The sequence below is a fragment of the Nocardia vulneris genome (assembly GCF_001613425.1).
GTDB lineage: Bacteria > Actinomycetota > Actinomycetes > Mycobacteriales > Mycobacteriaceae > Nocardia > Nocardia vulneris.
The window spans coordinates 1-57,671 of the sequence record NZ_BDCI01000024.1; the positions used below are offsets into that span (position 1 = coordinate 1).

Annotated in this window: 36 protein-coding genes (1 of these 36 running past the window's edge); 28 read left to right on the forward strand and 8 right to left on the reverse strand. The window is 67.7% G+C overall.

From position 1 onward, the window contains the following. Positions 1 to 202 precede the first annotated feature (202 nt). Positions 203 to 409, reverse strand: a complete 207-nt coding sequence (locus tag NVU01S_RS26660) for a hypothetical protein (RefSeq protein WP_043682606.1) — start codon at positions 407 to 409, stop codon at positions 203 to 205. A gap of 598 nt (positions 410 to 1,007) precedes the next feature. On the opposite strand from NVU01S_RS26660, the gene rpsH reads away from it, so the two are divergent. The 9 genes from rpsH (at position 1,008) to map (ending at position 6,583) form a co-directional block, all read left to right on the forward strand. Next, positions 1,008 to 1,406 carry a 30S ribosomal protein S8 gene (rpsH, locus tag NVU01S_RS26665; RefSeq protein ID WP_014981717.1) on the forward strand — a complete coding sequence of 133 codons (399 nt, stop codon included), beginning with the start codon at positions 1,008 to 1,010 and terminating at the stop codon, positions 1,404 to 1,406. A gap of 14 nt (positions 1,407 to 1,420) precedes the next feature. After that, positions 1,421 to 1,960 carry a 50S ribosomal protein L6 gene (gene rplF, locus NVU01S_RS26670; protein WP_043682603.1) on the forward strand — a complete coding sequence of 180 codons (540 nt, stop codon included), beginning with the start codon at positions 1,421 to 1,423 and terminating at the stop codon, positions 1,958 to 1,960. A 2-nt stretch (positions 1,961 to 1,962) separates the two neighbouring features. After that, positions 1,963 to 2,370, forward strand: coding sequence for a 50S ribosomal protein L18 (gene rplR, locus NVU01S_RS26675; RefSeq protein WP_014981719.1), 408 nt, complete (start codon positions 1,963 to 1,965; stop codon positions 2,368 to 2,370). 28 nt (positions 2,371 to 2,398) lie between these two features. Then, the gene (gene rpsE, locus NVU01S_RS26680) at positions 2,399 to 3,064 is read left to right on the forward strand and encodes a 30S ribosomal protein S5 (RefSeq protein WP_014981720.1); all 666 of its coding nucleotides are present in this window, start codon (positions 2,399 to 2,401) and stop codon (positions 3,062 to 3,064) included. Continuing rightward, a complete protein-coding gene (gene rpmD / locus NVU01S_RS26685) occupies positions 3,065 to 3,244 on the forward strand; it encodes a 50S ribosomal protein L30 (protein ID WP_014981721.1) in 180 nt (59 codons plus the stop codon). Position 3,245: 1 nt separating this feature from the next. Beyond that, a complete protein-coding gene (gene rplO / locus NVU01S_RS26690) occupies positions 3,246 to 3,689 on the forward strand; it encodes a 50S ribosomal protein L15 (RefSeq protein WP_042265077.1) in 444 nt (147 codons plus the stop codon). 181 nt (positions 3,690 to 3,870) lie between these two features. Further along, positions 3,871 to 5,193 (forward strand): preprotein translocase subunit SecY, encoded by a 1,323-nt coding sequence (gene secY / locus NVU01S_RS26695; RefSeq protein WP_014981723.1) that lies wholly within the window; start codon positions 3,871 to 3,873, stop codon positions 5,191 to 5,193. Further along, positions 5,190 to 5,735, forward strand: a complete 546-nt coding sequence (locus NVU01S_RS26700; protein ID WP_029892542.1) for an adenylate kinase — start codon at positions 5,190 to 5,192, stop codon at positions 5,733 to 5,735. Before secY ends, NVU01S_RS26700 begins: the two co-directional genes overlap by 4 nt. 50 nt (positions 5,736 to 5,785) lie before the next feature. Then, positions 5,786 to 6,583 carry a type I methionyl aminopeptidase gene (gene map, locus NVU01S_RS26705; protein ID WP_043682597.1) on the forward strand — a complete coding sequence of 266 codons (798 nt, stop codon included), beginning with the start codon at positions 5,786 to 5,788 and terminating at the stop codon, positions 6,581 to 6,583. 555 nt (positions 6,584 to 7,138) lie between these two features. Here map and NVU01S_RS26710 read toward each other — a convergent pair. From NVU01S_RS26710 to NVU01S_RS26740, 7 genes are all read right to left on the reverse strand, one after another. Beyond that, a complete protein-coding gene (locus tag NVU01S_RS26710) occupies positions 7,139 to 7,930 on the reverse strand; it encodes a class I SAM-dependent methyltransferase (RefSeq protein WP_052281428.1) in 792 nt (263 codons plus the stop codon). A gap of 41 nt (positions 7,931 to 7,971) precedes the next feature. Next, positions 7,972 to 8,400 carry a DUF4254 domain-containing protein gene (locus tag NVU01S_RS26715; RefSeq protein ID WP_043682592.1) on the reverse strand — a complete coding sequence of 143 codons (429 nt, stop codon included), beginning with the start codon at positions 8,398 to 8,400 and terminating at the stop codon, positions 7,972 to 7,974. Beyond that, positions 8,397 to 8,855: a hypothetical protein gene (locus NVU01S_RS26720; protein ID WP_043682589.1), complete on the reverse strand. Its 459-nt coding sequence runs from the start codon at positions 8,853 to 8,855 to the stop codon at positions 8,397 to 8,399. Before NVU01S_RS26720 ends, NVU01S_RS26715 begins: the two co-directional genes overlap by 4 nt. A 214-nt stretch (positions 8,856 to 9,069) precedes the next feature. Then, on the reverse strand, positions 9,070 to 10,593 hold the full coding sequence (locus NVU01S_RS26725; protein ID WP_244467565.1) for a hypothetical protein: 1,524 nt from the start codon (positions 10,591 to 10,593) through the stop codon (positions 9,070 to 9,072). Between the two features lie 255 nt (positions 10,594 to 10,848). Further along, positions 10,849 to 11,292, reverse strand: coding sequence for a D-aminoacyl-tRNA deacylase (dtd, locus tag NVU01S_RS26730; RefSeq protein WP_043682586.1), 444 nt, complete (start codon positions 11,290 to 11,292; stop codon positions 10,849 to 10,851). A 56-nt stretch (positions 11,293 to 11,348) separates the two neighbouring features. Continuing rightward, positions 11,349 to 13,670: a serine/threonine-protein kinase gene (locus tag NVU01S_RS26735; protein WP_043682584.1), complete on the reverse strand. Its 2,322-nt coding sequence runs from the start codon at positions 13,668 to 13,670 to the stop codon at positions 11,349 to 11,351. Positions 13,671 to 13,772: 102 nt separating this feature from the next. Next, a complete protein-coding gene (locus NVU01S_RS26740; protein WP_052281427.1) occupies positions 13,773 to 15,344 on the reverse strand; it encodes an amino acid permease in 1,572 nt (523 codons plus the stop codon). 281 nt (positions 15,345 to 15,625) lie between these two features. Between NVU01S_RS26740 and NVU01S_RS26745 the strand changes: the two genes are divergently transcribed. The 19 genes from NVU01S_RS26745 to NVU01S_RS26835 all read left to right on the forward strand — a co-directional run. Beyond that, positions 15,626 to 16,402, forward strand: a complete 777-nt coding sequence (locus NVU01S_RS26745) for a MerR family transcriptional regulator (protein ID WP_043682580.1) — start codon at positions 15,626 to 15,628, stop codon at positions 16,400 to 16,402. Positions 16,403 to 16,853: 451 nt separating this feature from the next. Continuing rightward, positions 16,854 to 17,177, forward strand: a complete 324-nt coding sequence (locus NVU01S_RS26750; RefSeq protein ID WP_014981734.1) for a hypothetical protein — start codon at positions 16,854 to 16,856, stop codon at positions 17,175 to 17,177. 23 nt (positions 17,178 to 17,200) lie between these two features. Then, positions 17,201 to 26,611 (forward strand): WXG100-like domain-containing protein, encoded by a 9,411-nt coding sequence (locus NVU01S_RS26755; RefSeq protein ID WP_063048173.1) that lies wholly within the window; start codon positions 17,201 to 17,203, stop codon positions 26,609 to 26,611. Between the two features lie 111 nt (positions 26,612 to 26,722). Beyond that, the gene (locus NVU01S_RS26760; protein ID WP_043683178.1) at positions 26,723 to 27,688 is read left to right on the forward strand and encodes an alpha/beta hydrolase; all 966 of its coding nucleotides are present in this window, start codon (positions 26,723 to 26,725) and stop codon (positions 27,686 to 27,688) included. A gap of 104 nt (positions 27,689 to 27,792) precedes the next feature. Next, positions 27,793 to 28,281, forward strand: coding sequence for a DUF6301 family protein (locus tag NVU01S_RS26765; RefSeq protein ID WP_043683161.1), 489 nt, complete (start codon positions 27,793 to 27,795; stop codon positions 28,279 to 28,281). Further along, on the forward strand, positions 28,278 to 28,727 hold the full coding sequence (locus NVU01S_RS26770; RefSeq protein WP_043683164.1) for a TY-Chap domain-containing protein: 450 nt from the start codon (positions 28,278 to 28,280) through the stop codon (positions 28,725 to 28,727). Before NVU01S_RS26765 ends, NVU01S_RS26770 begins: the two co-directional genes overlap by 4 nt. 124 nt (positions 28,728 to 28,851) lie before the next feature. Further along, positions 28,852 to 30,675 (forward strand): hypothetical protein, encoded by a 1,824-nt coding sequence (locus tag NVU01S_RS26775; RefSeq protein WP_043683167.1) that lies wholly within the window; start codon positions 28,852 to 28,854, stop codon positions 30,673 to 30,675. Between the two features lie 2 nt (positions 30,676 to 30,677). Next, positions 30,678 to 31,055 (forward strand): toxin-antitoxin system YwqK family antitoxin, encoded by a 378-nt coding sequence (locus tag NVU01S_RS26780; protein WP_043683170.1) that lies wholly within the window; start codon positions 30,678 to 30,680, stop codon positions 31,053 to 31,055. 191 nt (positions 31,056 to 31,246) lie between these two features. Next, complete coding sequence (locus NVU01S_RS26785; protein ID WP_052281462.1) at positions 31,247 to 31,600, forward strand: hypothetical protein; 354 nt, start codon at positions 31,247 to 31,249, stop codon at positions 31,598 to 31,600. A gap of 16 nt (positions 31,601 to 31,616) precedes the next feature. Next, positions 31,617 to 32,132, forward strand: coding sequence for a YbaB/EbfC family nucleoid-associated protein (locus NVU01S_RS26790; protein WP_043683173.1), 516 nt, complete (start codon positions 31,617 to 31,619; stop codon positions 32,130 to 32,132). A gap of 17 nt (positions 32,133 to 32,149) precedes the next feature. Then, positions 32,150 to 51,679, forward strand: a complete 19,530-nt coding sequence (locus tag NVU01S_RS26795) for a WXG100-like domain-containing protein (protein WP_063048174.1) — start codon at positions 32,150 to 32,152, stop codon at positions 51,677 to 51,679. Between the two features lie 9 nt (positions 51,680 to 51,688). Next, positions 51,689 to 51,946, forward strand: a complete 258-nt coding sequence (locus NVU01S_RS26800) for a hypothetical protein (RefSeq protein ID WP_043677333.1) — start codon at positions 51,689 to 51,691, stop codon at positions 51,944 to 51,946. 372 nt (positions 51,947 to 52,318) lie between these two features. Next, positions 52,319 to 54,079: a hypothetical protein gene (locus NVU01S_RS26805; protein WP_043677331.1), complete on the forward strand. Its 1,761-nt coding sequence runs from the start codon at positions 52,319 to 52,321 to the stop codon at positions 54,077 to 54,079. After that, entirely contained in the window at positions 54,076 to 54,861 is a 786-nt protein-coding gene (locus NVU01S_RS26810; RefSeq protein ID WP_043677328.1) for an ESX secretion-associated protein EspG, read from the forward strand. The genes NVU01S_RS26805 and NVU01S_RS26810 overlap by 4 nt, the downstream gene beginning before the upstream one ends. Positions 54,862 to 54,918: 57 nt before the next feature. Next, the gene (locus tag NVU01S_RS26815; protein WP_014981748.1) at positions 54,919 to 55,275 is read left to right on the forward strand and encodes a hypothetical protein; all 357 of its coding nucleotides are present in this window, start codon (positions 54,919 to 54,921) and stop codon (positions 55,273 to 55,275) included. 26 nt (positions 55,276 to 55,301) lie between these two features. Then, complete coding sequence (locus NVU01S_RS26820) at positions 55,302 to 55,601, forward strand: YbaB/EbfC family nucleoid-associated protein (protein WP_014981749.1); 300 nt, start codon at positions 55,302 to 55,304, stop codon at positions 55,599 to 55,601. Between the two features lie 98 nt (positions 55,602 to 55,699). Then, positions 55,700 to 56,017 carry a type VII secretion target gene (locus NVU01S_RS26825; RefSeq protein ID WP_014981750.1) on the forward strand — a complete coding sequence of 106 codons (318 nt, stop codon included), beginning with the start codon at positions 55,700 to 55,702 and terminating at the stop codon, positions 56,015 to 56,017. Beyond that, positions 56,014 to 57,405: a hypothetical protein gene (locus NVU01S_RS26830; protein ID WP_052281052.1), complete on the forward strand. Its 1,392-nt coding sequence runs from the start codon at positions 56,014 to 56,016 to the stop codon at positions 57,403 to 57,405. The genes NVU01S_RS26825 and NVU01S_RS26830 overlap by 4 nt, the downstream gene beginning before the upstream one ends. Before the next feature lie 17 nt (positions 57,406 to 57,422). Further along, positions 57,423 to 57,671: the 5' portion of a PE domain-containing protein gene (locus NVU01S_RS26835; RefSeq protein WP_014981752.1), read on the forward strand. Its footprint extends 87 nt past the window's final position; 249 of the gene's 336 nt are visible here — the first part of the coding sequence; its start codon is at positions 57,423 to 57,425; its stop codon lies beyond the right edge, outside the window.

Genomic DNA, 57,671 nt, shown 5'->3' on the forward strand with positions numbered 1-57,671 from the left:
AAGAGCCCGCGAGTGGGAGACGCATCAAGGCCTCGCGAATGGGAGACGCATCAAGGGTCCGCGAATGCGGGACGCATCAAGAGAGCCCGCGAGTGCAATACGCATCAAGAACTCCAGGTCCCGGTAGCCCCGAGGACGAGACCAGAGAACCCGAGCACCCGCTGCCGTGCCCACAACCCGCACGGCAGCCAAGTGCCGACTTTCAGTTCTGCTGATCCAAAAGTTCCACAGACCTCTGGTGGGCGCGGGCGGCGAGGGCGGTTTCCCTGGCGGCGTCGGCACCACCTTGGCCGGCGAGGTAGGTGTGCAGGTTGGCTTTGGCCTCGTACCAGGCGGCCCGTTCGGTGGCGCCGGCTTCGGCGGTGGGGCGGCTCAAGGTCAGTGCGGTCATTTCGACCAGGACGTTCACCCGCGGTCCTCCTCGACGATGTAGCGGATGGTTCGGTAGGTACACCGTGACCTGTGTTCGAATCGTTACGCCGGTCACTCCGTACCCCACGTAGTATGTCCCGTTCTGTGACCTGGACAACAGAGGTCACGTGATATTCGCTGAGGTGTCCTCTGGAGGTTGCTGCGGCTCGGCGCCGCGGACCTGGCGGTTTGCGATCATCCCGCTCGCCGGGCCTTTGTTATCCGACCGTGTCCGAGAAGCTGCGGGATTGCCGGGCGAGACGAAGATCGGCAACCACGGTTCATGAGGTCCCGCGAAAGAGGTCCCGCGAACATCGAGCCGGCCACGGGAATCGATCCGACCCGGATTTGGTGGCCAACTGGGGTTTGTCTACACTAGACCGGTTGCTTGGGCACCTCTGTGTCCGCATGTCCTGGGTGTGGTTGTCTGCATCGACATGTGGGACGGCCCGGGCACCGAGAACTCTCACGAGAACTCAATCCGGTCGACAAGTGTCGGCCGGACCGCCGAATTGCTGTAGGCCCACGGTTGACGTGCAGTTTTGTCCGTCGACGTTGCATGGGAACCGCAGCGAGAAAGGTGTCAAGGTCGAACCATGACCATGACTGATCCGATCGCAGACTTCCTGACGCGTCTGCGCAACGCCAACTCGGCGTACCACGATCAGGTGAAGGCTCCGCACTCGAAGCTCAAGGCGAACATCGCCGAGATCCTCAAGCGCGAGGGCTACATCGCCGACTACCGCACCGAAGACGCGACCGTGGGAAAGAGCCTGGTCGTCGATCTGAAGTACGGCCCCAGCCGTGAGCGCAGCCTGCAGGGCCTGCGTCGCGTCTCGAAGCCGGGTCTGCGTGTGTACGCGAAGTCCACCAACCTGCCCAAGGTCCTGGGCGGCCTCGGCGTGGCGATCATCTCCACGTCGACCGGTCTGCTCACCGATCGCCAGGCGGCCAAGCAAGGTGTAGGCGGGGAAGTCCTCGCCTACGTCTGGTAAGCGGAGGTAGGACAATGTCGCGTATTGGCAAGAAGCCCATCGCAATCCCGTCGGGCGTCGAGGTGACCATCGACGGCCAGCAGGTGTCGGTGAAGGGTCCCAAGGGCACCCTGTCGCACACCGTCGCCGAGCCGATCACCGTCGCCAAGGGTGAGGACGGCCAGCTCGAGGTCGTTCGCCCGAACGACGAGCGCCAGAGCCGCGCGCTGCACGGCCTGACCCGCACCCTGATCTCGAACATGGTCGAGGGTGTGACCAAGGGCTACGAGAAGAAGATGGAAATCTTCGGCGTCGGTTACCGCGTGCAGGCCAAGGGCTCGAACCTGGAGTTCGCCCTGGGCTACAGCCACCCGGTGCCGATCGAGGCCCCGGCGGGCATCACCTTCGCGGTGGAGTCGCCCACCAAGTTCTCTGTGTCCGGAATCGACAAGCAGGCGGTCGGCCAGATCTCTGCCGTGATCCACGGACTGCGTAAGCCCGACCCGTACAAGGGCAAGGGCATCCGCTACGCCGGCGAGGTCGTTCGCCGCAAGGTCGGAAAGACGGGTAAGTGATCATGGCGCAAACCGAAAATCAGATCGCCAAGCGCAAGCCGCGCGGCAAGGACGTGTCCACGACGCGTCGTCTGTCGAAGACCCGCCGTCACTTCCGTCTGCGCAAGAAGGTCGTCGGCACCACCGAGCGTCCGCGCCTGGTGGTCAACCGCTCCTCGCGGCACCTGCACGCGCAGCTCGTCGACGACTCGGTCGGCAAGACCATCGCCGCCGCGTCCTCGATCGAGGCCGATGTGCGCGCGCTGGACGGCGACAAGTCGGCCAAGAGCAAGAAGGTCGGCGAACTGCTGGCCGAGCGTGCCAAGGCTGCCGGTGTCGACGCCGTCGTGTTCGACCGGGGTGGCCACGACTACCACGGCCGCATCGCCGCGCTCGCCGACGCCGCTCGCGAAGCGGGGTTGAAATTCTGATGATCAAGAACAACGGAAGGAACGTCTGATGCCGGGACGTCAGAGGCGTGACGGCGGCAACGGACCCGCCGGACAGAATGGCGCTGCTGGTGGTGGCGACAACCGCGACAACCGTGGCGGTGGCCGCGACCGTCGGGGCGGCGGCGACAACCGCCGGGACAACGCTGCCGAGAAGAACCAGCTCGAGCGCGTCGTCGCGATCAACCGTGTCTCCAAGGTCGTGAAGGGTGGTCGTCGCTTCAGCTTCACCGCCCTCGTGATCGTCGGTGACGGCAACGGTCTGGTCGGCGTCGGCTACGGCAAGGCCAAGGAAGTTCCTGCGGCCATCCAGAAGGGTGTCGAGGAGGCTCGCAAGGGCTTCTTCCGCGTTCCGATGATCGGCTCGACCATCACCCACCCGGTGCAGGGTGAGGCGGCGGCCGGTGTGGTCATGCTGCGCCCGGCGTCCCCCGGTACCGGTGTGATCGCCGGTGGTGCGGCTCGTGCCGTGCTGGAATGCGCCGGCATTCATGACATCCTGGCGAAGTCGCTCGGTAGCGACAACGCCATCAACGTCGTGCACGCGACCGTTGCCGCGCTCAAGATGCTGCAGCGTCCCGAAGAGGTCGCGGCTCGCCGTGGCCTGCCGCTGGAAGACGTTGCCCCTGCGGGCATGCTGCGTGCGCGCGCCCAGGCTGCGGGAGGTGCCAGGTAAATGGCGGATCTCAAGGTGACCCAGATCAAGAGCACGATCGGTGCGAAGCAGAACCAGCGTGACAGCATGCGCACGCTCGGGCTCCGCAAGATCCGGCAGACCGTGGTTCGCGAGGACACCCCGCAGAACCGCGGCCTGATCAACGTCGTGCGCCACCTCGTGACAGTTGAGGAGGTCTGACATGACCATCAAGTTGCATCACCTGCGTCCCGCGCCCGGTGCCAAGACCGAGAAGACTCGGGTCGGCCGTGGTGAGGGTTCCAAGGGTAAGACCGCGGGCCGCGGTACCAAGGGCACCAAGGCTCGCAAGAACGTTCCGGCCGCCTTCGAGGGTGGGCAGATGCCGCTGCACATGCGGCTGCCCAAGCTCAAGGGCTTCACGAACCGGTTCCGCACGGAATACCAGGTCGTGAACGTCGGCGCTATCGCCAAGCTGTTCCCGGAGGGTGGCGAGATCGGCAAGGCCGAGCTCGTCGCGGCCGGCGCGGTTCGCAAGAACCAGCTGGTGAAGGTCCTCGGCGACGGCGAGATCGGCGTCGCGGTCCAGGTGACCGCCGACAAGGTCACCGGCGCGGCGAAGGAAAAGATCACCGCGGCCGGTGGCACTGTCACCGAGCTGGGCTGACGGTACTCTGACAATCAGTGGCACCGGACGAGTGAGAGCTCGTCCGGTGCCACTGTTAGAGTTCAATAGTTGTCTGCCAAGCCTCGCCATGGTTTTCAGCGTCCCCACATGCCGATTCGTCGGCGATGGGGTATTGCTTGAAATGACCATGTCCTGACCATGTCGTTCGCCAGGAGGATCTGTGCTTTCCGCCTTCGTATCGGCCTTCCGGACTCCGGACTTACGGCGGAAGATTCTCTTCACGCTGGGGTTGATCGCGCTGTACCGGTTGGGTGCCGCGCTGCCGTCCCCCGGTGTCGACTACAAGGCCGTCCAGGAGTGCGTCAAGCAGGTGTCCGGCGGTGAAGACGCCGGTATCTACCAGCTGATCAACCTGTTCTCCGGTGGTGCGCTACTGCAGCTTTCGGTGTTCGCGATCGGCATCATGCCGTACATCACCGCGAGCATCATCATCCAGCTGCTGACCGTCGTCATCCCGCGGTTCGAGGAACTGCGCAAGGAAGGCCAGTCCGGCCAGACCAAGATGACGCAGTACACCCGGTATCTGTCCATCGCCCTGGCCATCCTGCAGGCCACCGGTCTGGTCGCGCTCGCCTCGCGCGGTCAGCTGCTGCAGGGCTGCCAGAAGGACATCATCGCCGACAACGGCATCTTCGCGATGATCATCATCGTGCTGGTGATGACCGCCGGTGCGGCACTGGTCATGTGGTTCGGCGAGCAGATCACCGAGCGCGGGATCGGCAACGGCATGTCGCTGCTGATCTTCGCCGGCATCGCGGCCCGCATCCCGACCGAGGGCAAGTCCATCCTGGACAGCCGCGGCGGACTGGTGTTCGGCCTGGTGTGTGTCGCGGCGTTCGCGATCATCGTCGCCGTCATCTTCGTCGAGCAGGGCCAGCGCCGGATTCCGGTGCAGTACGCCAAGCGCGTGGTCGGCCGCAAGATGTACGGTGGCTCCTCTACCTACCTGCCGTTGAAGGTCAATCAGGCCGGTGTCATCCCGGTGATCTTCGCGTCCTCGCTGCTGTACCTGCCCAACCTGGTGGCTCAGCTGACCTCCGCGCGCAACAACCCGGATCCGAGTTGGTGGCAGGACATCATCAACAAGTACCTGGTGTCTCCGGGCAACCCGGTCTACATCGCGATCTACTTCGGTCTGATCGTGTTCTTCACCTACTTCTATGTCGCGATCACCTTCAACCCGGAGGAACGCGCGGACGAGATGAAGAAGTTCGGTGGTTTCATTCCGGGGTATCGCCCGGGTAAGCCCACCGCCGACTACCTCAATTTCGTCCTGAGCCGTATCACCCTCCCCGGCTCGATCTACCTCGGTCTCGTTGCCGTGCTGCCGAATCTGTTCCTGGATATCGGCGCATCCGCTAACACCCAGAACCTCCCGTTCGGTGGCACCGCGGTGCTGATCATGGTGAGCGTCGGTCTGGACACCGTGAAGCAGATCGAAAGCCAGCTGATGAATCGAAATTACGAAGGGTTCCTCAAGTGAGAGTTGTACTCCTCGGTCCGCCTGGTGCCGGCAAGGGCACCCAGGCCGTCCTGCTGTCGGAAAAGCTGGGCGTCCCGCACATCTCCACCGGAGACCTGTTCCGCGCGAACATCAGCCAGCAGACCCCGCTGGGTCGCGAAGCGCAGAAGTACATGGACGCGGGCGATCTCGTGCCCAGCGATGTCACCAACCGCATGGTCGAGGCCCGGGTGAACGAGCCCGACGCCGTGAACGGCTTTGTGCTGGACGGCTACCCGCGCACGGTCGACCAGGCCGACGCGCTGGAGAAGATCCTCAAGGACATGGACACCAAGCTCGACGCGGTGCTGTGTTTCGTGGTGCCCGAGGACACGGTGGTCGCGCGCATGCTCTCGCGTGGTCGCGCCGACGACAACGAAGGCGTGATCCGCAACCGGCTGCGGGTGTACCGCGAGGAGACCGAGCCGTTGCTCGAGCATTACGACGGGCTGGTCGTCTCGGTGGACGGCGTCGGCGAGGTCGACGAGGTCAACGCGCGCGCACTGCGGGCCCTGGGCCACTGATGACCGACGCCGGGGCACTGTTGCCGCGCACGATGGAGGCCTGAGGCCGCGTGGTCTTCAATCGCAAGAAGAAGGTCGTGCCGTTCCGCACGGCAGGTGAGCTGGATGCCATGGCGGCTGCCGGTGCGATCGTCGGTCGTGCGTTGGTCGCTGTGCGCGCGGCTGCCAAGCCCGGCGTCTCCACCCTCGAACTCGACGACGTGGCCGAGCAGGTGATCCGTGACGCGGGCGCCGTGCCGTCCTTCAAGGGCTACCACGGCTTCCCCGGCTCGATCTGTGCGTCGGTGAACGACCGTGTGGTGCACGGGATTCCGACCGCGGAAGAGATTCTCGCCGAGGGCGACCTGGTTTCCATCGACTGTGGCGCCATCCTCGACGGCTGGCACGGCGATTCGGCGTGGACGTTCGGCGTCGGCACCATCATCGAGGCCGACCGGCTGCTGAGCGAGGCGACCAAGCTGTCCATGGAGGCGGGCATCGAGGCCATGCTGCCGGGCAACCGGCTCTCCGACGTCTCGCACGCCATCGAACTCGGCACCCGCGCGGCGGAGCAGAAGCACGGTCGTGCCTACGGCATCGTCGACGGCTACGGTGGGCACGCCATCGGCCGGGAGATGCATCTCGATCCGTTCCTCGCCAACGAGGGCGCCCCGGGTAAGGGCCCGAAGCTCGTGGTCGGCTCGGTGCTCGCGATCGAGCCCATGCTGACCCTCGGCACCACCCAAACCCAGGTGCTCGGCGACGATTGGACCGTTGTCACCATCGACGGGTCGCGTGCCGCGCACTGGGAGCACACGGTCGCCGTCACCGAAAACGGTCCCCGCATTCTCACCCTCCGCCCGGAGTAATCGGGCAACGCTTCCGGGCTCGATCCGATCGAGCCGTGCCTGCGGCGGGTATGCACGGTTCCCCAGTCTTGTGTGGCGAGGACGCGATCGCACCGACACCGGACTCTGGGTCCGGCTGATCACGTCGCGCGATCCGGCGACACGTTTGTTGTCGCTGGATCTGGACGTTACCCAGCTGCCGCGCTGGATCGGTGACGTCGTTCCTTGCGCCTACTGCGCCTGGCCGTGACGTGGCGGTCCGGGCGACGCTGCCCGGTGGTGAATCAGGTCGACAGTCGGTCCTGATTCCTCGGTGTGCTGAACGATGCTGTCAGCGTATGTCCAGGGTGGGCGGCGGCACGTGAGTAGGGAACTACTCGAATCTGCTTGGCGCACCACGTAGTTGGGGCCGATGTCGGCGAAACACGGAAGTCTGCGCGCATCCGGAAAGGGGCGCTGGCATGCGAATTCGGCCGGGGCAGGTAATGTCCGGCAGCTGCAGGGAACGACGGACGTCCCGTCTTGCCCGAGCCGGCGCAACAGGTTCGGGCACGACGGGCGTGGCAGTGTCGCGGGTCAGTTGCCGCGTAGCCGGGCGCGCAGCACCAAAGTGATCAGGGGAAGGTCGAATTCGCCCTCGGCCGTCTCCGGTCTGCTGCGCAGATAGTCGACGATCCGGCCGAGCACCTCGGCCCGCTGTTGCGCCGACACCACCAGCGTGTGCGAATGCGTACCGATGGTCGCGGCCAGCGTCTCGGCGGTCCGGCGCTGGGAATGCGGGAATTCGGCGCTCACGAAGTCTTCGAACAGGGGATGCGCGGGCAGCGCCGAATCGCCGGGTTCCACCGCCGTGGTGGAGGCTTCGGTCCTGGTGACATCCGCGAGACCGGCGACCCAGCCGACGCGTTTGTCGTCGGTGTTCCACAGGGCCGCGAAAACGCCGCCGCGGCGCAGCACCCTGGCGAACTCGGGGAAGGCCCGGTCCTGATCGAACCAGTGGAACGCCTGCCCGGCCACGATCGCGTCGACCGATCCGGTCGCCAGCGGAATCGCCTCGGCCGTACCCTCATACGCCCGCACGCCGGGTAGGCGGCGCATCAATTCGACCCGCATGCCGTCGTCGGGCTCGACGGCGATCACGGTGGCGCCCGCGGCCAGCAGACCCTCGGTGAGTTTGCCGGTGCCCGCGCCGAGGTCGAGGACGACCGGCGCGGGCACGGCCGGAACGGGTTTCAAAGCCCACTGGACCGCCGCGAGCGGGTAGTCGGGCCGGTGTTCGGCATAGGCTGCCGCGTGGGTACCAAAAGAGGATGCGCGCCGGGCACGCAGGGCACGTTTGTCCGTTTCTCGATCAGTCGTATTCCCCATGCGCCCAACCATAGATCCGTGCGGCGGGCGCGCGGGGACATTTACGACGCGCCCGGCAGCCGGCGTACGCCGGCACAGACCTCGGCGGCCAGGTCGTCGTAGCCGACGGCCAGTTCGGCCAACCGCTGCCACGCATCCCACAGATCCCACTCCGACGCGCTCGCCAGCGCGGCGTAGGCGTTCGCGGTGAACTGGGCGAGCCGATCGATCACCGCGCCGACCGTTTCGGTGTGCACGTGGGCGGCGCCGTGCGCGGGCGGCAACTGGACGGTGATCCAGCGATCGATGTCGCGCACCAAACTCGCACGCAGCGTGTCGATCTCGTCCGCGGACTGGCGATCGGCGCTGATCCGCCGCTCGTGCAGGGTGGTCAGCTCGTGCGCGCACCGCAGCAGCGGGTTGTCTTCCGGATGATCACCCCGGCAAGCCTGCAGCACTTGATGTTTGGCGGGGAGCTGGCCCGTCGTCATCGCGACCCCATGTTCCGGCAGGAGCGCACCGTATTGACGATCGAGACACCGGAGGGGCGAAAGGTGTTCTCCGGAGGCACAATCCACTCTCGATAGCCGGTACCGGGGTTACCGGGGGAGGGGAGCGCGATCTCACCGCCGATCGGCACGATGGACACGTTGAGCCGGAACAGTTCGGCGAACAAACGGACGTCGTCGGGCAGGTCGGGACGGATCAGAAAGGTCCAGCGTTTGGATCGAACATGAGAAATGATCGGGCCCAATGGATTTCGATGGCGTATCAGATCGTCGTGTACCTGTTGACCCAGCGCGGCGGGCATCGTGATGGCGCCGACGAAACCGGCCCGGACGGTGATCCGGCCGATCTCCGGATGAAATCCGGCGGGGAGGTCGCAGGTGTGGCGGTAATAGGCGCATCGGGCGGCAGGAGTTTCCGCCAACGCCACTTGGTCCATGGGGAGCCTCGACTAGCATCGTTGTCTGGTGAAGCCGCCGGAGCCGATACGCCATAGGCACTGGGAGTGACCTGGGACACCGTTCTGGCGTGATCTCAGTGAAGCACCCCGGGGGACGGCGGTAACCGTTGCGTTCAATTAGTTCTCGTTAAGTTCGCCGCGATGACGTTTACCTGGTGTTTTTCGCTCATCCAGAGGGCTGAACAACCCCCGGTCAGGGGGTTGTGCGGAAGAACAGGGCGCGGTCGCCGTGCTCGGCCAACGGCGTGGTCGCGCTGATCTGCCGCAGCCCGCTGGAGGGCAGGTAGGTGAGGTTGGCGAACATCTGGGTGTTGCCGAACGCCGCGCGCAGCTTGGTCTCCGTCGCCCGGTCGGCGTTCAGTTCCGCCAGCATCTTGAAGTCCAGTGGCGCGAGCGGCTTGTCCAGCGGCTCCTGCCCGGCGGGCCGGCCGAGCGCGGCGTACTGGGTGGCGACGCCGTGCTCGTACCAGCACAGCTCGTAGGCGATGTGTTCGGTCACGGTGATCGCGGCGACCGGCCAATCCTGGGAAAGTCGCATCGCCAGTGGATGTTTCGCGACCGGTGTCAGTTCCCAGTGCAGGCTCATCACGGTGACCCAGCCACCATAGGGCTGGTCGATCAGCACGATGTCGTCGCCGAGTTTCTCGGCCGTGTTCACCTCGGCGTCGGTGGTCTTCACATGTTCGTCGCGTTCACCGAAGTAGCTGGCCCGATCCAGCGGATAGGCGTCATCGGTCGCGTACGCGCCGATGATCGCCGCCCGGATCTGGGCGATCGCGTCGGGGGTCGGGCAGTACACGCTCAGCGCACCGAAGCTGGTGCCGATCTGCACCGGCATCGACGGCGGATCGGGTTCCGCGCCGGGCAGCAACGGGCGCAGGCCGACCAGCGCCAGCTTCCAGTTGAGTTCTTCGACGGTGGACAGGTCGCCCGAGGACTTGAACAGGATCTGCTGCTGGGTCAGCCGCCCCGCCTGCTCCAGCGTGCGGCAACCGAGCTCGGTGAGCGCCTTGTACGACTTCGGGGTCAGGTCGAGGTCTTGAATCCCGCACGCGCGCAAGCGGATCGACATATTCGTCGACGTGAACGCGGAGTAGCGCTCGCGGTACATCGACAGGGCCTGCTTGCGCGACCGGCCGACCATCAGGGTGCGCAGCAGGGTGCTCAGGCTGGCCAGGTACTTGCCGGACAGCTCCGGATTCGCCGCGGCCAGCGCGCTGCGGATGCGCGCCGCCTCCCCGGTCGCCGCCACGGCGGCGTCCTGGTCGAGCCGGCCCAGCCAGACACCGCATTTCGACAGGCCGTCGGCGCAGAGTCCGGCGACTTCCGGATGGATCCGGGCCAGTTGCCGGTAGGCGTCGCAGGCCCGTCGAATGGTGGTGGTCGCCAGCTCACGACGGCCGCTGTGCCGGGCCGCCAATTCGACCGCACGCAGCGCCTCGTTCAGCTCGCCGGCGACGCGGGCATTCAACACCTGCCCGGTGGCGAGCAACCGCAGCCGGATGCCGACCGCTTCTTCGGCGGGCGCGAGGGCGTCTCGGGTCCGGTCGCGGACCGACCCGTCGGTCTTCGTGGCGATAAAGCCTTTCGCGAGTTCACTCAGCGAGGTCGCGAGCCGAAGATCCGCCTCGATCGAACGATCGAGCGCCGCATAGCGATCCGCGGCGACCTGACGCTCCAACGCGCCCAGATCCATCGAGCCCCTCGTTTCCAGCATGATCCTCCGCTAACCGGCGGCATCGAGCCACTCATCATCCGTGCACGAGTCTGTCACGGTTGTCGGCCGGGCGCACCAGGTTGTCCCGGCCTGCGGCGTTCTCGCTCCTCATGTCCTTGCTCGCCACCGGATTCCGGTACCGGGCGCGGCTGCCCGGGTGGTCGGGGTGTGCGTCCGGTGCGCTGGTCGGCGCGCGAAAGTGCTGACGGCTTTGCGGTATTCGTCGTCTTCGGGACGGGTGAGCGGTGCCGAGGGTCACGCCTCGAGCAGCAGGGTGACCGGTCCGTCGTTGACCAGTTCGATCCGCATGTGCGCGCCGAACCGTCCGGTCGCCACGGTAGCGCCGAGTTCGCGGAGGGTCTGCGCGAACGTGTCGACCAGCGGTTCGGCGACGGCTCCCGGTGCGGCCGCGTTCCAGGACGGTCTACGTCCCTTGGCGGTGTCGGCGTAGAGCGTGAATTGACTGACCACCAGAATCGGCGCGCTCAGGTCGGCGGCCGAGCGCTCGCCGTCGAGGATGCGCAACCGCCACACCTTGTCGGCGAGCGCTTTCGCGACCGCCTCGGTATCGCCGTGGGTGACGCCGACCAGCGCGACCAAGCCGTGCGGCGCACCGGTCGCGGCCGGCTCGATCCGGCCGACCACCTCGTCGTCGACGGTCACCTCGGCGGAGCGGACTCGTTGCAGCAGGACTCGCACAGCCGTTGATCATGCCGGGCCGGTGCGCCGGGCGGGCCGCGGGGTGTTCGGCAGTGCTACCAGAGCGAGCGGGGACGGATGTCGTTCGCGAGATCGATCAGCGCGTAACGATGCAACCGGCTCGGTGTGGTTCGCGCGACCGCACGCAGGGCCGATTCCAGCCCGCCGCGGAGTCCGGCCTCGGTGAAAGGGCAGCCGAGGATCGTGGTGCGTGGTTCCGCTTGCCCGCCCGCCTGCACCCAGGACAGGGCCGCGCCGAGCACGATGGCCCGCAGCTGGGTCAGGCGCGGGTCGTCCGGCAGCGCGTGCACATGCGCTACGGCCGCGTCGAGGTCCGCCCGGGTCAGATCGGCCACCGGCCGGGTCGCCGACAGCAGGCACGCGGTCATTCTCGCGGTGTTGTGGTGCCGCGAGGAATCGGGCACCTGCTGCAGCGTGGACACCGCGGCATCGATATCGCCGGCGGCGGCGAGGCCGCGCGCGAGCCCGAACGCCGCGCTCGCCACGCCGCGGGTGTTACGCCAGACCGAGCGGTAGCGCTCGGTGGCCTGCGCTCGCCACCGGTCCTGATCCTCGGTCGCCGAGCCCGATTGCAGGACGAGTTCTGCAGTGGCGGCCAGGGCGAGCAGCGGTGCGATCTCGCCGGGCACCATCGCGTGTACTCGATCGAAATGCGCATGGGCCAGCACATATTCGGCGCAGGACAGGTCGGCTATGGCGGTGTACCACTGGATCCGCCAGTCCGCCCGATGGGCGGGCGCCAGCTGGGTGAGGTACTGCCGCGCCTGCTCGACCTCGCCCAGATCGAGGTGTGCGCGCACCGCGGTCAAGGTGCCCTCCAGCTCGAAGGTCGACGGCGTGCCGATGACCCCGGCACTCATATCGGCGGCGCTCTGGCGCAGCGTATCCAGGGCTTGTTGCGAATCGCCGTGCAGCAGTGGGGAAAGCAGTTCCGCGCTCGGATCCTCGCTGTCGATCAGCGGAACCGGTAGCGCGGCAATGACACTCGCGGTGTCGAGGGTCGGGGCCGCGTGCACTCCCGCGATGACGCCCTCGGTCTGCCGGATCAACGCCTCGATGCCGAAATCCCCACGCGGCGAACCGAATACGGCCGAAGTCTGGGGATGTTCGTGGTTGGTGTCCTCGGCCAGCACCGAACGGAGCACGCCGGCGAGTTGCCGGTACATCGCGTAGGCGGAGGGAAATCGCTGCTCCGGGTCGGCGTCGGTCGCGCGCAGGAGCAACCGCTCGAAGGACGGATAGCGCCGCAGCACCGGTGCCTCGTCGGCCGTCGGGAGGGCGGGGATGGTCGGGCCGAGTCGTTCGAGCGGGATCGGCAGGGTGAGCGCGGCGAGCGTGCGCCCGACCGTGTGGATATCGGAGGCCACGGTTGGTCCGGTACTGGTGAATTCAGGTGCTTGATACCCGAAGGTGCCGTACAGGCTGCCGCCGGATTCCCGGGCGGCGACCGCGCCGAGGTCGATCAGTTTGACCTCGTCCTCGGTGACCATGATGTTGTCGGGCTTCAAATCGTTGTAGGCCAGGCCGAACGAGTGCAGATAATCCAGTGCGGGCAGCACTTCCATCACATAGGCGATGGCTTCGGCGACCGGCAGGCGTTCCGGGGCACGGCGGTCGAGCATGGTCTTCAGCGATTGGCCGCCGATGTATTCCATCACGATGTATCCGGAGGAAATTCCGTCGGCGGAACGATGTTTGACGAAGTTGAAGATCTTCACGATCCCCGGATGCGACATTTCGGAAAGGAACTGCCGTTCGGCGAGCGCCACGACGTGCGCTTCGAAATCGAGCGGGTTCTGCAGTCCTTTCAAGACCACCCAGCGATCGCTGACATTTCGATCGCGGGCCAGGTATATCCACCCCATGCCGCCGTAGGCGAGACACCCCCGGACTTCGTATTGGCCCGCCACCACGTCGCCGGGGTTCAGTGCGGGACGGAAGTTGAACGGAGAGCCGCATTGCGGACAGGTGCCCGCCGACGCGCCGCGTTGCGTGCCCGACGACCGGCCGACGGGCTTCTGGCATTTCCAGCAGAAGCGTTTGTCCTCGGGAACCTCGGGATCGGACAGCATCGCACCGGCCGGGTCGACCTGATCGACCTGCGGCAGTTCGACCAGTCCCGCGGTCAGCCTGCGCACACTGGGCCGGGATCGGACGCTCGGAGTCGAGCTGGGCATGGTCTCCGAGCCGAGCGCTGCTTCCGCCTCCGGTGACCACTGATCGGTCTCGTTCGCCGACACGCGCCGGGTGGCCCACGGCGAGGGGGCCCGATGCGGTATTTCGGTGGGATCGCGGGTCAGTGTCGTCGCCGGCGGGACCGGGCGAATGTTGTCGGACGCACTGAGGTGTTCCGGCATTCGACCCTCTCCGCACCACGAATACAATTCCGGGACCGAACCCGCCCTGTTCGGTGGCGCCGTGCGATATCGGCGCCACCGAACAGGACGAACTCATCGGTCTCAGCGCGATTCTGCCTCATCGGACGTAACATCGGCGTTAGTTGTGCGGGTGGAATCCGTAATACGAAGATCACGATGTTCCAGCGGCCGCTCCGCGACCACCGGGAACACGCCGGTATAGCCATCGCGCATTGCGGCGACGTGCATGACCCGGCGTCGCGCGAGGTACCAGCCACCGACGAGGGTCGGGCCCATGATCACCACCATCGCGATGACCGCGCCGCGCTGCACATCGCTGTCGCTGAACAGCATCAGCAGCACGACCGCGGCGAGGAATACCAGCGTCGCGATGCTCGTGTAGGGCGCGCCGAGCAGCCGGAACGCGGGGCGTTCCATCCGTCCCTCGCGCGACCAGGACCACAGCTTGAGCTGGCACAGCACGATCGCGGCCCACGCGGTGACGGTGCCGAGGGCGGACATGTTCAGCACGATCTCGAAGGCCTTCTCCGGGACCAGGGCGTTGAGCCCGACGCCGATCAGCGCGACCGCGCCGGTCGCGAGGATGCCGACATAGGGCACCCCGCGTCGCGACATCAGCGCCGCCATGCCGGGAGCGCTGCCGTTCATCGCCATCGACCGCAGGATCCGCCCGGTCGAATACAGTCCGGCGTTGAGGCTGGAGAACGCCGCGGTCAACACCACCAGGTTCATCATCGTGCCCGCGCCGTCGACCCCGATCTTGGAGAAGAACGTGACGAACGGGCTCTCCCCGGACTTGAACGCGGTGTAGGGCAGCAGCAGCGACAGCAGCACCAGCGAGCCGACGTAGAACAGCGCGATCCGGGCGATGACCGAGTTGATCGCGCGCGGCATGATCTTGGCCGGGTTCTCGGTCTCACCGGCGGCGGTGCCGATCAATTCGACCGCGGCATAGGCGAAGATGACGCCGGTGGTACACAACACGATCGGGATCAGGCCGTTCGGCAGCAGGCCACCGTGCTCGCTGATCACGCTGATCCCGGTGCTGTTGCCCTCGATCGGCGTGCGGCGCGCGAGGAAGACCGTGCCGACGATGAGGAACCCGACCAGCGCGACCACCTTGATCAGCGCCGCCCAGAACTCCATCTCACCGAACCAGCGCACCGACACCATGTTGATGCAGACCACCAGGGCCAGCGCGACCAACGCGATGGTCCACTGCGGGATCACCTGGAAACTGCCCCAGTAGTGCACGTAGGTGGCGATCGCGGTGATATCCACGATGCCGGTCATGCACCAGTGGAAGAAATACATCCAGCCCACACCGAAGGCCAGCTTCTCGCCGTAGAACTCGCGAGCGTAGGACACGAACGAACCCGAGGACGGGCGATGCAGAATCAGCTCGCCCAGCGCCCGCAGGATGAAGAACACGAACACACCGCACACGGCGTACGCGAGGAAAAGCCCAGCCCCGGCATCTCTCAACCGCCCGCCGGCACCTAGGAACAAACCGGTGCCGATGGCACCACCGATAGCGATCATCTGCAATTGACGTGGACGCAGCGCCTTGTGATAGCCCACGTCTTCGGCGTGCAAGGCACGCGCGGCGGCGGCCTGTTGCTGCACCTCGGCCGGCGGTCGAACGATGGTCATGGGGTTGCCTTCCCTGTGACGGCTGTCATATCGCTGAGTAACGTACCGCTAGATAACGGCACGTTCAATAGTTGCGGCCAGTTGTCATCTCATGAAATGAAATCGTCATATACGGCAATCCGGCGGCAAACCGTTGCGCGGCAAGCGATATCGCGGGGGTTGCGACGGTGTGTCCGGGCCCGCTGGACGGGCTCCGCCGGGGTGGCTCACGGGGTGGTGGGGGTGAGGCGTCGCACCTCAGGTCGGTGAACAACCTTGTTTCGGTGTGGTTTCCTTGAGGTATGGCAGCGGATACCGAGTTCACTATCGACGAGCTGGCGCGCGAGGCGGGGACAACCGTGCGGAGTCTGCGCGTCTATCACGAGCGGGGCGTGCTGCCGCCGCCGCAGGTGAAGGGGCGGACCGGGTTCTACGGGGACGAGCACCTCAATCGGGTGCGCACCATCGGCAGGTTGCTGGACCGCGGGATCAAGCTGAACGGCATCCGGGAACTGCTCGAGGCCTGGGATCGCGGCGACGATCTCGGCGACGTGCTCGGGGTGCCCGATCAGGAGCCGCACGCGCATTCCGGCGTGCCTGCCGCGCTGCCCGATCCGGCGGTGCCGATCGCCGAGGTAGACGAAACATTAATTGCCGCAACCGAACTCGCCGATCTGTATCGAGAAGTGCCGAACGGCTTCGCCCGGGTGGTCGCGGCCGGTCTGTATGAGCCGCTCGATGCCGCCACCTACCGAGTGGCCGATCGTCCGCTGCTCCGGATCGTCGAGCAGCTGTGCTCGGCCGGCGCGACGCCGGTGCAGGCGCTCGATGAGGTCGAGCGGTTGCAGGGGGATTGCGACCGGATCGCTCGTCGCTTTGCCGACACCTTCGAGCGGACCGCGTGGCAGGCGTTCCGGCAGTCCGGGCGTACCGCGGCGGATCGGAACGAGCTGGCCGAGCGGGTTGCCGGCACGCGGATACTCCCTGGTCAGGCCGCTGCGGACCTCGTGGGCCGATTCATCGCGCGGTATCTGGAGCGGGATATCCCGGAACTGGGCGACGAGTTGTCCGGACGGTGAAACCCCTGGTCGAGATCGTGGGATGATGCTGGTCAAATCTTGCCGCTAGACAGCGGCGCATTATTCGATGTAACGTTGTGTCAGGACCTGGGGACATGCCCAAAGCGACGCCAATCTCTGCGCATGTCCCCGGGGCCTTACCGTCGGCCCTGGGTGGCCGCCGTGTCCCCTGGTGCGCACACCGATGAGGGGAAGCAGGGGACACCGGCGCTCCCACTCGGGGCCGACCGGTGTTCGGCGGCCGATTCGCACGCGTACCCCGCCGACGCCGAACATCAACGCGTATAGCACATTTCGCCTAGCAGACGATCAGGTGTACCCGCCCGTTGTCTGTAACTGTCGTGGCACTTTCCGTTCATTTCCGAGCAACAGGCGAGTTGCTATCGGCTGTCATCGTCGATTCCGTAGGAGCTGACGTGCGGGCGACCGCACATGCGCGGAGGGAACGCGGGTGGCGGACAAAGTCCAATACGACTCGGATCTTTTCTTCAAGGCGGCGAAGAAGACCGGGGACGCGCGGGACCGGATCAACGCGGTGCTGCACACCTTGCAGGCCTCGCTCAACGCACGCGGAAACCCCTGGGGCAACGACACACTCGGTCGTAACTTCGCGAACGGACCGGACGGCGCCGGTGGCTACACCTCCTCGCGCGACAACATGATCACCGGTGCGACCAATATCGCGGGCTCGCTCGACAACTTCTCCTCCGGCCAGACCAAGAGCGCCAAGCTGCTCGAGAAGATGGAAAACGGCAACCGCGACGGCTTCAACTGAGCCCAATTGCCGTATAGCCCACAATGATTGAACTGCCCGGCTGGCTCGAATGGCTCGAGCCGATAGTCGGCATGGAGTGGCCCGAGGGCAACGAAGACCAGATGTGGGCCCTGGCCCAGGACTGGCACACCGCCGCGGCGGACCTGCGCACCATCCTCGGCGACATCGACGCCGCGAAAAGTGCTTCGCTGACCGCGTATCCGGCCGGCGAAGGCGTCGAAGAGATGATCAAGGGCTTCGACAGCATGCGGTCCGGCGACGGATCGGAGAAGGACCAGTCGCTGGAGAAGCTGGCCACGCTCTTCGATCGGATCGGTGAATCCGCCAACAGCGTCGGCACCGAGATCGAGTACGCCAAACTGATGTACTGGTCCTCCCTGGGCCTGCTGGCGGCCGAACTCGCTGCGGCATGGCTGTTTCCGCCGACCGCGCCCGCGGTCGAGGCGGCTGCGATCGGGCTCACCCGGGTGGCGGTGCGGATCATCGGCCAGCGGGTCGTCGCCGCGATCATCCGGCACGTCGGCAAACTTGTCGCGTCCAAGTTCGCGAAATTCATGCTGCGGCATGTCGCGATCGACACGATGCTCGGCACTGTGCAGGAACTAGGTGTCCAGCAGTGGCAGGTCGATCAAGGGCATCGCAAGAACATCAACTGGGAACAGGTCGCGGTCACCGCGGTGAGCTCGGCCGCGGGCGGTGCCGCGGCGGGACCGTTCGGCGACTGGCTCGGCAACAAGCTGAGCGCGGAGATGAAGCCGTGGATGCGCGCCGCGATCACCGGTCCCGCAGCGGGTCTCGTCGGCGCCGGCGCGGGTTTCGTCGCCGCGACCGGCACCCAGTTCGGGATCGATGCCGCGAAGAACGGATGGGGCGACGCCTGGAACAACCTGAAGAACACCCCGGTCGACTGGCGGATGTTCACCGCGGGCGCCTCCAACGGTGCCATGTCGGCAGTGAACAAGGTTGGTGCACAGCATGCTTGGGGCAGCATGCGGCCGGAGATGTTCGGCAGGCCGGATTTCGGGACCCGCTTCGCCGATGCGGTCGATGGTCCCGGTGGTGCGCAGTCGACCGACGGTGTGCGCGTCGGATTCCGACCTGAGGGGGCTGGCGATGGCAGTCGCGCCGCGGCAGGTGATGGCAGTAGGGGTGCGGCAGGTGACGGCAACAGGGCGGCGGGGGACGGCAGCCGGTCCGCGAACGATGGCAGTGCAACACGTCCCGCCGGGGCTGAGGGGCAGGGCCGCGTCGCCGAGGGGGACGCTGGTCGGCAGAACAGCAGCGATGGGGCAGAGCGGGGTTCGGCGGGCGACGACAGACGGTCTGGCGAAGGCGACCGCAGAGGTTCAGGCGAAAGCGATAGCGGCGCTTCGGGCGAGAACAACAGTGGTGCGTCGAGGGAAAGCGACAGCGGGGCGGCGCGCGATTCCGTGAGCCGATCGGGTGACTCGGTTCGGAGCGCGGGCAGCGAGGCGTTATCGGATGGCCGGGCGGGTGACGCCGCGGCCCGGGCCGGTGACGGCAGCACCGGTCGACCTATCGAAGGCGGCAGTGCGAATGCTGATCGCGCGAACGCTGATCGTGCGGCCGCCCAGGCCGATTCGAGTGGTGCTGTCGACCAGCGCGCAGGGATGGCGGCGCAGGACGCGGTGCACCTCTCCGAAGGTCGCATCGACGCCACCACTACCGGAAATGACTCGGTCGCGGCGCGCACCGGCCTGGCAGACGGCGGTCCGGTCACGACCGCGCCCGCGCACCCGCCTGCCACCCATCCGAGTGCTGCTCCGGCGCACCAGAGTTCAACCGGGACCGCCGCAGGTAGTGAAAGCCGTGGTAACCCTGGATCTTCCAGTCCGCTGCGGCCGGTGGCCGGCGAGGTCCGGCCACACGCCGGTGCGGATGCGTCACGCGTCGAACAGCCGCGTACGGGTGCGGAGCCGCGCGCCGGGACCCCGGACAGTCGAGTGTCTGGCGAGGCACGCACGTCTACTGATCGTCCGCGCGCGGCCGATGTCCGTGGCGAAAGTACCGGCGGTGAACAGCGTAGGTCGGGCCTGGCCGATGGTTCCGCGCGCGGCAACGATCACCGGACGGGCTTGCAGTCGGGCTCGAGTGGTGAATCAGTGCCACCGGGGCACGCTGTCGCGTATGGTTCCATCCCGGCCCGGCAGCAAACCGACGGCGCGGTACCGGTGTCGGAAAGCGAGCCCCCGGCGCGAGCCGACCGTGGCAGTCCGCTCGATGTGGCGGGGGTGTTGCCCCTCGCGGCCGCAGCCGGTGCGGAGACGGGCCCGACACCGCGCGCGGATCGACCTGTGCCCACGGATACCGGCCGGCGCACTATCGATGAGCCGGACGCGTCGAGTCCGGATCTGTCGGAAACCGAGCATCCACGCGACTGCGCGATCCGCAGCCTCGAATTGATCCGGGATCTCACCGGTAGCGCCGTGATCGAGGTGCCGACCAGGGAAATCGGTCTGGATGGCGTGTCCCAGTCGGAGATCGAGCACGCCGCCGGTGTGCCGCTGCGAGACGTCGAGAACCACAACGTGATTCGGGACGCGCTGTTGTACGAGACCGGGCCGGACGGCAGCGTGCTCCGCGACGCCGACGGCAACCCGATCGAGCGGCCCGACGGGGTGGCCGCGCTGGTGGTGGACGTCTACGGCACGGTCGACGAGCACAACGTCGGTGCCCACGCCTACGTGCTGGTCAAAGAGAACGGGACGGTCGTCGTCCGCGACCTCACCGCGGGGTTGGCGCACGGTTTCCCGCCGATCCTGCCGGACGGCGACCATCCGGTCGCGCTCATCCGCACGATCCTGTTCGACGAGAACGGGATTCCGCAGCAGCACGGCGAGTCCGACACGGTACCCACTGCTTCGGAACTGCACACCGTCGATGTCGGCGATCGTCCGCCCGCACCGGACGGCGACCCGGTCGAACCTGCTTCGAGCTCGAACGGCGGCGGGAAGAAGCCGCCGAGCGAACTACCGCCGCCCGCCGCCCCGGACGATCCGGGCGAGCACGCGAAGCCGAATTCGCACCGCGACAACGATTCCGATGATGCGCCGGTACTCGAACCGGACGAGATCGTGCTCGCCGACGATTTCCGCCCGCACACCGTCGAGATCGACGGTGAGCAAGTGCCGTTGGCATTGCGCCCGGACGGCGAAGATCGTTGGCGCGCAGTACCTGCCGCCGACGGTGAGGTGCCCGCCCGCCGCGAGAACTCGAGCGAGTTCGAGAAGACGTCCGCGGTTCGCCGTGCGTGGGAACGCTTTCGGGACCGGACCCATGTGCGCGGCTACGAGGGTGACAATCCGAAATACCCGTCCGGCTCGGGTGAGGACGGCCGTGGGCAGACCGCGCTGCGCGACGGCGTTGCCAGCGCACCGGACCTGTTCGATCCGCCGCCCGCCCCGGCACCGCACGTGCCGGCCAACCCGGACGTTCCGACGATGGGTCCCGCCCCGGAACCGGGAGCGGGCAACGCGCCCAACGTCGCTCGCATCCTGAAAGAGGGCGCGACGATGTGGAAGAACCGCGAGCTCGTCCCCCTCCTCGGTCAGCTCTCGGGACGTGAGCGCGATGTGGCAGGCGATTTCGTGCCGCCGCGCACGGCGGACGGCGAGGAGTATCGGTTCTGGGTCAGTGACGCGGACCCGGACCTGGTGCGCGAGACCGTCACCGACCTCTTCGAGGTGGGCCGGATGTCGGACGAAGAGGCCAGGGCGGTCTTGACCGATGCGCTCACCGTGTCCGATCCGGAACAGCGCCGCCGGATCGTCGACGATATGGCGCGGCTGGGTCTGATCTCCGAAGCCCAAGCCGAGCTGCTGGCGCAGCAGCCGCCCGCGCCGGAGCCCATAGCCGAGCCGGACGGCCCGCCACCCGCCGACGAATCGCTCTCGGACATGGCGGATCGCCTGGGCTTCGAGCTCCCCGACGACGATCCGGCGACGGTGCGCCGCATGATCGACGAGCAGGAATATCGCACCCTGCGCGAGGCCGCGGCAGTCGAAGGACTCGCGGATGCCTACCGGCGTTTCAACGAGGAACAGACCCGGCCGTACACCAGAGAGGATGTGGCAGGCCAGGATTCGCGGACACCGCTGGAAGCGGGCGAGAGTCGGAGCCGGCCACCGGGGGAGCTCGAAGGATCGGGCGCGCGCAGGCGCGACAACGACGCCGACTTCTACTTGGACGACGACGAATTCGATGAGGACGGGGGTGATCGTCGCCCCACCCGGCACGGGGAACCTGATCCAGCCGGTCAACCTATCCCGTATTCCGACGAAGTCAGCTTCTTCGACGAGAATCCGATGGGCCGCTTCCTCAAGGAGATCAACGCGGCGTTCGACGGCATACCGGGTGTACAGAACTACACGCCTGTCGGCAACGGCGCGGACCCGCTCAAAGAGTGGGGCGATATCGGACCGGACGACGACGAACTCGGCCGCGATCAGGGGCCGCGGGCCTACTTCGAGCATGCGCTGCGCCGCGATCAGCTCCGCGATGAATTATCCACCTGGGCACAGATGTTCGGGCTCGACATCGACTCCGTGACCATCCAGCGGATCGAAGAACTGCGGGCCGCGAACCAGGTGCGCGCCGATCGGCTGGCCGAGTTCGCCGATGCCGCCGAGATCCGGCTGTATCCCGCGTCCGACGATCAGCCGCCTGTCGGACAGCCGTTCGGCGACCAGGTCGTGCGGATTCCGGTCGGCGAGGGTGTGCCCGATCGGCTGGTGGTCATCGACGGGCCACAGGACCGGGCAACCGCGCTGGCCAAGGTGCTCGCCGAGCATCCCGACCTCGCGCAGGCGGTGAATCGCGGTGAGGTGCAGGTCGATTTCCATAAAGCCCGGACGGATCGAAACGGTCGCATCCATCTCGAGCCGGTCGGCACCCCCGATGTCTACCACCATCGGGAACGCGTCGACGGTCGCGATCTGGCGGTAACCCTGTTGCGCGACAGCGACGGTCAGTGGCGGCCGGTGGTGCTCGACGACACCGCCGCTCCCCGCACCGAGCCGGATGCCGTGAACGCGCCGGACGCTCCGCCGCGGCCGCGCCCGGAGATCCTCGCGGATCTGGTGGATGTGGCACGGACACTCGGGCTGCAACCCGATGCCTTGCATCCAGACCGGCTGGCACAGACGATCGCGGATCTGAAGCTGGACAACGCCGTTCGCGCCGGACAGATCGAAGCGCTGGCCGATTTCGCGCGGTCGATGAACGATATCGCTTCGTTCAACGACATCAGCGACGCGCGCAGCCAATTGGCCACGCGCCTCGGCATTCCCGAGGCCGAGCTGAGCCCGCAACGCCTCGCCGACGCGCTGACCGACAGCTCGTTCCGAAATGCGTTACGCGCACAGCAGGTAGCCGACCTCGTGGCGTACGCCAAGCAACTGCGCGATCTGGATCCCGCCGCTTTCGTCGCCGCGCGCGACCAATTGGCGAAGCGGCTCGGTGTCGAGCCGTCCGAGCTGTTTCCGCCGAAGTACAGCAAGAACGAAGCGGGCCGGCTGGTGCACGGCCTGGACTCGAACAGCCTCGATCCGAAGAAGCTCCGCAAGCTGTTCGCGCAGCTCGAGCGGGACGGCAAACAGGATCTGCTGAAGAACGCGCTCACCGAGTACGCGGGCGCGCTCATCCGGGTAGACCCCTACTCCGACGTACCGCGCGGCGACCTTTCCGCCGACCCGCGCGTCACCGGCGAACCGCCCATCCACGATCCCGAGGCGATCCACGCCCTGCGCGACATCATCCGCGACGCGATGCAGTCGGGTGATCCGCTCGACTTCGGGCAGACACTTGCCGACCATCCCGGTCGGCAGGACGGCGACGGCACCTGGAATCGCGACAGCGACAACACCGGCGACCGGCCTGATCCCAACCGGGACTGGGCCCGGCTCGTCGGCGTGGACCTCGCCGATGCCGACGATGCCACCTTCCGCAAGGTGTACGAGGCCTACCGCGACGGCAAGATCGAAAAGCACGAGGGGCTCAACCCGCAGGAACTGGCCGCCGAAATCGCGAAGATGCGCGACGAGGTCCGCCGGCGGGCAGCACAGATCCGCGAACTCGCCGCGTTGGCGGACGAGTTCTACGCTGCGCCGGAACAGCTTTCGGGCGGTGCGGAGCGCGGTCGGCCGGGTGACGGGCCGGGCACACCGCTCGATGGGCCGGACGGGGATCCTCCCTCAACCGCGCCGCCCGCCACCGATCCACCGCCTCGTCGGCCGGGTTCCGGCGGCGCGGAGGTGCCGCCGGTCTCGCACGATCGACCGACAGCCGCCGAGCCGAAGACGGACGATTCGAATAGTTCTGCGCGGGAGCGTGGTTCGGGCGGCGCTGGGACGCGACGCGCTCCGGAACAACCGCGGTCGTTCGTCGAGGAAGTGCTGCGCCGAGAGACCGAGGCGCTGGACGAAGCGCTCCGGCACAACGAGGAGTGGGCGCAGCGCGAACATCAGCGATTGATGGACGAGTTGGCGCAGCATAGGCGCGACATGGCGGCGCGGTTCGATGCGGCTATCGATCGCGACAGTGCCGATCCTGCAGGTACGGACAAGAGTTCAGAACCCTTGGCAGAGGGCGAGATTGATCCCGGGGCGCCCATCCGGGAGGGATCGTCGCCCGAAACGGGCAGCGGGCCGTCCGCGAAGGAATCGCCGGTAGATCCGGTGCGGCCGCCGGTTTCGGCGACGCCGACCGAGAACGCGCCGGACCGACCGTCGCGGATCGATGAGGCGTTGGCGCGTGAGCTGGCGGCGGTGGACGAGTCGTATCGGCGGCACGCCGAGGAGGCCGACGCGGAGTTGCAGCGGGTGCTCGATCGGCTCGATCAGGTGGGTCGCGAGCTGGACGAGTCGCTGAAAGCCGCTGATCGCCCGCCGGAAGCTCAACCCGACGAGCCGGTTTCGCGCATCGATGCGGCGCTGGCACGGGAGCTGGCGAAAGTCGACGAAGCGTATCGACGCCATACCGAATGGTCCGATACCGAACTCCGGCAGGTGCTCGACCGCCTCGAACAGATCAGCCGTGAACTGGGTGTGCCTGACACTCAGGCGGATTCGGTCGACCCGCGCACGCGCATCGATGAAGCGTTGACGCGTGAGCTGGCCGCGCTGGACGAATCGTATCGGCGGCACGCCGAGGAAGCCGACGCGGAGCTGCAGCGGGTGCTCGACCGGCTCGAGCAGGTCGGTCGCGAGCTGAACGCGTCGCTGGATGCGCATGAGAGTGCGCTGGAACCCGATTCGACGGATCCGAGCTCACGGATCGATGACGCACTGTCAAGGGAACTCGCAAAGGTAGACGATGCCTACCGCCGCCACGCGGCAGCAGCCGACGCCCACCTCCGACACACCCTCGACCGGCTCGACCGCATCCGCACCGACCTCGCAGCCCAATCCGACCACCAGCGACTGACGGATGACCTGGATGCCGCCCACCGCGAAATAGCCGACAAGTTCGCCGAACTCGAACAGCGCGAAACCAGCGGGACCGCGGCGACGGAACCGGGTGCGTCGCAGACGCGAAATCCGGGCACCCCGGACGAGTCCGCACCGCAGCCGGGCACAGACTCGCGCACAAACCGCGCAGACGATGCCGATCCGCCGAAACCCGCTACCCCCGAAGCTGGTTCACACCGAATCCCACAGCTACCAGGTCGAGCCCTGCGTTCACACATCCCTCACCCACCCAGGGACTACGAGTTCGAGTTCCCCGAACCCATCCACCCCACCCCCCTCCCATGGCCCGTCCCGGACCCCCAACCCCCCACCCCACCTCAACCCCCGACCCCACCTCAACCCCCGACCCCACCGGTCACCCCGCACCCGCCACACCCGCCCGCCACCCCACACCCGCCCATACCCCCATGCCCTCCGGCGCCCCCACAGCCCCCCACACCACCGGTCCCACCAACCGAACCACCGGAAACCCCGACACCCCCGAACTTGCCCGTGCCGCCGGGCATTCCGGTTCCGCCGGGTCTGCCGGTGCCGCCGGGGATCCCGGTTCCGCCAGGTCTGCCGGTCCCACCCACCGAACCGCCGGCAATCCCGACACCGCCGAACTTGCCTGTGCCGCCAAGCATTCCAGTTCCACCGGATACGCCGCTTCCGCCGGGGATCCCGGTTCCGCCGGGTCTGCCGGTCCCGCCGGAGATCCCGATTCCACCGGATCTGCCAATCCCGCCTGGGTTGCCGCTTCCGCCGCGGATTCCGGCTCCGCCGGACGTGCCAATCCCGCCTGAGTTGCCGACGCCGCCGAATCTGCCGACCATGCCGGATTGGCCCGCTCCGCCTGTGTTTCCGCTGCCGCCGGAGCCTTCAACGTCGCCTGTGCCGCCGGGCGTGCCGGTCCAGCCGGAGTCCGCGGTTCAGCAGGACATAGCGCAGCCGCCAACCCGGCCAGGGCAGGCACAGTCCCCGGTACCGCCGAATTCGTCACAACTCCCGACCGTGCCGGGCGCACCTGCACCGGATTTGTGGGTGCCGCCGCAGGACCCGGCGCCGAACCCTTCACCGGCGCCGCCAGTCCCGTCTGGCCAGTTGCAGAGCCCGATCTCGCTGCAGCCGCCGACTGTGCCGGGTCAGCCAGAACCGTCGACACCCCCGAACGCGGCGCAGTCGACTGCACCGGGACCGCCCCAGTTCTCGGCCCCGCCGAACGTGCCGCACCCGCCGGGCGCACCTGCACCGGATTTGTGGGTGCCGCCGCAGGACCCGGCGCCGAACTCTGCACAGTCGCCAACCCAGCCGGGGGCGCCGCAGGATCGCACTCCGCACATACCGGGTTCGTCGGTACCGGGGAGTCAAGCAGGTCCATCGCAGGACCCGGCTCGGCCGAATGTCCCATCTTCGCCGCAGGTTTCGCCCACTCCGCCAGGCCTGTCGGGCTCGGATGTCTCTCCGGCGCAGAGCGCACCACCGGCTCCTCCGTTCGTTCCGCCGATGGGTGGCGGTGCGCAATCCAACAGCGGACGCGGTAGCGGGTATGGGCGGCGCTCGTACGTCACTGAAAGTTCCAGCAGTACAACGATTGTGGTGCGTCCGTATGTGGGTTACGGCGTATTCGCCGAGTTCGAGCCTGCGACGGGGGCGTTGCGGGCGACTCCTGCGGGGGTGAGTCCGCTGGGTGGGGTCTATGGCGATTTGGGTGACGTGCCGGTGGTGCTGTACCGGCATCAGGGCCGGTTGGGTTTGCGTATCGGTAGTCAGGACATCGATCTGGACGGGCCCGTCGCTGTGCAGTGGCTTCCTTACGATCAGCGCACGACACGGTTCGTGGTCAGCGTCGGGGGCGCGATCGTCGCGGACTTGCGTTACCGCTCGCTGCCCGCGGACATGGATCTGGGCCTGCTGCTCCGGGACGTCATCGCGGACGCGCCTCGGCGCGCCGCCATCTTCGCCTGACCGCACCCATCCTGTGCTACGACACAGCAGGTGAGGACTGGTTTTGTGCACTCCGCCCGATCGAAACGGCGGTGATTGCCAGGGGTGCGAAGCACTTGGTTCACTGGACAGATGATCAATGGCGATCCGCTGTCCCTACCCAGCCGCGGCACGATCTGGGCGCTGCAATCCACCTTGCGCCCGCTCGGTGCGCGCCTGCCCGCGAACCGGCTCGGTGTGGCCGGTGCGCGCTTGGGTTTGGCCCTCGCCTGTCAACTCTGGTTCGACCGCATGTTGCCGACCACGCCGGTCGATGTCACCAGCCCGCGCGGCCGGACAATAGGGGAGTGGGTCGGTGTGCCGCCGCAACCGGGCCGCGCCCTCATCTACTACCTGCACGGCAGCGGGTATGTCGGGTGCAGCCCGGCCACGCATCGCGGCCTGGTGTCCGAGCTGGCCCGCCGACTGGACCGTCCGGCGTTCACCCTGCGCTACCGGCGCGCTCCGGAACACCGCTTCCCCGCCGCGCACGACGATGTGCTGAACGGCTACCGCTGGCTGCTCGACCAAGGGCACGCGGCGGAAGACATTGTGCTGATGGGTGATTCGGCGGGCGGCCACATGGCACTCGGCCTGTGCGGGCAATTGCGCGAGCTGGGCCTGCCGCAGCCGAAGGCACTGATCGGCTTCTCGGCGCTGGTGGACGCGACGTGGTCGCTGGCGCGGGCCCGCCGTGCGGAGGTGAACGACGCCTTCATGACCCTCGGTCTGGCTCGCCGCATGACCGGTCTCTACTACGGCACAACACATTTCGACGACCCTCGAATGGACGTGGCCGCTCACGTCGGAGCCGATCTACCGCCGATGCTCCTTCAAGCAGGCGGCAGCGAAATGCTCAGCGCCGACGCCGAGCACTACGGCACCGCGCAACGCGCCGCGGGCGGCCACTGCGAGGTCCAGCTGTGGCCCGGCATGTTCCATGTGTTCCAGGTCGGCCATCGTTTCCTCCCGGAAGCTCGTGCCGCACTCGACGCGGTCGAAAAGTTCGTCGCCGAGGTGGAGAATCCGCAGGTCACCCAGGGTCCGCGCACCGCGTGAACGAGACCGCGGCGAGTGCCGGGCACTGTTGTGTCCGGTTACCCGTTGTGGCACAGTCGAGCGCGCAGAAACACGAGGTCCGACGGGGCAACTAGGGTGATCGCATGACGGAATGGCGCGCGCTGACCGACGAGGAGATCGTCGACCTGGCCACTCGGCTGCGGTCGGTGCAGTGGTCGTGGCGGCTGGCGGACGCGGCCGAACTGGCTGCGGAGTTCGGGTGGAAGGTGGTACTCGCCAAGCCCGAGTGGGCGATGCTCGATACCGGTTTCGGGATGGGCAGTGGCCGGATCGCGGGTTCGGACGGCGCGGCCGAGTACATCACGGCCAAGGTCGCCGGTCCCGCCGCCGACGACGCGGCGGGTCACGCACAGTCGCGCGATGCCTTCGCGCGGATGGGTGCCGCGCTGACCGGTGCGCTCGGCGACCCGACCGACCGAAAGCCGGGAGCGTCGCCCGAGATACGTTGGGCCGGTGCGGAAACGACCGTGGTGCTGAAGGATGTCGAAACCGCGGTTCAGCTTTCGCTGATCGACAACGCCAAACTCGCGCTGCGCGATCAGGCTGTCGAACTCGAAGGGCAAGAGCTTTGACCGGGTGGGATGGGTTCGCGGCCGGGCTGGCCGAGGAATTGGCGGCGCTGCCGGAGGGCGCGATCGTGAAGGTCATCCAGTCCGGTTCGACCTCGGAGGTCCGTCCGTACGCTCAGTTTCTGCAAACCGCGGACAAGGTGTGGGCCGAGCTCGTCAGTGACAAATGGCTGGATTCCGCCGCGCAAGCAGGCGCGGCGGGCAATGACCTGATCGCGGGCGCGGGATGGCAGCTGCCCGATTTCCAGCACGGCGACAACTGGTGGATCGAGTTGCCGTGGCCGATCCGCACCGCCGACTACGCCCGGCTGGCGACGATGGTGGTGGTCGGACTGCGCGACGCACTGCATGTTCCGGAACCCACGGATCTGGTTTATCGGGCCTGGAACGAGAACACCGGCAACACCCCGTTGGAACTGCCCGCTCTGGGCCTGTCCCGCGCTGGATGAGCCGTCGCGGCGGGTGCCGCGATATTCGCCGCTCGCCATCGTGCCCGCTGTGCCAGGATGAATTCGTGCGGCCGTCCCCGGGGTCGGCCGGTGTCCGTGTGCCAGACGAGGAGAGTTCCGCGACGTGACCAGACCAGACGACGAGGCTCCGCAGGACAAGCCCCGCGCCGAATCGGCTACGGATCGCGAGCAATCCGACGCGTCTTCGCCCGCGTCCCCGGTCCGGTCCGCGGAAACGTCGGCCGAGCAGGACGCCTTCATGCGCCGCTACTTGACGACGGTGATGCGTCGGGCGCCTGCGGAACCCACCCTGCCGGGCGCCGCCGCGGCGCCCTCGGCCGACGACGAAGCCGCTCGTGCGGAATTCATGCGCCAGTTCTTCGCCTCGCTGTCGTCCGAGTCGGACTCGGACTCGGACTCGGACGAAACCGTGGCCGAACTGCTCGGAGGCGCCGGTGTCGAACTGCTCGAAGGAGCCGGTGTCGAACTGCCGGACGGCGACGACCCCGATGTGGGTTTCACGCTGATGGGCGCGGCGCCACCGACCGAGGACGTCGCCGAACGGACCGGTGCGATCAGCCACCAGGTCGCCCGCGAGCTCGGCGCGGCCGGGCCGGAAGGCTGGGTCAGACTGGAGGCGACCTTCGCGATGGCGGTGGGGGCCGAGGTGGCACTGGTCGTCTTCACCGACGCGGAGGGTCGGGTCGCGCGCGCTTTCCCGCCCGAGGACGTGCTCGCGCTCATCCGGGAACATCGGCATTTGTCGGCACAGCTCAGCGACGGCCCCTGGTGGCGGTATCTGCTCACCCTGACCAACACCGGTCAGGTCGAGGTCGATTACGACTACGGTGACGAGCCGTTCCCGGACGACCAGCTGTTCGCGCCGGAGATCTACCGCGCCGACCTCGAGGTGTATCCCCGTGCGGCGCTGCCGATTTGGCTCGCCGCGTATCTCGGCCACGGCGATCGCCAGTCCCGTACCCCGCTGGACGCGGCCGTGCAGGCGCGGGCGGATCGGGACACGGGCCGGCGCGGTGTGCTGTCCGAACACGACTTTCCGGCCTTCCCGCTGATGGCCGCCCGCTGGGCCGTGATCGCCGCGGCGTTCGTCGCCGCCGGCTCCGAACTCGGTCCGCGGGTACTGCCCTCGATGAGCTGGTTCGAGGGCCTCAAGCGCAGCGGTTCCACGCTGTATTCACTGCCCGGCGGCCGGGCTGTCCTGTCCGGCGGCGTGTGGAACGCGCCCGCGCTGGCCCGGGCCTACAACGACCGCGAGCCGATGCCGCAGCTGTACGCGGGCGCCCCGGAGTGGATCGCCAACCCGGTGCTGAACGCTCGGGTGGCCGGTGGCCTGCTGTCGTTCTGCTACTGGTGGGAAGGCGGCAACTGGTATCGCGGGGAGTCGCCGATCGCGGACGAGCTGAGCGACGCGGTGCCCGGGATGTGGACCTCGGAAACCGTCGTCGACATCGTCTGCGGGGTGCTCGGCGACGAGGTGAGCGAACGGCAGCGCGCGGCCGCCGCGACCCTGGTGTCGGCCGCGGAGATCGGGGTCGTCACCCGCGCCACCCTGGTCGACGTATTCGGCGACGACGGCGCATTCGACGTGGACAGCGCCTTTTTCCAGCTCGCCATGGCCGGCGCGACGATGACGCTGCCCGAGCCGATGCCGCAGGAGGACGCGCTGGCCCGAGTGCGGCAGTTCGTCATCGACAGCGGTATGAACACCGCGCGCTATCCGCTGTCGGACCTGCGGGCGGAGCGGATCAGCGTCGGCTGGATGGTCTACGTGCCGACCAAACCCGACGAGATCGCGATCGGCCGGGCGATCTTCTATATCGCCGACGACGGTGTGCTCGAGCAATCCTCGTCGTCGGTGGCACCGTCGATCTATATCGCGGAGTTCGAGCAACGATTCCAACGACGGCACAGCGCGGTGGAGGCTTAGCGATGACCGGCAACGAACCGATCGACGTCGACGACCCCGACGCGGACATGTCCAATGAGTACAGCCAGATGTTCTACCGCGGGGAGCGCTACACCGGGGAGGCGGTGGAACGCGATGCCGCCGGGACGATCATCGGACTGTGGACGTTTGTGGACGGATTCGAAGACGGCCCGAGTAAGAGCTGGTATTCCGACGGCGCGCCCAAGCACACCGGCATGGTCGTCAAGAATCGGCCGGTCGGGGAGTGGCGCGAATGGTATCCGGACGGCAGTCTGCGGGAGGTCAGCGTGTTCGACGGGCCGGGCAAGCTGATCTCGCGGCGGAAGTGGGACGACAAAGGAGAGCTGATCGACCAGATCCCGCGGCCTGGTCAGCGATGAATACGCAGGTCGCGGCCTTGTGCCCCTAAATTCTGGGGCTCTGTGCACCCCCCGTTTGGAGTAGTGGGTGAGTGTTGTTGGTGTTACCGTAGTTTGACTGATCGCCGCTGCGCACGTGAACGTCGCATGAACGGGCGAGCGGGTCGTGAACGGGGGCATATAGCCTCGGTCGGTACAGGAAGGGGTTCACGATGGCCGATGAGAAATTCGAGGTCGATCCCGCCGCATTCCGCAGAGCCGCCGGAAAGACCCGTACCGTCGGCACGCGCGTCGCCAAGGTCTGGTCGAACCTGGAGACCGCTATCACCGGCAGGGGCGCGCCGTGGGGCGACGACAAGCTCGGAAAGCAGTTCACCGACGGTGCCGACGGCCAGCCGGGCTACAACGCATCGAAGAAGAACATGCACGACTTCGCCGTCGGGGAGGGCGGCAACGAGGGAATGGCGGGCACCTTCAGCGGCCTCGCCGATTCGCAAGCGAAGGTCGCCGACGATATCCAGGAAATATTGGAAGAACGCAACCGTCAGGGCTTCGAATACAAATGAGTGAAGGTCGGTCGCTGTGACACATGATTTTTCGCGCGGAGATGTCGCGGGGCTCATGGACGAGGTGCAGTCGCAGCTTCGGAACATCGCGCAGCTGCAACGCCAGCGCACCGCGCTCGTGGGCAAGGCCACGGTCCGGGGCGGCCGGGTCACCGTGTCGGTGAACGCCGACGGCGTGGTCATCGACGTCAAATTCGGCCGTAATGTGGAAGAACTCGAATACGCGGATCTGGCCCGTGCGGTACTGCAAGCCTCACAGGAGGCGGCGGCGGACGTGATGCGGCAGACGCAGGAGCTGATGGCGCCCGTCCAGGAGGACCGCGCCCGGCTGCCCAAACTGTCCGACCTGGTCGAAGGCATGCCGGACGTGCGTTCGATGATGCCGACGATGGACCGGGCCCCGCAGTCCAAGCCGGACGCACCCGACCGTGCCGCTGCTGCGGCGGCCGATCAGGGCATGACGTTCGACAACGTGGAAACCGTCGAGCAGGTCATACCGAAGAAGCCGGGGGTCACCGATTCCGGTTGGTAATCGGGTGGTGACCAGATATGGGCGATTTTTGGAGCGGCGTAGTCGATGTACTCGGATGGGTCGCCGGTAGCGATTGGCCGGACGGTTCCGAGACCGGCATGCGTGGCTTGGCCGATGATTGGCGCAATGCCGCCGAGGGCATCCGGGGTATCGAATCCGATGTCTTGGCCGCGAAGAGCGCTGCCCTGGCCGCGTACCCGCACGGCGTCGCCCGTGACGAAATCGGCGGCGTATTCCAGAAATTGCTCGACGGCACCGGCGCGACGAAAGAGCAGGAAAACCAAAATCTGAAAAAGATGGCGGAATTCTTCGACGGCATCGCCACATCCTGTGACAAGGTCGGCGACGAAATCGAGTACGCCAAATGGATGATGGCCTCGTCGCTGGGCCTGCTCGCGCTGGAAATCGCTGCGGCGTGGCTGTTTCCGCCCACCGCCCCGGCCGTGGAAGCCGGGGCGATCATCGCCACCAGGTTCGCCATCCGAATGATCGCGCAGCGGGTGATGGCCGCGATCACCAGAGCACTCGCCAAGATGGTCTCCTCCGCCTTCGCCAAGTGGTTGATGAAGCACGTCGCCATCGACCTGGCGCTCGGCACCATGCAGGACCTCGGCATCCAGCAGATGCAGGTCTGGCAGGGCAATCGTAAAGGAGGCGTCGACTGGGGGCAGGTCGGCATGACCGCCCTGTCCTCCGGCCTCGGCGCGGCGGCAGCGGGCCCGGTCGGCGACAAGCTCGGCAACATGCTGAGCGGGAAGATGAAGCCGTTCTTCGCGGGCGCGGTCACCGGAATGGCAGCCGGCACAGTGGGTGCCGTCGCCGGTGCGCTACCGCAGTTCGCCCTCGACGTCTACAAGAACGGCTGGGGCGCGGCGTTCAGCAACCTCGATCCACGGATGTTCACCGCGGGCGTCTCCAACGGTGCGATGTCGGGTGGCAACAAGGCGTTGGCGAACGGGTACTTCAGCTCGTCGCCGAAGTGGGGCGGCGGCGTGCGCGTCGATCCGGTCGGCGTGCCCCGCGTCGGCTCTCTCGGCACCCTCACCCCGACCGGCGTCGGAGCGGGGGCGAACTCGCCCGCGGTCCATCCATCCGGGGCAAATGGGTTGGGCAACAACGGTTCTGGTGCACAGACCGGCACGACGGGAAGCGGTACCGGAGCCGGTCGCACCGGCGACGGCGCGGGCACCGGGGGGAACAACAACAGCGGTAGAGCCGGTGACGGTTCCCGCAATACGAACAGCGGCACCGGCGACGGTTCGTCGTCGCGGACGTCCACGGGTGACGGATCGTCGTCGCGTACGTCGACCGGCGACGGATCGACGCAGACCTCCGGCGACGGCTCGAACCGGACGAACCCGAGTAGCGCCGAAACTGGTGCGCAACAACATGATCGGGGTGGATCCGAAAGTCGTGCCGCCGACGGCGGCCGTCATGAGGGCGCGTCGGAGAGCCGTGCGTCCGACGGTGGGCGCCACGAGGGCGGCTCGGAGAATCGGGCCGGAGCCGCGCCGGAGCAGGCGGGTAGTAGCGACCAAAGCCGAAGCGGCGCAACAGATCAGGGTGGCAGCGCACAAGATCGCGGTACCGCGGGTGAGACCGGGAACACCGGCGCGGGTGCCGATCGCAACGCGGGCTCGCAGCACACGGGGGTCGACTCCGGTGCGCCGGTGCAATCGGGACAGTCTGCGCCGCAACATAATCCGGTTACGACGGCGGATCCGGCTCGCACCGGCGGCGACGGATCGCAGCCGCGGGCCGGGGTGCCGGGTGAAGCGCGACCGCACACCGGCGCCGAACCGGTGCGCGGTGGCTCCGAGCCGGTGCGCGGTGGTGAGCAGGCGCGGACGCAATCAGGCGGCGAGACCAGGGCGACGGATCCGCGGGCTGGTTCGCCGGAGGCGCGTCCCGGTGCCGAACGGCCACGCGTTGATTCGCGTGCCTCGGTCGCGGATCCGAATGCTCGTGCGGGCACGCGTGATTCAACTCCGGGCATCCGCGCCGAGTCGAGCGGGGAAGAGGCGCCGCGCGCGAAGCAGCGCGTCACCAGCGAAGCGGGCGATAACGTCCAAGTCCGTTCGGACGCAGGTGATTCCGCGGTACGTCCGCCGACCGACGCGCCGCGCTCGGGCGAGGCGGCACCCCGCACGGGCGAGGCGACACCGCGTTCGGGCGAAGCGACACCGCGTTCGGGCGAAGCGCCCCGTTCCGGCGATACGTCGACGCGGCCCGAGACCGATGCGCCGCGTTCGGATGACACCACGACGCGGCCTGAGACCGACGCGCCCCGTTCGGATGACACCACGACGCGGCCCGAGACCGATGCGCCGCGTTCGGATGATCCTGCGACGCAACCGAATCGGCCGCGTGCCGGTGAGGAGTCGCGCGCGGGACGCGAGCCGGGCGAGTCCGGTGCGCGTCCGCGCGACGACAGCCCGACGTCGCGCGACGACGCGGATACGACCCAGCACCCCGATCGCGTGGACGGCCCCGACGACCGGCAGCACGGTGCGGACGATCTGCTCCTGGTTCCGCCGCTCGTGGGTCCGGACGGCGCGAACACTCCGCACGGGCGGCACCCGACCGCCGATGCGCCCAACGACGGCTCGCCGCGACCTGACGGCGATACCGAGCCCGGTGACGCACCACGACCTCGTGGGGACGACGATCTGCGCGGCAAGTGCGGTCTGCTCTCCGTAGTCGAGCTGATCCGCCGGTTCGGCGCCGAGAACTTCCGCCTGCCGAACCGTACGATCGGCCCGGACGGCATGACCGCGGGCGAGTTGGTCGCGTCGGCGGGTGGCGCGCTGCGGGAGTTCCCGGGCGCGGATGCCATCGCGAACCGCCTGATGAGCCTCGGCGAGGGCGCGACCGCCCTGGTGGTCGACGTCTACAGCGGTCCATCGGACCGGCACGGCGTCGGCGCGCACGCCTACCTGATGGTGCACGAGAACGGCAAGATCACCATCCGCGACGCCACCCTGACCGGCGAAGAGGGCGGCGCGCCGGTCCGTGACGTCGATCGTTCCCTGGCAATTCTCTTCAAAGGTGACGGGACACCGGTCGATCCGGTGCCTGCGCATATCCGCGACGAGCTCATGTCGCACGGCGCGGACGAGGCCGAGCCAGTGCGCATCGGTGCGCGACCCGATGCGAACCAGTTCTATCGAGGTGCCGACAACAAGTGGCACCACCCGGAGGACGCGGACAATACCTGGCGTGACGAGGGCACGTTCCGACTGCGCGACAACACGGGCTGGATCGACGATCACCTCAGCAAGCGAGGGTTCGCCTTCCTGGCCGACGAAGGACCCGCCAAGCCTTACGACGTGACCGATCCGGAACTACAGAAGCAGTTGGACGACGCGTCCACCGAGCGGAAGAACCTGCAGACCCAGCGCGACACGGTCGCCGACGATCTGGTCAAGAATCTCATTCCGGAGTTCTCGCAGTACGGGATCAAGGAGATCCCGCAGCTGAAGGCCAGCGAACTCGACACGGTGATCAACCGGCTGACCGACAAGGTCATGACAGATCCCGGGCTGACCGACGACGCAAAGCTGGCAAAGCTCGAGAAGCTGAATGATCTGCAAAGTCAGGCCGAGAAGTACAACGAACTCGGCCCGAAGATGGTGAACGCCTCCAAGCTGCTCGGCGAGCTCGGTGCGAAGGCTTTCGGACTCGATCCGGTATTGCACCCGGATGCGGTGATCATCAGTCCTTTCAAGGGCGCGCGGGACGGCGCGGACATGGTCGACTACGCGATCCTGGTGCCGGGCCACGACGGCTCGGACGGCAACCCGCCGCGACCACCCAAATTGGTCGTGATCGAGGCCAAGGGTGTCGGTTCCGGGCTCGGCGGCGCGAACACCGTGGACGGCAGGGCGCAGCAAGGCTCGCCGGAATACCTGCGGCGCACGCTGGCCATCGACCACAACTTGAAGACCATCCTGTCCGAGACGCCGGAGCAGTTGCGCGCTCGTGGCATCGATGTCGATTCGCCGGAGGGGCAAGCACTTCTGCGTGCCCGCGACGAACTGCTGAAGGCGCACCACGACGGCACTCTGGACATCGAGTACCACAAGGCGCACGTCAACATCCACGGCAAGGTCAAGATCTCCGAGTTCGGCCTGGACCGCAACGGTGTGCCGGTGCGGATGGACAATATCGGTGAGGTTCAATCCGATCACACTCCGCCGCAACAGAGTTCGCCCGACGGCACGCCCCCGGCCGGACCGCATCCCCGCGTCGACAACGATCCGGCCAACCAGCTGGACGACCGCCGCGGCCGCTGCGGCGAAGACTCGCTGATCGACCTGCGCAACCGGCACGGCGACCATATCTGGTTGCCGGAGCGCACCATCGGCCCGGACGGTATGACCGCCAGGGAACTGGAGGCGCTGGCCGGCGGCGAGTTGCGTCCCGTCGATACGCACGAGCAGATCCGGCAGCAGCTCATCGCCCTGGGCGAGGGTTCCTCGGCCTTGGTCGTCGACACCTACGCGGGGCGGGACGAGCACGGGGTCGGCGCGCACGCCTACGAGCTGATCAACGTCGGCGGCGACAACATCATCGTTCGCGATATCGGTGCGGGACTGGACAATCACAGCTTCCCGCCGCGCACGCCGGGGGAGGTGCGCAATATCCGCGCTATTCTCCTGGCCGGGCACGAGGGACGGCCGGAACATCCGATCAGCGATGCCGACCGCCGCCGGATTCTCGATCAGGAGGCGGGCGCGCACGATCCGGCCCGGGTCGGTCAGCCGTTCGACGGCAGGCAGCACAACGGCACCGGCAGCCCACGCCACGAGCTCTCCGACACCTCACCACCCGCCGATCTCGACGGCACCGACACAGACGCTCCGCGCCGAGACACGGACCTGCCCGAAGTCGAGATGATCGGCGAGCCCGGCCCCGGTGTGACACCGGAGATGCTGGACGCCGCGCGCCGTTCGGTCGCCGAAACCGGTGAGCCCCTGGTGCTTTTCGGCAGCCGCCAAACCGGAATCTCGGAAAAGACCGGCGAACCGTTCCGCGCAGACAGCGATCTCGACCTTGCCGCGACCACGGCTGAAGGGCTGATGCGGCTCGCCGACCTGCACGAGGGCGAGAGCCCCATCCCGGGCGTCAAAGACGTAGCCGGAATCTTCTCCGAGGAAGTAGCCCGCGAAAAGGGCTACCTGGTAATCAAACCGGTAGCCGCCGACGCCCCCGAAACCCGCACCACCCCAACGCAAGAAGGCGCGCCCCCCACCAACCGCGCCCCCGCGGACACCACCGACGCCAGCCCCCGCCCCGCCGAGGAAACCCCCGAACCGGCCACCCGCCCCGCGGACGAAACAAACCGCACTGATGACGGCGCGCAACGCGAGCCGGATGCCAATGCCGATGCGGGCCCGCTGCACGACGATCACCTGTCCGACGAAACTCGGCCGCTGCCTTCGTCGTTCATCGTGCCGGACAACGGCGCGCCGATGCCGGGGCCGGAAGTCGACAGTCATCCACTGGGCACCCTCGACGAGTCGACGGTGACGCGCGATGCGGGCACCGATCTCATCACCCACGTCGACGGCGTGCCGATCGATGACTACGTGCGCGCCCTCGGCGCGGAGCGCGCGGACGTGTACCGGCAGGCCGCGGCGGACAAGGTGTTGTCGCGAAACGCGCAGGGCGCGTGCATGTCCGTGGGCATCGATCGAGAGACCGGACGCGTTTACGAAGCCGCGAACGGCAAGCGCTCCGACATCATCGCCGACGCGGACGCACACCCGACGCTCAAAGAGAACCTCCGTCTCATGGAGGAAAACGGTCCGTATAGTCACGACGAAGACCCGAATGTGCCGAAGACGGAACCGCATCCGCACCCCGACGCGCCGCTGGGCCACGCCGAGGTCAAGGCCACCAACCAGATGCTGTGGGACCGCCGGGCCGCCGGGCTGGCCGACGACCACGCCGCGCTGGCCGCGCTGATCCACGCGCCGCAGTTCCCGTTCGGTGGCCGGGCGGGTGACGCCCCGTTCTGCGCCAACTGCCACCACATGCTCGATGGTGCGGACAGCGCCACCGACCGGATGACCAAGTACCCGCCGTCGGACGCGGCCAAGCAGAGCGTGCTCGATCAGCAGCGCCGCGCCGCCGAGGAGGCGGGCGCGCCGAATCGGACGCCGGAAGCGCCACCTGTCGGCGATCCGCCGCGGGATGCGCGACCGCCGGATTCGTCGCGGCCCGAAGGGGAATCCTCGCCTGAGGTCGGGCCCGCGGATTCGCCGCGACCGGAACAGGATTCGTCACCGGCGGTCAAGCCTGCGGATTCGGCTGCCGAGGGTCGGCCGAGGCCTGCGGATTCGGCTCGGCCGGAAGGGGATTCGGCGACGCAGCCGCGGCCCCGGCCGGGCGGGGCGGATGATCCGGGGCGGATGGCGTCCGCGTTGTCGCATGAGCGCGAGGTGGGTTCGCGGCTGATGCCGCCTCGGCCCGAGGCGGCGGTCGACGGCGGTGCTCGCCCCGGCGACGACATGCCGCAGCCGCACATCACCGACGAGTGGACGCCGTTGAGCGCTGCCGAGGTCGGCGCGAAGCTGGCCGAGGACACCGGACTCGTCGTCTACGGGTTCGACCGGCCCGGTGTCGATGCCGAGGTGGCGCGTGAAATCGCCAGGGGCATCGTCGATCTGCGTGGCAAGTATCCGAACATGGACCTGCGCACTATCGGTATCGGTGATTTCCGGGGCCGTTGCTTGGCGATGGTCCTGCCCGGAATCGACCCGGAAACCGGTCTGCGGCGGGCGGATTCGATCAAGTTCAGCTCGGACTTCGTCGGCAGCATGGACGCCTTCCGGCAGGAGGTCCAGCGTGGCCTGAGCAACGGCCGGTTCGGCCCGAACATGATGGGCGACGGCCGGGCGGTGCTCGGCATCCTGACGCACGAATTCGGCCACGTGGTGGACATGCAGGGCCAGCGGGCGTCGCTGCGGCCGATGGATCCGGACGATCCGCATTCGCTGACGTACGCCGATCACGTGCTGCAGGAGTACTACAAGCAGAAGGCGGCATCAGATCCGGCGTTCCCGGCCACGCCGCAGGGGTACGACCGGTGGCTGCGTCAGCTCAGCCCCTACAGCTTCGACCAGAACGGGGTGTTCCATCCGGGCGAGGCCGTCGCCGACGCCTTCCTGGACGTCGAACTCAACGGCTCCCGGGCAAGCGAGCCCGCCCAGGTCCTGCACCGAATGCTGATGGACTTGGCGGTGCTGGGCGCCGACGCACTGCCGCCGCGTCCGCCGCGGCCCGATGCGGGCGGCACCCAGCGCGCTGACGCGCCCGCCGATCCCTCCGCACCGCAACGGGTTCCGGACTCTGAATCCGCGCCGCGGGCGGCGCACGAGCCACCCATGCGGGCCGGCGACGACTCCGCGGCGACACCCGCGCGGGACGAGGGCAGGCACGAGAGCCTCGCGGATTGGTCGGCACGGATGCGCGCCGAACAGGCGGAGTGGACGGCGCGGATGGCCGCCGAGCACGCGGCGGCGATGCGCCAGATCGCCGATACCGGGCCTGCTGACTGGGCGTCGCAGATGCGCGCCGACCACGCCGAATGGCAGGCGCGCATGGCCGCGCTGCGCGCTGAGTTCTCTCGCGATATCGCAGACGGCGTGCTGCCGCGGGTCGCCGCCGAGGCGCCGCCGGAGCCGGCCGGTCGGCACCGTGCCGAGGATCCCGAAAACCGGAGCCGCACAGGCGAGTCCGAAGGCGAGCCGCCGCACCCGGGCGACAAGAAGGTCTGGCCGCTCGGCGAGTCGGCGGCCGAACCGGAAGCCGCGGGTGCCGGTGGCGGTAAGAAGCCGCCGGAAACCCCACCGCGCGTAAGTGATCCGGGCGACGAGGACGCGAACAACGGCGACCGGCAGAACCCGGAGGAGCCGGCGGCGCGCGAACCGGAGCAGACGCCGACACCCGAGGAGCCTGCACCGACACCGGAACGGCCCGCGCCGACACCCGAGCAGCCGACCCCGACACCGGAGGAAGTGTTCGCCCAGCGGCAGCAGGACCTCGAGGCCGCGCGCGACCGTGCTCTCGCAGAGCGCGCGGATGCGCTGCGGCAGCGCACCGAACTTGCGATGCGCTTGCGGGTCGACTCCGATGTCGACGCGCCCGGCCTGCGGCCCGAGAATCTGCCCGACACGATCGACGAGATCCTCGGGCGCACCACGGAGTTGCGCGAACAGGCGGTGGTCGCGGAGCGAGTCCGGGATCTGGAACACCAGGTGAGCCGGATCGCCGACGCGGACGCCGACATCGCCCGGATCGACCGGGATCTGGCGTTGCTCGCCGCGGAACGTGAGGCGGCGGCGCGCAACGAGACCCCCGAGGGCGAATACGACCGCCTGCTCGACCAGCGCCGGCAGCTGTTCCAGGATCGCGAAGCGGCACGGGCCATCCGGGACGAACTGGCGGTGCGGCACGGCATTTCCGATCTCGACGGCGACGCGTTCGAGCGCCGGGTCCTCGACCTGTACGACGAGTCGCAGGGCCGCAAGGTGCACGTACGCGGCGGGTTGGACAGCATGGAGCGGATCGTCCGCGAGCCGTTGTCCGGCCCCGAAGCGGTGGCGCGGCAACGGGAGATCCGTGAACTCGCCGAGGCGCTCGCGGAGTTCAACCGGCTCGATCAGGCGATCGAACAGATCGACGCACGGATGGCCCAGCTGCGTGAAGACGGCGTCGGTCTCGATCGGCCGCCTACCGAAGACCTTGCCCCTGAACTGGATCGGTTGGCGGGTGAGCGCACCGAGCTGCTCCGCGACACCAGGGTGCAGCGCATGATGGTCACCGATCTGGCGCGCGCGTTGCGGATCGACGAGGGCAGCTTGCTGGAGAGTCCGCAGCGGCTGGCCGAGGAGATGGAACACCAGCGTTCGCGGACGATGCGGGTCGACGAAATGGCCGACCGCCTCGCGATGCTCGATCTGCTGGAGTCCGCGGCCGCGGATGTGCTCGCGGCCGACAACGCCATCGGCAGGCTCGAAGACGAGATGTCGCGCGTCACCGGGTTGTGGCGTGACCTCATCACCGCGCAGGGCGGGCACATGGTGACCGACCGCGTCGGCATCATCTACGGCGAGCGCCCGCGGCTCATCGTGTTCGGCCCGCGGGCCGAACACGAGAACCCGCACCGCGCATTCGACGACGCGCTGCGCGACGCATTGAACCGCAGTCCTGCTGCCGCGCAGGCGATGCTGCGGCATCCGCGCGTCGAGTACCACCAGATCGTCACCGACCGGGCAGGCGGGTGGCGCGATGTCGGGATGCCCGGTCCGCGGCTCGAGCGCACCGAAACCGGTTGGATCAACGGGGATCCCGGCATGCTGGTGGTCCGCTGGCAAGACGGTGACGGACAGTGGCATCCGGTCAATCCGGCCAGACCCGAATGGCGCACCAACCGTGAGGACGGCACGCCGGATCACTGGGAAGAGCCGAACCCCGACTGGTGGGCGGGCCTGGCCGACTTCATCAACGACCTGGCAACGCCTTTCGCCGATATCCCGCCCGGGCATATCGCGAAGAACATGCTGCCGATGAATCCGATGAGCGCGCCGGTGCTCTACGACGGCCTGGGTGTCGACCCGGATTCGATCGAGACAATCCACCTCGGTGGCGATATCTACGCCATCCAACGGAATCTGCGCACCCTGTTCGCGGCCATCGATCATCCGATGGTCCGGGATTGGATCCATCGGCACCCGGAAATCGGCGACTGGGTCAAGGCGCGCCCGTGGTTGCAGAAGATGCCGATCTTCGGCACGGTGTGGTCGTCGTTCGACTGGTACAAGCCGCCGGAGTCCAACATTCAGCCGATGTACCGGCGGTGGGAACCCTCGGAGCATGCGCCGCTCGGTCACCGGGTCGAGATCCCGGAGTGGTTGCAGCGCTCGATCGACGCCGATGTCGCGCGCTGGCGCGAGGTGCAGCAGTGGGCCGACGGTGAATACGAGCGATTCCGTGCCGATGACCAGCTGGCCGATCGGATGGCCGGTCCGCTGGCCGACTACCGCCAGCAGCAGCGGGTGGCCGGTGCGGAGGACGTGCTGAAGCACATCCGCGAGGAACTGGTGGATCCGCATCGCGGTGTCGACCTGAGCCGCCCGGATGTCGACAAGCAGTTGCAGCTGATCAACGAGCAGATCGATCGGCTCGCTCACAAGTTCGCCAACCATTTCGACACCGACAACCGGGCCGAGGTCCGCGATCAGATCGCCGATATTCGCCAGCAGCTGTTGGACATTCGCAACGAGCGCCCGATCACCGATGCCGACATCGCGCGCCTCGTCACGGAATTGACCCCGGCGATGCGTCCGCTGACTCCGGAAATCGAACGGCAGAACCCGGCCCTGAAACCACCGGACCTGGACTTCGACCATGTCCCGCCGCGGCTCGATTTCCCGGAGTTCACCACCGCACAGCTGCGGCAGATCCTCGACCATCTGCTCTTCGACGAGCACCTGGCCAGCGACCACGCCGATCCGAGCGGCCGGCCGGTACTGCGGCGGATGGATCAGCTGGCCGATGTCGCCGAAGCCATCAACCGGATCGTCGAAGGCAAACCGCTGCCCGCGGATATCGTGCTGCTGCTCGACGCGCTCGCGGAGTCCAACTACCTGCGTGACCCGGCGAACGCGGGCAAGACCTGGCATCACGCGAACGCGCACGCCGTCGCCGAGGGCTATCACTGGGACGCGAATCGTCCGCCGCTGACCGAAGAGCGGGCCGGCATCCCGTATGCGCCCGAACCGCTCAACCCGCCGGAACCGTTCCTGCCCCGGGATCGCTACGAACTCCAGCTCGCCAAGGCTCGGGTTGCCTGGGAAGCGCGCACCGACGCCCTGCTCGAGGCGGCCAGAGCGGCGGGGGTCGACGCGGACGTGGTGTTTGCGGAGGATCCTGCGCCCCGGCTGGCGGAACTGCGCGCGGAACAGCCGGACGAGGCTGGGCGCCAGCGCATCGACGATCTGACCAGGGCCCTGCAAGAGTTCGACGCGGCCGCCGCAGCGGTGACACGGTTGGAAGACCGCCTCGAGCAGCACGATGCCGACCGCGCGCTGCCGCGAACCCAGCGCATGGAACTGCTTGCCGGGGAACCGAATTCGCCCGTGCGGCCGGAGCCGGTGGAATCGCCCGAAGCGGTCGCCGAGCGGCAGCGCGCCGCCGAAATCGAAGCGCAGCGCCGCCAAGCCGAGATCGATCGGCTGGAGCAGGCCAAGGCCGATGCGTTGCGGGCTCGGGACGAGGCCGAGGAGCAGTTGCGCCAGGCGCGGGACCAGGCCGAGGCGGAGGCTGCGTTCGAGCGGCAGCGGTTCGCTGAACGCGATGCGGCGGAGCTGGATCGTCAACTTACACAACAGCTTCGGGACAACGCACTGAACGATGTCGAGGCACGTCCGTTGCCGGGTCTGCCGCAGGTCGGGGTAACCGATGGCGATCCGCGTCGCGTGGTCGTGGTGGTGCGCGGGGAGTCGGATCCGGCCACGCTGCTGGACCGGGCGGTCGCAGCGCATCCGGATCTCGGTGACCTGGTCGGGCCGAACCGCGACAATGCCATCGTCTTCCGGCTCACACCCGGCGAAGACGGGCGCACGCAGGTCCATCGGGAAGATCCGCCGGATGCGCCGCCGCTGGCCGCCGTGCGGCCGGAGCCCGACGCGCCCAGCGATGGCGGTGCCGCGAAGCGGTTGCCGGTTGCGGAGACGCCGCAGCAGCACCCGGAGATCGATCGGCTGGAGCAGGCCAAGGCCGACGCGCTGCGCGCCCGCGACGACGCCGAGCAGCAGTTGCAGCAGGCGCGCGATCAGGCGGAGGCCGAAGGCGCGTTCGAGCGGAAGGGGGATGCCGAGCGCACCGCGGCCGAGCTGGATCAGCAACTCACGCAACAGCTTCGGGACGATGTGCTGGCCCAGGTCGGTGCTCGGCCGCTCACGGGTCTGCCGCAGGTCGGTGTGATCGATGGCGACCCGCGCCGGGTGGTGGTCGTGCTGCGCGGCGAGTCGGCGCAACCCGCGACGCTGATCGATCGGGCGGTCGCCCAGCATCCGGACCTCGCCGAGGTCGTCGGACCGAACCGGGACAACGTGGTGCTTTTCCGTCTCGTCGTCGGCGAAGACGGCCGCACCCAGGTGCATCGCGTCGATCCGCCGGATGCTTCGGCCCTGCCCATCTCCCGCCCGGAACCCCACTCCCCGAGCGACGGCGGCGGTACGAAGCAACCTCCGACCACCGAAACCCCGCAGTCCGGCGGCGCCGCGCAGCGCGGCGAGAACACGCCTGCCGAGACACCGCAGCCGCGGCAATCGCCGCAGCCCGGCGAAACGCCGCAGCAGGGTGCGGTTCCGCCGGTCCGCGAGACCCCGGTGGTCGGCGAGGCGCCGCAGTCGCGCGAAACACCGCCGAGTGGCGATATGCCGCAGTCGCGGCAAGCGCCGCCGCCAGGTACGGCACCGCAGTCGCGGCAGACACCCACTGGCGCGGGCGCGCCGGTGCGGGAGACTCCCGTGGCCGGTGCTGCGCCGCGGTCGAGTGCAGACCCGCAAGCACGGCCGGCGCCGGAGAACCAGACCGGTCCGCAGGCGGGGCCGGTGGCGGGTACCGGTGTGCCGCAGCGTGGTCCCGGTGAGAATGTCGGACAGGGTGAAACCGGAGCTCCCGCAGGCGATCCGGTGGTTCCGGCCGGAGAGAATCGTCCGCAGACCGGTGCGCCGCAGGGGCAGTGGTCGACGGTCGGTGCGCCGCGAGCGTACGAGCCGACCACCCGCACACCGGAATTCGAAAGCCTTGTCACCCGAATTTCCGACGAGGCGGCCCGCGGTGCGCAACTGCTCGATGGTGCGCGGGCGGCACTGCGCGGGCTCGGCGTCGACCCCGACGGCCTGACTCCGCGGCAGATGGAAGAGCGGGCGCGGGAAGTCGCCGACGCCGCCGACGCCCGAATCACCGAGCTGAACAACCGCACCGGTATCCGGCCCGAGGAGATGGTGCAGTACTTCGACGATCGCAATGCGGCGCAGCAGCGGTACGCCGAGGTCACCCGGTTGATGGGCACGCTGACGCAGAGCCTCGGCCAGTACCACGAGTCGATGCGGACCAAGAGCGACCTGTGCGTCGAAGCGGGCGCGGTGATCGCGCGTGACGTGCTCGCCACGGAGGGACAACCGCTGCGGAATGCGGACGGCGTCGCGGTGCTCCCAGGCGATCCGCAGCGTATCCTCGTGGTCTCGCCGTTCCGCGCGCCCGAGCACATCCTCGGCGACCAGTTGCGTGACTCTTTGGCGCAGCAGCACATCGACGTGGTCTACCGGCAAGTTCAGGTGGATGACACCGGCCGCGTGACCATCGTGGATCTACTGCCCCTGAGCGGTGCGGCCACGGTGGGCGAGCCGGTTACGCCGGGCCCGCGGCCGACTCCCGGCGAGGGTGGCGCGCCGGTCCGTCCGGGACAGTCGAACGAGACACCCGGTTCGCGTAAACCGCCTGAGTCAGGCGAGGGTTCACGTCCAGGCGAGCCGAAATCCGAAGTGCCGCAAGAACCGCCTGCCCCGCCGAAGGCGGAAGGCGCAGGCGGCGGGAAGAAGCCGCCGCAACCACCGGCGACGCCGCCGGTCGGTGATCCGGGCGACGGCTCCGCGAGCGGCCCGAACCGTCAGGGCGACGCTCCCCGCAACCCGAACGAATCCGACACGGGAGCAGCCGATCTCGCCCGCGCGGTGGCTCGGGTCGAGGACGCGCCGACCTCGGGCGAGGAGATCCGCGTCGAAATTCTCAGCGAGGGCGCGCTGCAGATGGCCGAGCGGGTCGAGTTGATCACCCTCGCCGACGGCACGCAGCTGATCCGCAAGACACTGAGCAACCCGATCCACGCCGACGCGGAAGTGCTTGCGGCGCTGGTCGGCCGGGCGGTCGGGGCGAACGTGCCGCACATCATCCGGGTCAGCGACAACATGATCTTCATGCAGTTCATGCCGGGTGACTGGCCGAGCAGCCTGCATCCGGGAGCCTGGAGCCCGCAGCAGACCGGGCTCACCGACACTCCCGCCGGTGTGCGTATGGGCCTGTTGGACGTGCTGATCCGAATGCCGGACCGCGGCATGACGAACTGGCTGGCCACCCGGGACGGTCAGATCAGCGGCATCGACCACAGCCTTGCCTTTGTCGGTGGCCGGCGCGGTGACGCCGAAACCAGCAGTGGGTTCGCCTACCACTTCTTCGATCGCGGCGCCGATGGCACGATCCACTGGCGTCAGCACGAGGTCGGTGCCGCCGAACTCGCCGAGATCCGCCGCCGGATCGAGGCGATGGAGCCGGAGTTCGCCGCGCACCCGGAGTGGTATCAGTCCGTGCTCGATCGGTTGACGATGCTCGAGCAGAACGCGCGGCCGGACGACGGCCCGATGCCGCCGGAAGATCCGTCGAGTGGACCGGGCGAGCCGGGTGGTGCGAGTCCACGGCAACCGGGCGGTCCGCAGCGTCCCGGTGCACCCGAACAGCCGGTCGGTCCCGAAAACGAAAGCGGCACACCGAGACCGAAGGGCGCTGCCGAACCGGAAGGCCGGACGCCCCCGCCGGATCCCGATCCGGCGCCGACGCCGGAGGTCGATCCCGCCGAGCGTCGCGCCGAGCTGGTCGAGTCGCGCGACCAGGTGCTCGCCGACCGCGACAGCGCGGTGCGCCGGCGCGACGAGCTCGCCACGCTGCTCGGTGTCGATCCGTCCGACGACTGGGCGGCCCTGCGTCCGGGCGACGCCCTTGCCGACACGCTGCGCGAGCTGAACCACCACCGCATCGAGGGTCAGGAGCGGCTGCCGCACGACGTGCTCCGGGTGAAAGAGCTGGAGCGGCTGTGCAATCGGATTGCGACCGACGAGGAAACGCTCGCGCGGTTGACCACCGAGCTGGCCCGCCTGGACGCCGAGTATGCGCCGCTGGAAACCCGTGAAGCCGAATACGACCGGCTGCTCGAGGAGCGCGCGGACCGCGCGCGGGAACGGGAAACCGCCCGTGCCGCAAGGGATGACCTCGCGCGGCGTCTCGATGTGCCGGAGCTGAGCGGTGACGCGTTCGACCGGCGGGTGCTCGACCTCTACCAGGAGGCGCGCACCCGAACGGTGCGGGTGCCCGGCAACCTCGACAGCCCCGGCCGGGTGGTGCACGAACCGGTGGCGGGGCCGGAGCGGGAACTGCGCGAACAAGCCATCCGCAGCTTGCAGCAGTCGGTCCGGGAGTTCAATCGGCTCGACCAGCTCGTCACGGGTATCGATGCCAGGCTCAACGAACTGCAGCGGCAGGGCGTGGATCGGGACCGTCCGCTTTCCGATGACGTTGTCGCCGAACTAGATGAGCTGGCGGGCAGGCAGGCCGCCATCTTCCAGGAGAGCAGGCGGCCACGCGCGGTGCTGGAGGATCTGGCTGAGCGGTTGAGCATTCCGCTGACCGACCTGGGCCCGGAGCCGCAGCGGCTGGCCGACACGATCGATCACCACCTGCGTACCGACGACGGCACGGACCCCAATCGACCTGCGATGCTCGACGTGCTCGCCACCGCGGCCGCGGATGTGATCAGGGCCGACAACGCGATGACCCGGTTGCAGGACCAGATGACCGCGCTCACCGAGCGCTGGCACGAGGTCGCGGGCTGGCGCGATGCGCTCACGGCCGAGGGCGGGCGGATGGTGACCGACCAGGTCGGCTACTTCGGCGGTGAACGGCCGCGCATCGTGGTCTTCGGGCCGGTGTCTACCTCGGACCAGCCGCGAGCCGGGCACGATGCCGCGCTAGAGCGCGCCATCCGGACGAATTCCGATGTGGCGCAGGGCATGATGCGATCGCCGCAGATCGAATACCGGCACACCGCACCCGGCCGGGAAACGGTGGTCTCGCGCGGGCCCGAGGTGGAACGCCTCGAGACGGGCTGGATCAACGGTGATCCGGGTCTGCTGATGGTTCGCTGGCGCGACAGCGACGACGTCTGGCATCCGGTGAACCCGAGCAGGCCGGACTGGAAGACCAACCGCGACGCCGAGACGCCGGACGCCTACGATCCGGGTGATCCGGACTGGTGGGCCGGCCTCGCCGACTACATCAACGATCTGGCAACGCCTTTCGCCGATATCCCGCCCGGGCATATCGCGAAGAACATGCTGCCGATGAACCCGATGAACGTGCCGGTGAAGTACTTCCAGGACGGTGTGTCGGACGACGCTCTGGTCAACGTGCACATCGGCTCGGATTTCTATGCCATTCAACGGGATATCCGTACGCTGCTCGCGGCGATCGATCACCCGAAGGTGAAGGCGTGGATCCAGCGGCATCCGGAGATCGGGGACTGGGTCAAGGCGCGGCCGTGGCTGCAGAAGCTGCCGCCGTTCGGGACGGTGTGGTCCGGATTCGATTGGCACACACCGCCGGAGACCAATATCCAGCCGATGTACCGGAGCTGGGAGGCGAGCGAACACACCAGTTACGACCACGTCGAGATCCCGGAGTGGTTGCAGCGCCAGTTCGATCACGAGGTGGCGCAGTGGCAGAAGGTCCAGGACTGGGCCGACCGGGAATACGAGAAGTTCCGTGCCGACGATCAGCTGGCCGACAAGATCGTCGACCAGTTGGCGCAGTACGGAAAAGACCAGCAGGAGGCCGCCGCTCGCGCACTGATCGACCTGGTGCGCAAGCAACTGGTGGACGGGCACCGCGGCATCGACCCGACCCGATCCGACGTCGCCGAACAGCTGGAGCGGATCGACAAGCAGATCGATGAGCTGGCTGCACGCACGGACACCATGTTCGATGGCAACGATCGAGACCTGGTGCGCGACACCATCGCCGACATCCGCAACGCCCTGCTCGACGAGCGGAGCAACAACGGCAGGATCAGCGACGAGCGGATCAACGAGATCGTCGCAGAGCTGGTGCCGAACATGTGGCACGACGCCACCGCCGAGGGCGCGCTGCCGCCGCCACGGTTCACCAAAGAGCAGATCCAGCAGGTGCTCAACCATCTGCTCACCGACGAGCACCTGGTCACCGACTACGCCGATCCCAACGGCCGGGTGGTGCCGAAGCGGATGGACCAGCTCGCCGACGTCGCCGAGGCGATCAACCGTCTCGTCGCGGGCAAAGCAATGAAGCAGGACATCGTGCTGCTGTACGACGCGCTGGCCGAATCGGAGTTCCTGCGGGACCCGGAGAATCACGACAAGACCTGGCACGATGCGAACACGCACGCGGTCGGCCTCGGCTTCCACTGGGATGCGGATCGGCCGCCGTTGACGGGCGAGCGCGCGGGCGTTCCGTACGCGGTCGGCCCCTTGCCGGAGCCGCCGCCGTTCCTGCCGCGCGACCGCTACCAGCTCGAATTGGACAGGGCGCGTGCGGCACTGGACACGCGTATCGATGCGCTGCTGGAGCTGGAGCAGAACCTCGGTCTGGATCCGGAGTGGATGTTCGGTTCCGACCGAACGGTCGACGCGTTGCTGGCCGACCTGCGGGCAGCGCAGACCGACGCCGAAGGTGAACGGCGCGTTGATGATTTGGCGCAAGCCTGTCGCGATTTCGACGCCGCCACCGAGGTGGTGCGGGTGCTCGAAGACAACATCGCGCGCCACGACAGCGAACTCGCGAAGGCGCGCGAGCTGGCCCGCAGTGGACGACCGGAACTGCCTGAAGCCGAAGCTGATTCGGCCGAGAATCCGTCGGACGGTGAGCGTACGCCCGATTCCGCCGCGCAACGCGAGACCGAACGCCTCCTGGTGGAAGACCGGCGCGAGGGGCTGGAGCAGGAACTGACCCAGGCGCAGGAGGCGCTGGATCGAGCCGAGGCGGCGCGTGCCGAGGCCGCCGAGGCACTGCGTGTGTCGATCGAGCCGAACCAGCTCGGCTCCGAGAGCGAGATCGTCGCCCGCGGTGACGAACTGCGCGCCCGCACACTGGATGTCACCGAACAGCAAGCCCGGTTGGACAAGGTCGCCGAACTGGAGCGGGCCGCCCGTGACTATCTGGCGGCCGAGCTGGAAGTGGCGCGGATCGAGGAAGACTTGGCGCGCGCCGAGTCGCGGGCCGCGGCACTGGCCGACCCGGAGACAGGTGCGCCGGACCGTCCGCGGTCGGATCCCGAGCACGAAAACCGGCAAGGGGCAGTGGATTACACCGCTCCGGTGCGTCCCGGTTCGGAGGACGGCGTGCTGGAAGGTACCGATCGTCCCGAGCGGCAGAGCGAAGCGGACTCGGGCCGGGACCGTGACGATGCCGACAACAGCACGGATCGGGATCGGGCGACCGATGACGACGGCGGCGACGACAGCGATCGGACGCGCACGACGGAGGACGAGTTGACGCCGCCGGTGTTCCGTTCGCATATCCCGCATCCGCCGCACGAATTCGAGCTCGAGTTCCCGCCGCACGCGATGGCTCCGCCGCCGCCCAAGGCGCCGATGCCGGAGCTGCCGGAACCCGAAAAGCCGCCGGTGCCACCGGTTCCGCCGGTGCCACCGCAGCCGCCGGTCTCGCCGCGGCCGACCAGTCCGACCAATCGTCCGGCGGGCAGGCCGACGGGATCGCCGACGCCCACCACGCCGCGGCCGACTCCGCCGCCGTCCACGCCGCGGCCGACGACTCCGCCGCCGACGACTCCGCCGCCGACGACTCCGCCGCCGACGACACCACCGCCGACGACACCACCGCCGACGACGCCTCCGACCACACCGCCGACGACGCCTCCGACCACACCGCCAACGACGCCACCGACCACACCGCCGACTACCCCGACGCCATCGCCGGATCCGACGCCATCGCCGGATCCGACGGGGTCACCGGACCCGACCGGTTCACCCGGCGGGCCGGGATCGCCGCGTCCGCCGCTGACGCCGTACCCGAGCGACGTGGCCAAGCCCGGCTACCCGGGGCAGAACGGCAACCAGGGACACAACGGCAACCAGGGACACAACGGCATCCCGAACCAGCACGGGCTCCCGCCGAACCCGCTGCTGCCTGGTGGGCCGCAACAGCCGATTGTCCCGCCGATGGTGCCGCCGATGGTGCCGCCGATGGCCGGGGCCGCGGCCGGTGGCGGCGCGGGCGGGCGTGATGATCGGCGGCGCCGCTGGAACGACGAGAACGGCTCGGGCAGTTCGGAAGTCATCCTGCAGGCGCTCGACGGCGGCCGGCTCGCGACCTTCGACCCGGTCACCGGCACGTTGCGCGCCGCCACCATCGCCACCGGACAGGTGGGCGGCGTGCTCGGCTACTTCGGTGAGACCCTCGCCGTGTTCTACCGTAAGGACGGCAGGCTGACGCTGCGGCTCGGCGCGAACGAGTTCGATCTCGATTCACCCGCGGTCGGCGTCGGCTGGGAACAGCGTGGTCCGCGCCAGGCCCGGTTCCAGGTGCACGTCGACGGCCATACCGTCACCGATTTCCCGTATCCGCTCACCGGCCTCGGCACCGACCTCGGGCTGCTGGTCCGGGATGTGCTGGCCGATCCGCGGCGCGGTGCCACGATCTTCAGCTGAGGAGGAATCATGCTCTCGGACCACCCGAGCCAGGACGAACTACGGCTGTTCTTCGACGAGGCGCTGACCGCGGTCCGCGGCGGCGCCGGTGTGCCCACCGACAACGGCCTGGATCTGCGCACCGCGAACGCCCTGTGGGAGATCGCCGAGGCCTACCCGAACATCCCCGACCGCCTGATCGCCGCCGCCCACGCTGCCTTCGCCGGCCAACTGGACGGCGCCAACGCCGCCGCCCGCCAAGCCGCCATCAACCGCGCCTTCGAGTAGTGCGCGAGCACAGCACCAGCAACGGTAGGGTGACCAGCGAGTTGCTGCACGACGCTTTTCGGGAGGCTTACCTGCGTTATTTCTGAGGGTTGGCCAGATGCCTCGGACACGATGTGTATGTGCCACCAAGATTCGGGTCTGTACGTGCGAGTCAGGCACTAGTACCCATAGGATTGGGACGCTGTAGTAACTGGCTGCGAGGCCGACGTGCGCACACAGCGTCAGCATCGCAGCTGCGAGGAGGGCCAGTAGCGGATGAGGGATCCAGCGCATGCGCGTCGTTCGATGCCGAGGACAGGTAGGGAGCTTGCTGCTGCCGGGCAGTGCTGCTGTACCCGTACTCGGAACTTCGAGCTGCTAGGAGCATGATCGATGGGTGAGCCGAAGGACGACTGGAAGGGCTTCAAGAGGCCCGGTGCGCTCAAACTGAATCACGACGTCGCGACCAAGGCGGCGACCTATTGCGCCGACATGCTCGACATCATCGACCTGGTGGTGGGTCGAGCAGACGAACTATCGGATCAGAAACTGCCGACGTCTTATCAGCTTTTCGGTCATCTGGGCTCGGGTCAAGAGATGACCAGGGAAGTCTACAAAATCGGCACGAGGTTTCGCGAAGAGGTCATCGACGCGCACAAGAAGATTCTGACCGATATGGCTCAGTCATTTCTTATAGCGGGTAATAAATACAAGAACGCGGACGGGGATTCGAAGGCTGATCTCACCACGTTGCAGAACAGTCGGCACCCCGATGAAGGCATCGAGCATGCCGAGCAGCACTACAACGGAGAAATCGCTGATCCGGATCACTGGTACGACAACAAACTTCCCGCGGCGAAGGACAAATATGAAAAGTCCAAGCGGGATGACAAGGGTAACTGGCAGATCGGTAAGTATGAAGGTTTACCCTCTGGCCTGAAGGTCACGGACAAGGGGGCGGCAATCGACGCCGAACCCGCTTCCACCCTTGGGTTCGAGGACTTGCACAAGCTGTACACGACATTGCAGGGCATCGACTACGTTCAGGACTTGGCTTCGGACTGGCATCGAATGGCGGTCCAGCTGGATCGAGGTTTCTCCGATTTCAAGAGGGACATCTCCAACCTCGTGGATTCGGAGGAGTGGACGGGCTACGGTGCCAACAGTGCGAAGAAGGCTGTCGGAATATATACCGGCACCGGATCGGCGCTGGTACAGGCCATGTACACCATGAGCAGTAATCTGATGGACGCGTACAACTGGGGCAAGACCACTCAGGTGAACATGCCCGAGTCTCCCGCCAATACGCTGTCGAAAGAAAATCAGAATATCGAGCTCGGACTGGCCCGGGATACCTTCAAAGCCTGGTACGAGCCGGGTATGGAGACGACGTCTACGGCCTTCCCGCCCTTGCCACTTCCTGAAGGTCCCAAGCAACAGACCTACGAGCCGGGGCCGCCCGGCCCTCCCGGACCGCCCGGCCCACCCGGTACCGCTAACCCGGGGCTCAACCAAAAGCAGCAGCAGGACCAGCAGCGGCGCCTTCAAGAGCAGGCTGAACAGCAGCGCAAGGCGCTGGAAGAGCAGATGGCCCGTGCGCGCCAAGAGCAACAGCAGCGTGCTCAAGAGCAGCAGCGGCAGGAGCAACAGCGAGCACAGCAGCAGGCAGCCCAGCAAGCCGCGCAGCAGGCATCGCAGATCGCGCAGCAGGTCGCCCAGGCCGGACAGCAGCTCGGCCAGCAACTGGCCAGTGCGGCACAGCAGGCCGCGCAGCAGGCGAGCCTGGCGGGCCTGCCCGGACTCCCCAGCCTCAAGGACCTGGAGGAGCAGGCGAAAAAGGCGATGGGCACCGCCGGGAAGGGCGCTGGGGGCGCTGGTGGTCCCGGTGGCGCGCCCAAGGGGCTCAACATGAATCAGAGCCTGGACAAGGCGTCCAAACTGTTCCCGCGTGCCGAGGCGACGACCACCGGCACTGCGTCGGCGTCCCGTGCGGGTCTTGCCGCCAGCGGCATGGGTATGGGCCCCGGCCCGGGCCCCGGCGCTGCCGGCCAGCAGAAGGAGCACAAGCGAGCCGACTACCTCGATTCCACCGAGCACCTGGAAGACGCGATCGGTGATGCGCCCGTGGTGGTCAAACCTGTTGTAGAGCAATGAACCGCACCTGGACACTCACCGATCTCGAACTCTTCGCCGTCTGGGAACGGGCGACGACGACCTGGTTGCCATGGCCATTGGTCTGCACGACACGGGCGCGTACTCGTAGTGAACTCGACTACGAAATGCGGCGGGCCGTGAATCATGTGGAGGCTACGTACCCGGAGTTCATGGGCGAGGTATTGGAGACGCTGTGCTCGCCGGAGATCTCGATCGCGGTCAACGGATATGACGGTCGCGACGAAAACAAAGTGGAAACACTGGTGCGGGTATTGGCCGTTCGCCGCGCCGATATGGGTTACATCGTGACACAGAAACCCGGGGAAACGTATTGGCACAGTGGCGGATACACCATTGCCGAATGTGACGCGGTGCGATTGGCGGACAAGGTGGTAGCGGCACTTCCTGAGGTGCCTGCAGGCCGTGAAGCCGATTACCTCCTGCCCGCGGAGGATCGGGCGGAGGAGCTGGACTACTCATTCGCCAGTTCTGTTGTGCGAGATTCCTTTTCGGATCCTGTGCAGCGGCGGTCCGAGAAGTTTCTGGCTGCGCCGATCGAGTATCGGGGCACGGTCGATGTCCGGCAGGGCCGTTCGCGATTCGGCCCCCGTGGTGTCACCCGCCATCAACTCCAGTGGCGCGACATCGAAGATGACGGTCGTTATGTGATCACCGAGGAATCCCCGCCGGTGGCGGTTGCGGCCGACGGTAAGCGGTTCGTGCAGATGATCAACAGCAGGGTCGCCGAGGTGGTTCGGGTCATCAAAGACGAACGAGCATAAAGGGGGTTGACGTGCGTGAGACGCTGTTATTGATCCCATGTCTGGAGAGGGGTGGATATGACGGCACCTAAAGACGAAACGGGGCAGGAGTTTCCGACGGAATTCGTCGTGACGTCGCTGACCGGGTCGCTGGCCGTGCGCACCACCGAACAGGGCCTTCCGCTGGGTATCAAGCTCGATCAAGATCAATTGCGGCGCGCGCCGGAAGCCTTGGCGGCGGAGATATTGCGGTTGTGCAAACAGTCGGCGAACCGGGCCGGCCTGGCTCGGCGGAACCAGCTGAAGGAAGCGGGTTTCACGTCCGAGATGTTGGCGATGACCGGTCTGCCCACCGAGCAGGAAGTCGCGCGGCAGGAGATCATCGAAGAGCAGGAATACGAGACCGAGCCGCAGAGCTGGCTTCGATCGGTCTGAGCGGGGAGAGGATTCGGGAGGACCTCATGGTCGACACAATGGACGAGCTGATCGCTCGGGTGCAGCAGCAGATGTACCGGCTGCGTGATCTCAACGACGCGACCGCCGCGATCCTGGTCACCGAAACCTCGCCCGACGGCGCGGTCACGGCATCGGTGGACGGCAACGGCGCGCTGGTCGGGCTGGAGCTGTCCGGCGCGATCGCCAAACTGACGCCCGCGGATTTCGAGAAGACACTGGTCGACACCGCGCAGGCGGCGGCGTATCGGGCCTTCGCCGAGCGGGCCGGGCTGGTTACCGCTTATAACGAGGAAAGCACGAGGTGAGCGGCCCGGATGAGCCCGCAGTTATCAGCGAATTACGTTCCGGTAGGTAAGGTTTTGCACGAAGCATCGAGGGGTGTTTCGGGATTGGACGCACAGTCATGAATCACATTGAAGTTGTTCCGGATGCGGTTCGGGCCTATGGTTCCGCCTCGGCCGCGATGGCGGCCGGCGTCGCGACGGCGGGTGCGGTCGACCAAGCCGCCACCATCGCGACCGTGGTGCCGGTGTTCGGCCTGATCGGTCAGGAATTCCTCGCCTCGTTCGCGTTCGCGCAGGCGAATCATCTCTCCTCGGTGGCCGAACTCGCCGCGGTGCACGCGGGTACGGCGCTGACCGCGCATCAGGCCGCGAGCACATACGAGGTCACCGACAGTGCGTCCGGTGCGGCCATCGGATCGGTCAACTCGAAGTCATGACCAATCCCGGGGCCATCCCACCGCCGGGGGCGGAGCCACTGGATCCCACCGTGCTGGATCTGTTGCGCGGCAGTGTTCTTGCCCCGATGCTCGACCAGCCGGTGAACGACATCCTGCACAACTTGGGCCTGCCGAACCTGCCCGAGATGCCCGCGCACATCCAGATGCCGGAGATGCCGCCGCTGCCGCCGCTCGATCTGACGGCGCTGATGCGGCCGCTGACCGATCTGGCGTCGGCGTTCGGCAGCGGGCAGTTGCCCGCGGCCGCGCCCGCCCCGGCCCCGGCCAACGCGGACGGTACGCAGAACGCGGCCGCACCGGCCCCCGCGCCCGACCCGACCCAGCTGCTGTCCGGCATCTCCACGGTGATGCAGACGGTGATGCAGGTCGGCACCTCGGCGATCCAGACGGCGATGTCGGTCTGGCAGGGCCTGGCGGCGATGGAGGCCGCGAAGAAAGCCGGTGAGGCGCAAGCGGATGCGGGCAAACTGCAGGCACAGAGCGGCGAGGAGAAGCTCGTCCTCGGCGAGGCGGCGGGCAGCGTCTTCACCGGCGCGGGCCTGATGTCCGCGGTGGTGGCGAAGTTCTCCACGACCCTCGCGCTGGCACCCCTGTACGCGGCCACGCCCGCGGGACAGGTGTTCTTGGCGGCGTCGGCGGTCGAGGCGATGGCCGAGGCGCTCGGCATCACCGTCAAGACCAAGGGCGAACTGCTCGGCCACAGCGGCACCATGACCAAGGCGGGTACCAAGGTCCCGATCACCAACGCGCCCAAGGGCGTTGCGGGTGCGGGCGGCGCCGACCAGCTCAGCCAGCTGATGAGCTTGGTGACGCCGCTGATCAGCACCGCGAGCACGGCGGCGCAGTCGCTCGGCCAGCTCGCGCAGGCGAGTTCGTCGCTCAGCGCGCCCAAATCGGCCATCGATTCGAAGGCCCATGTGGCCAGCGAACTTTCCGACGAGGAGAAGGCCAAGGCGGAGGCCTCGCGCGGTGCCGGTCCGGGCGTGGGCGCGTACGGCCCCGGTCCCGGCGCGGCGGCCGCTCCGGCGCAGCCGCTGAATCCGTGGCAGGGCACCAGGGTCGCGAGCGGTTCGGTGGGCGCGCTCACCGGGCTGGGCAGTGTCGGCGCGAGTCCGGCTGCGGCAGCGGCGATGTCGGGCTCGACCGGTACCGGCAGCGGCATGATGCCGATGGGCGGCGCCGGTGCGATGGGCGCGGCGGGCATGGCCAGGGACGGCGAATCGTCTACCGACGCATTGCGCGGGCAGATGGTGACGAGCCAGCACGGCGACGAAGTGGTCGGCCGGATCGAGGGGGTCTCGCTGCCGGTGGTCGGCGCGGCCGACACCACGTCGGAACCGCCGCCGGATAAAGAACTCACGCTCTGAATCTTGAGGAGGGTCTCATGAGTGGTGAAGACGCGTTCGCGAGCGTTCAATTCGACGCTGTCGCGGCGGGGAAGGCATCGAACGGACTCGATGTGCTGGCCGATCGGCTGACCGCGGATCTGCAGGCGGCGGAGGAGGCCTTGCGGATTCAGCCCGCAGGCGCCGACGAAGTCTCCGGCCGGGCGGCGCAGACCGGGAACGAGGTCGCCACCTCGTACCTGGCGAGCGCCCAGGCCAGCGTGCACGAGATGCGCAAGCTGGCGGCC

Coding starts and splice junctions, on each gene's coding strand:
- NVU01S_RS26760 (WP_043683178.1), top strand. CDS start 26,723: ATGATCAATGGCGATCCGCTGTCCCTACCCAGCCGCGGCACGATCTGG.
- rplF (WP_043682603.1), top strand. CDS start 1,421: ATGTCGCGTATTGGCAAGAAGCCCATCGCAATCCCGTCGGGCGTCGAG.
- NVU01S_RS26785 (WP_052281462.1), top strand. CDS start 31,247: ATGGCCGATGAGAAATTCGAGGTCGATCCCGCCGCATTCCGCAGAGCC.
- rpmD (WP_014981721.1), top strand. CDS start 3,065: ATGGCGGATCTCAAGGTGACCCAGATCAAGAGCACGATCGGTGCGAAG.
- rpsH (WP_014981717.1), top strand. CDS start 1,008: ATGACCATGACTGATCCGATCGCAGACTTCCTGACGCGTCTGCGCAAC.
- NVU01S_RS26740 (WP_052281427.1), bottom strand. CDS start 15,344: ATGACCATCGTTCGACCGCCGGCCGAGGTGCAGCAACAGGCCGCCGCC.
- rplO (WP_042265077.1), top strand. CDS start 3,246: ATGACCATCAAGTTGCATCACCTGCGTCCCGCGCCCGGTGCCAAGACC.
- rpsE (WP_014981720.1), top strand. CDS start 2,399: ATGCCGGGACGTCAGAGGCGTGACGGCGGCAACGGACCCGCCGGACAG.
- NVU01S_RS26795 (WP_063048174.1), top strand. CDS start 32,150: ATGGGCGATTTTTGGAGCGGCGTAGTCGATGTACTCGGATGGGTCGCC.
- NVU01S_RS26765 (WP_043683161.1), top strand. CDS start 27,793: ATGACGGAATGGCGCGCGCTGACCGACGAGGAGATCGTCGACCTGGCC.
- NVU01S_RS26780 (WP_043683170.1), top strand. CDS start 30,678: ATGACCGGCAACGAACCGATCGACGTCGACGACCCCGACGCGGACATG.
- NVU01S_RS26725 (WP_244467565.1), bottom strand. CDS start 10,593: ATGCTGGAAACGAGGGGCTCGATGGATCTGGGCGCGTTGGAGCGTCAG.
- NVU01S_RS26720 (WP_043682589.1), bottom strand. CDS start 8,855: ATGGACCAAGTGGCGTTGGCGGAAACTCCTGCCGCCCGATGCGCCTAT.
- NVU01S_RS26710 (WP_052281428.1), bottom strand. CDS start 7,930: ATGGGGAATACGACTGATCGAGAAACGGACAAACGTGCCCTGCGTGCC.
- rplR (WP_014981719.1), top strand. CDS start 1,963: ATGGCGCAAACCGAAAATCAGATCGCCAAGCGCAAGCCGCGCGGCAAG.
- NVU01S_RS26745 (WP_043682580.1), top strand. CDS start 15,626: ATGGCAGCGGATACCGAGTTCACTATCGACGAGCTGGCGCGCGAGGCG.
- NVU01S_RS26825 (WP_014981750.1), top strand. CDS start 55,700: ATGAATCACATTGAAGTTGTTCCGGATGCGGTTCGGGCCTATGGTTCC.
- NVU01S_RS26735 (WP_043682584.1), bottom strand. CDS start 13,670: ATGCCGGAACACCTCAGTGCGTCCGACAACATTCGCCCGGTCCCGCCG.
- NVU01S_RS26830 (WP_052281052.1), top strand. CDS start 56,014: ATGACCAATCCCGGGGCCATCCCACCGCCGGGGGCGGAGCCACTGGAT.
- NVU01S_RS26815 (WP_014981748.1), top strand. CDS start 54,919: ATGACGGCACCTAAAGACGAAACGGGGCAGGAGTTTCCGACGGAATTC.
- NVU01S_RS26800 (WP_043677333.1), top strand. CDS start 51,689: ATGCTCTCGGACCACCCGAGCCAGGACGAACTACGGCTGTTCTTCGAC.
- NVU01S_RS26715 (WP_043682592.1), bottom strand. CDS start 8,400: ATGACGACGGGCCAGCTCCCCGCCAAACATCAAGTGCTGCAGGCTTGC.
- NVU01S_RS26805 (WP_043677331.1), top strand. CDS start 52,319: ATGGGTGAGCCGAAGGACGACTGGAAGGGCTTCAAGAGGCCCGGTGCG.
- NVU01S_RS26820 (WP_014981749.1), top strand. CDS start 55,302: ATGGTCGACACAATGGACGAGCTGATCGCTCGGGTGCAGCAGCAGATG.
- NVU01S_RS26810 (WP_043677328.1), top strand. CDS start 54,076: ATGAACCGCACCTGGACACTCACCGATCTCGAACTCTTCGCCGTCTGG.
- NVU01S_RS26755 (WP_063048173.1), top strand. CDS start 17,201: ATGATTGAACTGCCCGGCTGGCTCGAATGGCTCGAGCCGATAGTCGGC.